General features: G+C 69.5%; 46 protein-coding genes and 1 pseudogene (1 of these 47 only partly in view). 20 read left to right on the forward strand and 27 right to left on the reverse strand.

Going from position 1 to position 56,925, the window contains the following annotated elements; all coding sequences use genetic code 11:
• The 4 genes from G398_RS0101870 to G398_RS0101890 form a co-directional block, all read left to right on the forward strand.
• The coding region (locus G398_RS0101870) for a transposase (RefSeq protein WP_026852331.1) at positions 1 to 321 on the forward strand (321 nt) is incomplete at its 5' end.
• 884 nt (positions 322 to 1,205) lie between these two features.
• The gene (locus G398_RS0101880; RefSeq protein ID WP_052571233.1) at positions 1,206 to 2,120 is read left to right on the forward strand and encodes a pirin family protein; all 915 of its coding nucleotides are present in this window, start codon (positions 1,206 to 1,208) and stop codon (positions 2,118 to 2,120) included.
• A 262-nt stretch (positions 2,121 to 2,382) separates the two neighbouring features.
• Entirely contained in the window at positions 2,383 to 3,747 is a 1,365-nt protein-coding gene (gdhA, locus tag G398_RS0101885; RefSeq protein ID WP_026852333.1) for an NADP-specific glutamate dehydrogenase, read from the forward strand.
• A gap of 95 nt (positions 3,748 to 3,842) precedes the next feature.
• Positions 3,843 to 6,857 (forward strand): PEP/pyruvate-binding domain-containing protein, encoded by a 3,015-nt coding sequence (locus G398_RS0101890; RefSeq protein ID WP_026852334.1) that lies wholly within the window; start codon positions 3,843 to 3,845, stop codon positions 6,855 to 6,857.
• A 6-nt stretch (positions 6,858 to 6,863) separates the two neighbouring features.
• On the opposite strand, the gene G398_RS0101895 is transcribed toward G398_RS0101890, so the two are convergent.
• On the reverse strand, positions 6,864 to 7,397 hold the full coding sequence (locus tag G398_RS0101895; protein WP_026852335.1) for a DUF1579 domain-containing protein: 534 nt from the start codon (positions 7,395 to 7,397) through the stop codon (positions 6,864 to 6,866).
• 75 nt (positions 7,398 to 7,472) lie between these two features.
• Between G398_RS0101895 and gmk the strand changes: the two genes are divergently transcribed.
• The 4 genes from gmk (at position 7,473) to G398_RS0101915 (ending at position 12,999) form a co-directional block, all read left to right on the forward strand.
• The gene (gene gmk, locus G398_RS0101900) at positions 7,473 to 8,087 is read left to right on the forward strand and encodes a guanylate kinase (RefSeq protein WP_026852336.1); all 615 of its coding nucleotides are present in this window, start codon (positions 7,473 to 7,475) and stop codon (positions 8,085 to 8,087) included.
• A gap of 42 nt (positions 8,088 to 8,129) precedes the next feature.
• Positions 8,130 to 9,710, forward strand: a complete 1,581-nt coding sequence (locus G398_RS15485; RefSeq protein ID WP_052571147.1) for a S41 family peptidase — start codon at positions 8,130 to 8,132, stop codon at positions 9,708 to 9,710.
• Positions 9,711 to 9,722: 12 nt separating this feature from the next.
• Positions 9,723 to 10,880, forward strand: a complete 1,158-nt coding sequence (locus G398_RS0101910; RefSeq protein ID WP_026852337.1) for an acyl-CoA dehydrogenase family protein — start codon at positions 9,723 to 9,725, stop codon at positions 10,878 to 10,880.
• A gap of 112 nt (positions 10,881 to 10,992) precedes the next feature.
• Positions 10,993 to 12,999 (forward strand): dipeptidyl-peptidase 5, encoded by a 2,007-nt coding sequence (locus G398_RS0101915; protein ID WP_026852338.1) that lies wholly within the window; start codon positions 10,993 to 10,995, stop codon positions 12,997 to 12,999.
• Positions 13,000 to 13,080: 81 nt separating this feature from the next.
• Here G398_RS0101915 and folK read toward each other — a convergent pair whose 3' ends face one another.
• The 9 genes from folK to G398_RS19105 form a co-directional block, all read right to left on the reverse strand.
• Positions 13,081 to 13,551, reverse strand: coding sequence for a 2-amino-4-hydroxy-6-hydroxymethyldihydropteridine diphosphokinase (gene folK, locus G398_RS15490; protein ID WP_052571149.1), 471 nt, complete (start codon positions 13,549 to 13,551; stop codon positions 13,081 to 13,083).
• Between the two features lie 93 nt (positions 13,552 to 13,644).
• Positions 13,645 to 14,058: a preQ(1) synthase gene (gene queF, locus G398_RS0101925; RefSeq protein ID WP_052571150.1), complete on the reverse strand. Its 414-nt coding sequence runs from the start codon at positions 14,056 to 14,058 to the stop codon at positions 13,645 to 13,647.
• 59 nt (positions 14,059 to 14,117) lie between these two features.
• Positions 14,118 to 14,522 carry a GxxExxY protein gene (locus tag G398_RS0101930; protein ID WP_026852340.1) on the reverse strand — a complete coding sequence of 135 codons (405 nt, stop codon included), beginning with the start codon at positions 14,520 to 14,522 and terminating at the stop codon, positions 14,118 to 14,120.
• Between the two features lie 25 nt (positions 14,523 to 14,547).
• Positions 14,548 to 15,246, reverse strand: a complete 699-nt coding sequence (gene queC / locus G398_RS0101935; RefSeq protein WP_026852341.1) for a 7-cyano-7-deazaguanine synthase QueC — start codon at positions 15,244 to 15,246, stop codon at positions 14,548 to 14,550.
• Positions 15,239 to 15,958 (reverse strand): lysophospholipid acyltransferase family protein, encoded by a 720-nt coding sequence (locus tag G398_RS0101940; protein WP_026852342.1) that lies wholly within the window; start codon positions 15,956 to 15,958, stop codon positions 15,239 to 15,241. Before G398_RS0101940 ends, queC begins: the two co-directional genes overlap by 8 nt.
• Positions 15,955 to 16,782, reverse strand: coding sequence for an Hsp33 family molecular chaperone HslO (locus G398_RS0101945; RefSeq protein ID WP_026852343.1), 828 nt, complete (start codon positions 16,780 to 16,782; stop codon positions 15,955 to 15,957). The genes G398_RS0101940 and G398_RS0101945 overlap by 4 nt, the downstream gene beginning before the upstream one ends.
• A gap of 2 nt (positions 16,783 to 16,784) precedes the next feature.
• Positions 16,785 to 18,569, reverse strand: coding sequence for a M2 family metallopeptidase (locus tag G398_RS15495; protein ID WP_157492244.1), 1,785 nt, complete (start codon positions 18,567 to 18,569; stop codon positions 16,785 to 16,787).
• Positions 18,570 to 18,616: 47 nt separating this feature from the next.
• Complete coding sequence (locus G398_RS0101955; RefSeq protein ID WP_026852344.1) at positions 18,617 to 19,750, reverse strand: hybrid sensor histidine kinase/response regulator; 1,134 nt, start codon at positions 19,748 to 19,750, stop codon at positions 18,617 to 18,619.
• Positions 19,751 to 19,764: 14 nt separating this feature from the next.
• On the reverse strand, positions 19,765 to 21,960 hold the full coding sequence (locus G398_RS19105) for an ATP-binding protein (protein ID WP_052571154.1): 2,196 nt from the start codon (positions 21,958 to 21,960) through the stop codon (positions 19,765 to 19,767).
• 188 nt (positions 21,961 to 22,148) lie between these two features.
• Here G398_RS19105 and modA point away from each other — a divergent pair, with 188 nt between their 5' ends.
• From modA to G398_RS0101975, 3 genes are read left to right on the forward strand one after another with little or no spacing between them, the layout of a single operon-like run.
• A complete protein-coding gene (gene modA, locus G398_RS0101965; RefSeq protein WP_026852345.1) occupies positions 22,149 to 22,937 on the forward strand; it encodes a molybdate ABC transporter substrate-binding protein in 789 nt (262 codons plus the stop codon).
• The gene (gene modB / locus G398_RS0101970) at positions 22,937 to 23,611 is read left to right on the forward strand and encodes a molybdate ABC transporter permease subunit (protein WP_026852346.1); all 675 of its coding nucleotides are present in this window, start codon (positions 22,937 to 22,939) and stop codon (positions 23,609 to 23,611) included. The genes modA and modB overlap by 1 nt, the downstream gene beginning before the upstream one ends.
• Entirely contained in the window at positions 23,596 to 24,717 is a 1,122-nt protein-coding gene (locus tag G398_RS0101975; protein WP_211229026.1) for an ATP-binding cassette domain-containing protein, read from the forward strand. The genes modB and G398_RS0101975 overlap by 16 nt, the downstream gene beginning before the upstream one ends.
• On the opposite strand, the gene G398_RS19110 is transcribed toward G398_RS0101975, so the two are convergent.
• The 6 genes from G398_RS19110 to rpiB all read right to left on the reverse strand — a co-directional run bounded on the left by G398_RS19110 (position 24,718) and on the right by rpiB (position 32,776).
• Positions 24,718 to 25,512, reverse strand: a complete 795-nt coding sequence (locus G398_RS19110; RefSeq protein ID WP_026852348.1) for a nuclear transport factor 2 family protein — start codon at positions 25,510 to 25,512, stop codon at positions 24,718 to 24,720.
• 156 nt (positions 25,513 to 25,668) lie between these two features.
• Positions 25,669 to 27,198, reverse strand: coding sequence for an aminomethyl-transferring glycine dehydrogenase subunit GcvPB (gcvPB, locus tag G398_RS0101985; protein WP_052571156.1), 1,530 nt, complete (start codon positions 27,196 to 27,198; stop codon positions 25,669 to 25,671).
• A 204-nt stretch (positions 27,199 to 27,402) separates the two neighbouring features.
• Positions 27,403 to 28,755 carry an aminomethyl-transferring glycine dehydrogenase subunit GcvPA gene (gene gcvPA / locus G398_RS0101990; protein WP_026852350.1) on the reverse strand — a complete coding sequence of 451 codons (1,353 nt, stop codon included), beginning with the start codon at positions 28,753 to 28,755 and terminating at the stop codon, positions 27,403 to 27,405.
• A gap of 111 nt (positions 28,756 to 28,866) precedes the next feature.
• Positions 28,867 to 31,632: a patatin-like phospholipase family protein gene (locus G398_RS21135; RefSeq protein ID WP_026852351.1), complete on the reverse strand. Its 2,766-nt coding sequence runs from the start codon at positions 31,630 to 31,632 to the stop codon at positions 28,867 to 28,869.
• A complete protein-coding gene (gene rph, locus G398_RS0102000) occupies positions 31,629 to 32,345 on the reverse strand; it encodes a ribonuclease PH (RefSeq protein ID WP_026852352.1) in 717 nt (238 codons plus the stop codon). The genes G398_RS21135 and rph overlap by 4 nt, the downstream gene beginning before the upstream one ends.
• Complete coding sequence (gene rpiB / locus G398_RS0102005) at positions 32,345 to 32,776, reverse strand: ribose 5-phosphate isomerase B (RefSeq protein WP_026852353.1); 432 nt, start codon at positions 32,774 to 32,776, stop codon at positions 32,345 to 32,347. The genes rph and rpiB overlap by 1 nt, the downstream gene beginning before the upstream one ends.
• A 50-nt stretch (positions 32,777 to 32,826) precedes the next feature.
• Between rpiB and G398_RS15515 the strand changes: the two genes are divergently transcribed.
• The 3 genes from G398_RS15515 to G398_RS0102020 are packed head-to-tail and all read left to right on the forward strand — an operon-like array spanning position 32,827 to position 37,319.
• On the forward strand, positions 32,827 to 35,955 hold the full coding sequence (locus G398_RS15515; RefSeq protein WP_052571158.1) for a DEAD/DEAH box helicase: 3,129 nt from the start codon (positions 32,827 to 32,829) through the stop codon (positions 35,953 to 35,955).
• On the forward strand, positions 35,952 to 36,926 hold the full coding sequence (locus G398_RS19120) for an SWIM zinc finger family protein (RefSeq protein ID WP_052571160.1): 975 nt from the start codon (positions 35,952 to 35,954) through the stop codon (positions 36,924 to 36,926). The genes G398_RS15515 and G398_RS19120 overlap by 4 nt, the downstream gene beginning before the upstream one ends.
• Positions 36,927 to 36,944: 18 nt before the next feature.
• Entirely contained in the window at positions 36,945 to 37,319 is a 375-nt protein-coding gene (locus tag G398_RS0102020) for a Rid family detoxifying hydrolase (RefSeq protein ID WP_026852354.1), read from the forward strand.
• A gap of 64 nt (positions 37,320 to 37,383) precedes the next feature.
• Here G398_RS0102020 and G398_RS0102025 read toward each other — a convergent pair whose 3' ends face one another.
• From G398_RS0102025 to G398_RS0102045, 5 genes are all read right to left on the reverse strand, one after another.
• Positions 37,384 to 38,361 (reverse strand): PstS family phosphate ABC transporter substrate-binding protein, encoded by a 978-nt coding sequence (locus G398_RS0102025; protein ID WP_026852355.1) that lies wholly within the window; start codon positions 38,359 to 38,361, stop codon positions 37,384 to 37,386.
• Positions 38,362 to 38,521: 160 nt separating this feature from the next.
• A complete protein-coding gene (locus G398_RS0102030) occupies positions 38,522 to 39,238 on the reverse strand; it encodes a LytR/AlgR family response regulator transcription factor (protein WP_026852356.1) in 717 nt (238 codons plus the stop codon).
• Entirely contained in the window at positions 39,235 to 40,374 is a 1,140-nt protein-coding gene (locus G398_RS21810; RefSeq protein ID WP_052571162.1) for a sensor histidine kinase, read from the reverse strand. Before G398_RS21810 ends, G398_RS0102030 begins: the two co-directional genes overlap by 4 nt.
• Before the next feature lie 15 nt (positions 40,375 to 40,389).
• Positions 40,390 to 40,902 carry a Spy/CpxP family protein refolding chaperone gene (locus G398_RS19130; RefSeq protein ID WP_026852357.1) on the reverse strand — a complete coding sequence of 171 codons (513 nt, stop codon included), beginning with the start codon at positions 40,900 to 40,902 and terminating at the stop codon, positions 40,390 to 40,392.
• A gap of 132 nt (positions 40,903 to 41,034) precedes the next feature.
• A complete protein-coding gene (locus G398_RS0102045; protein ID WP_026852358.1) occupies positions 41,035 to 41,508 on the reverse strand; it encodes a hypothetical protein in 474 nt (157 codons plus the stop codon).
• Positions 41,509 to 41,588: 80 nt separating this feature from the next.
• On the opposite strand from G398_RS0102045, the gene G398_RS0102050 reads away from it, so the two are divergent.
• Positions 41,589 to 41,963 carry an Hpt domain-containing protein gene (locus G398_RS0102050; RefSeq protein WP_026852359.1) on the forward strand — a complete coding sequence of 125 codons (375 nt, stop codon included), beginning with the start codon at positions 41,589 to 41,591 and terminating at the stop codon, positions 41,961 to 41,963.
• A 315-nt stretch (positions 41,964 to 42,278) separates the two neighbouring features.
• On the opposite strand, the gene G398_RS21815 is transcribed toward G398_RS0102050, so the two are convergent.
• The gene (locus G398_RS21815) at positions 42,279 to 43,127 is read right to left on the reverse strand and encodes a transglycosylase SLT domain-containing protein (RefSeq protein WP_052571163.1); all 849 of its coding nucleotides are present in this window, start codon (positions 43,125 to 43,127) and stop codon (positions 42,279 to 42,281) included.
• 54 nt (positions 43,128 to 43,181) lie between these two features.
• On the opposite strand from G398_RS21815, the pseudogene G398_RS21820 reads away from it, so the two are divergent.
• Positions 43,182 to 44,250: pseudogene (locus tag G398_RS21820) on the forward strand (virulence RhuM family protein).
• Between the two features lie 43 nt (positions 44,251 to 44,293).
• Here the strand turns inward: G398_RS21820 and G398_RS0102065 are convergent.
• Entirely contained in the window at positions 44,294 to 47,707 is a 3,414-nt protein-coding gene (locus G398_RS0102065; protein WP_052571166.1) for a methylmalonyl-CoA mutase family protein, read from the reverse strand.
• A gap of 73 nt (positions 47,708 to 47,780) precedes the next feature.
• Positions 47,781 to 49,292, reverse strand: a complete 1,512-nt coding sequence (locus G398_RS0102070) for a tetratricopeptide repeat protein (RefSeq protein WP_026852361.1) — start codon at positions 49,290 to 49,292, stop codon at positions 47,781 to 47,783.
• Between the two features lie 115 nt (positions 49,293 to 49,407).
• Between G398_RS0102070 and G398_RS0102075 the strand changes: the two genes are divergently transcribed.
• The gene (locus tag G398_RS0102075) at positions 49,408 to 50,595 is read left to right on the forward strand and encodes a S1C family serine protease (protein WP_026852362.1); all 1,188 of its coding nucleotides are present in this window, start codon (positions 49,408 to 49,410) and stop codon (positions 50,593 to 50,595) included.
• Between the two features lie 26 nt (positions 50,596 to 50,621).
• Here G398_RS0102075 and G398_RS0102080 read toward each other — a convergent pair whose 3' ends face one another.
• A complete protein-coding gene (locus G398_RS0102080; RefSeq protein WP_026852363.1) occupies positions 50,622 to 51,701 on the reverse strand; it encodes a hypothetical protein in 1,080 nt (359 codons plus the stop codon).
• A gap of 145 nt (positions 51,702 to 51,846) precedes the next feature.
• On the opposite strand from G398_RS0102080, the gene G398_RS19140 reads away from it, so the two are divergent.
• Genes G398_RS19140 through G398_RS0102095 form a run of 3 tightly spaced genes read left to right on the forward strand, consistent with a single transcriptional unit; the run spans position 51,847 to position 54,826 of the window.
• Positions 51,847 to 53,712 (forward strand): PKD domain-containing protein, encoded by a 1,866-nt coding sequence (locus G398_RS19140; protein WP_157492246.1) that lies wholly within the window; start codon positions 51,847 to 51,849, stop codon positions 53,710 to 53,712.
• Positions 53,713 to 53,771: 59 nt separating this feature from the next.
• Positions 53,772 to 54,206, forward strand: coding sequence for a secondary thiamine-phosphate synthase enzyme YjbQ (locus G398_RS0102090; protein ID WP_026852364.1), 435 nt, complete (start codon positions 53,772 to 53,774; stop codon positions 54,204 to 54,206).
• A 2-nt stretch (positions 54,207 to 54,208) separates the two neighbouring features.
• The gene (locus G398_RS0102095; protein ID WP_052571170.1) at positions 54,209 to 54,826 is read left to right on the forward strand and encodes a flavin reductase family protein; all 618 of its coding nucleotides are present in this window, start codon (positions 54,209 to 54,211) and stop codon (positions 54,824 to 54,826) included.
• Positions 54,827 to 54,836: 10 nt separating this feature from the next.
• On the opposite strand, the gene G398_RS0102100 is transcribed toward G398_RS0102095, so the two are convergent.
• Both G398_RS0102100 and G398_RS15555 read right to left on the reverse strand, forming a co-directional pair.
• On the reverse strand, positions 54,837 to 55,739 hold the full coding sequence (locus tag G398_RS0102100; RefSeq protein WP_026852366.1) for a cation diffusion facilitator family transporter: 903 nt from the start codon (positions 55,737 to 55,739) through the stop codon (positions 54,837 to 54,839).
• Positions 55,740 to 55,759: 20 nt separating this feature from the next.
• Positions 55,760 to 56,925, reverse strand: the 3' portion of a protein-coding gene (locus G398_RS15555) for a bifunctional folylpolyglutamate synthase/dihydrofolate synthase (RefSeq protein WP_052571172.1). 64 nt of this gene lie beyond the right edge of the window; 1,166 of the gene's 1,230 nt are visible here — the last part of the coding sequence; its start codon lies beyond the right edge, outside the window; the stop codon is at positions 55,760 to 55,762.

Genomic DNA, 56,925 nt, shown 5'->3' on the forward strand with positions numbered 1-56,925 from the left:
TACCGGATGCGCCTCACCCTCCAGGATTTCTATGAGCAGGCCAACCCAAAGGCCGCGGCTGAGTTCCTGGCCGACTGGTGCGAGATGGTTCTGGAGGCTGGGTTGGAACCCATGAAGAAGGTCGCCCGAACCCTGATGGAGCATGCCGATGGCGTCCTGCACTGGTTCTGGAGCGGGTTCAGCAACGGACTCCTCGAAGGCATCAACTCCTTGATCCAGGCCGCCAAAGCCAAGGCCCGCGGCTATCGGACCACCCGCAACCTCCTCAACATCGCCTACCTCATCGCCGGCAAACTCGACTTCGCCTTACCGGTCCGCTGAGGTCCTACCCACCCAATTCAGCGAGGAACCTTTAATAACCGGTCCTAAATGCCCCTCATCGCGCGCCTTCGTTGATGCGGTCCTAATGGGGCGCGAGTTAATATATTGTTTATATTAATCTTGCAACACTTCTGCACGATCGGACAACTTATGCTTCGGACTTTGCACGAGCGGACAAATTATGGTTCCAGCACCGGGTCTGATCGGTCGATTTTGACCCTCAAAGGGGGATGAAATCGGGCCCATGCGGACAGAATATGCTTCCTGAACCGGACATCTTTTGGTTCACGACACAGTTTTTGCTTGGTGAAAACGAAAAGGCGGGAGTCGAAATCGCTGAAATGCTGGCAGGTAGCCGTAGCCGGAGGCAGTCCGGGGGACTGCCGGAGGCGTTAAGCGGCGTGCCAGCATTTCGCGCGGCCGGAGCGTCACCCCGCAGGGGTGATGCGGAGGGACTCCCACCACCTCCACCAAGAAAACGCCCCCGCCCTGCGGGGGTGTTTTCTTGGTGGACATGATAGGGCGGGAGTCGAACCCCAGAAACGATGCCAGGCTGACTCGAGAGCCCATGGATGCATGCCCCTGGATCGCGACCGAGTCTGGGCCAGGGCTAGGGCCCCGGCGGGGACGCACAGCTGCCCGAGGGTGTGGTTGGAGGCGCGTCATTCAGCCTCGGCCACGTCCGATTCGCGCGTGACTGCCCCGGGACTCGTAAAGGCCGCGGAGATAGGCCTGGCGAATTCGGCATACGCCTCGGGGATGAGCCCCGCCATCCGGCCCCCTCCCTCGCGGGCAAAACGGGTGGCCCGCCCGTCGGGCGACTCGACAGAGATCCGCCAGGGCTTATCCTTCCTTGTTCCGGGCCTGGAGGAGATCCCGTGAGCCTGACCCCCGCCGCCGATCCCGAGTGCGCCAAAGGCCCAAAGCCCGGCCTGGATCTGGTCATCCACGCGCGGGTGCGCGAGATCGCCAAGGGCTTCGCCGTGCGGCGTCTGCTGCCCGCCAGCGCCCGCCGGATGGTGGGACCCTTCATCTACTTCGACCACATGGGCCCCGTGGGCCATCCGCCCGGGGGCGGCATGGACGTGAAGCCCCATCCCCACATCGGCCTCGCCACGGTCACCTACCTCTTCGAGGGCGAGCTGCTGCACCGGGACAGCCTGGGCTCCCGCCGGACCATCCGCCCCGGCGACGTGAACTGGATGACCGCGGGCCGGGGCATCGTCCACTCGGAGCGCACGCCGCCCGAGCTGCGCCCCCAGGGGGGGACCCTCCACGGCCTCCAGCTCTGGGTGGCCCTCCCGGACGGCCAGGAGGAGGTCGCGCCGGAGTTCCACCACCACCCCGGGGGGACCCTGCCCGAGGTCCAGGTGGGCGAGGTCCGGCTCCGGGTGCTGGCGGGCTCGGCCTACGGAGCCACTTCGCCGGTCCATGTCTTCTCCCCCCTCTTCTACGTGGATGCCACCATGCCCGCCGGATCCACGCTGCCCCTGCCGGAGGGGCCTGCGGAGCGGGCGGTGTACGTGGCCTCTGGCTCCGTGGCCTGCGCCGGACAGACCGCCGGGCCCGGCGACATGCTGATCTTCGCGGAGGGCGCGCGGCTGGAGGTCCAGGCCGCGGCGGACACGCGCCTGGTGCTGCTGGGCGGGGCCCCCGTGGGAAAGCGCCTCATCTCCTGGAACTTCGTCTCCAGCTCCCAGGGCCGCCTCGACAGGGCCGCGGAGGACTGGCAGGCCCGCCGCTTCCCCACCGTCCCCGGCGACGAGGAGGAGTTCATCCCCCTGCCCTCCTTCCCCTGAATGTGCCGGGGAAGGGTTTGACACAACGTCAAACAATTACGGCCATCGGGGATTGAATGGGCCGGATTTAGTGCTTCCCATCACCTATTGATACCTGCCCCTCGCCCGGTCTGGTTCCTGCGGCTAGAGTCATGTCGTCCTGTTTTCAGCCCCCGAACCACCCCGCGGCTGCCTTGGGACGGGCGCCCCGGTCTTCCCGCCCAAGACCCATCCGACCGGAGCTCCGCTCCGCCTTCACACCCCCTTCCTTCCCGGAGGAACCATGAGCCAGTACGTCAATGAAGTCCTAGAGGGCCTCAAGAAGAAGGCCCCCTGGGAGAGCCTGTTCATCCAGGCCGCCACCGAGATCCTCCACTCCCTGGCGCCGGTCCTCGAGAAGGAGCCCAAGTACAAGAAGAACGCCATCCTCGAGCGCATCGTGGAACCCGAGCGCGCCATCGGCTTCCGCGTGCCCTGGGTGGACGACAAGGGCCAGATCCGCGTCAATCCGGGCTGGCGCGTGCAGTTCAGCAGCGCCATCGGCCCCTACAAGGGCGGCATCCGCTTCCATCCCAACGTCACCCTCGACACCCTGAAGTTCCTGGGCTTCGAGCAGATCTTCAAGAACAGCCTCACCGGCCTGCCCATGGGCGGCGGCAAGGGCGGCTCCAACTTCGATCCCAACGGCAAGTCCGACGCCGAAGTGATGCGCTTCTGCCAGTCCTTCATGATGGAGCTCTTCCGCCACATCGGCGCCGACACCGACGTGCCCGCCGGTGACATCGGCGTGGGTGGCCGCGAAGTCGGCTACATGTTCGGCATGTACAAGAAGCTCGCCAACGAGTTCACGGGCGTGGAGTTCACGGGCGTGCTCACGGGCAAGGGCCAGTACTGGGGCGGCAGCCTCGTGCGTCCTGAGGCCACGGGCTACGGCGTGGTCTACTTCGCCGAGGAGGCCCTCAAGACCAAGGGCGAGTCCATCGGCGGGAAGAAGGTCGCCGTCTCCGGCTTCGGCAACGTGGCCTGGGGCGCCGTCACCAAGGCCACCCAGCTGGGCGCCAAGGTCGTCACCATTTCCGGCCCCGACGGCTACATCTATGATGCCGACGGCATCAGCGGCGAGAAGATCGAGTACATGACCGAGATGCTCCGCATCGACCGCATGTCCGTGGCCCCCTACGCCCAGAAGTTCAAGACCGTCCAGTTCCACGCCGGCAAGCGGCCCTGGGAGCAGAAGGTGGACGTGGCCCTGCCCTGCGCCATCCAGAACGAGCTGAACCTCGACGAGGCCAAGAACCTGATGGCCAACGGCTGCATGGCCGTCATCGAGGGCGCCAACATGCCCAGCACCCTGGACGCCGTGGAGTTCTTCCAGGCCAACACCGGCAAGATCCTCTTCTCTCCCGGCAAGGCCTCCAACGCCGGCGGCGTGGCCACCTCGGGCCTGGAGATGAGCCAGAACTCCATGCGCCTGGGCTGGACCGCCGAGGAGGTGGACGCCCGCCTGCACCAGATCATGATCAACATCCACAAGTCCTGCGCCGACGCGGCCGCCCGCTTCGGCACCCCCGGCAACTACGTGAACGGCGCCAACATCGCCGGCTTCATCAAGGTGGCCGACTCCATGATCGACCAGGGCCTGGTCTGAGCACCGCGCTTTCGCCTATAGAGAAAAGGGGGGCCGCGTGCGGCCCCCCTTTTCTGCGCACGCCGGTACACTGCGTGGAATCCGAGGCCCCCGCGATGATCAGCCGCGACTTCAACGAGATCTTCCACAAGTACGCCACGGACAAGGAGATCTTCCACGAGCTCATGCCCCTGCGCACCCGGGAAATCCTCCTGGTGGCGCCGGCCTTCGACGCCTTCACGCTGGAGCAGGACGGCCTGCTCACCGAGATCCTCTTCGACGGCTACTACCAGCTCAACATGAGCAACCCGCCCCGGGTGACCAACGTCTCCACCGTGGACGAGGCCCTGGAGCGCTGCGCCAGCCGCCACTTCGACATCATCATCGTCATGAGCCGCCTGGGCCAGGGCGGGCACGTGGAGCTGTCCCGCGCCCTGCGCAAGGCGGCGCCGAAGATCCCCATCTACCTGCTGCTCAACGACAACGTGGAGGTGGGCGTCATGGACCGGCGCCGCCAGGAGCTGCAGCGCCACTTCGACCAGATCTTCGTGTGGAACGGGAACCCCGAGATCTTCATGGCCATGGTGAAGTTCATGGAGGACCGGGCCAACGTCCTCAACGACACCAAGGTGGGCCTCACCCGCGTGATCCTGCTGGTGGAGGACAGCATCCGCTACTACTCGCGGTACCTGCCCATCCTCTACAGCGAGATCCTCAAGCAGACCACGCGCCTGGCCAAGGACCAGAACATGGACCGCATGACGCGCACGCTTTCCATGCGCGTCCGCCCCAAGGTGATCCTGGCCACGTCCTACGAGGAGGCCATGGCCTTCTGCGACCAGTTCCAGGACTGCCTGCTCTGCGTCATCTCGGACCGCAAGTTCCCCAAGGACGGCACCCTGGACCGGGAGGCCGGCATCAAGCTCATCCGGGCCCTCAAGGAGCGCATCCCGGACCTGCCGACCCTGCTCCAGTCCTCGGATCCCCTCAAGGAATCCTGGGCCACGGCCCTGGGCAGCGGCTTCCTCAACAAGAACTCCTACACCCTGGGCGCCGAGCTGTCCGCCTTCTTCTACGAGCGCCTGGGCTTCGGGGACTTCATCTTCCGCGACCAGGCCGGGGAGGAGATCGCCCGGGCCACGGACATGGACGACCTGCGGGAGAAGCTGCGCACCATCCCCGCCGAGTCCCTGGTCTACCACGCCCTGCGCAACCACTTCTCGTCCTGGATCATGGCCCGCGGCGAGGTGCAGGTGGCCAAGGTGCTGGCCAAGTTCCGCATCTCGGACTACCGCGACCCCGAGGACCTGCGCACCTTCCTCATCGACGTGGGCGACTACGTGCAGCGCATGAAGACCCTGGGCAAGGTGATCCCCCTCACCGAGTCCACGCCCCGGGACGAGCCCAACATCCTGCGCCTGGCCCCGGGCTCCATGGGCGGCAAGGGCCGCGGGGTGGCCTTCACCCACTCCATGCTCTCCCGCATGGACCTGGAGAGCCTGGTCCCCGAGGCGAACATCCGCATCCCCCGCTCGGCCATCATCGGCACCGAGGAGTTCTCCGGCTTCATCCACCGGAACGGGCTCCGGCAGCTGATCCAGGACGACGTGGACGACGACGCCATCAAGCGCCGCTTCCTCATGGGCTCCCTGTCGCCGGAGCTGATCTCCAAGCTGCGGCTCTTCCTCACCAAGCACGCCAAGGTACCCCTGGCGGTGCGGTCCTCGGGCCTCCTGGAGGACAGCCTCTCCCACCCCTTCGCCGGCCTCTACAGCACCTTCTTCCTGCCCAACAACGACCCCGACCCCGCCGTGCGGGAGGTCCAGCTCATGGAGGCCATCAAGCTGGTCTACGCCTCCGTGTACTCCAAGGCCTCCCGGGCCTACTTCCAGGCCATCGACTACAAGATCGAGGAAGAGCAGATGGCCATCCTCATCCAGGAAGTCTCGGGGCGGCGCTTCGGGACCCGCTTCTACCCGCACATCTCCGGGGTGGCCCAGTCCTTCAACTACTACCCTGTGGCCTACACCCAGCCCCAGGACGGCATCGCCAACCTCGCGGTGGGCCTGGGCAAGTACGTGGTGGAGGGGGAGAAGGCCTACTGCTTCACCCCGCCCTACCCCGAGATGGACATGCTGCCCCCCAAGGAGCAGCTCCGCACCACCCAGAAGCACTTCTACGCCCTGGACCTAAGCCGCACCTCCGTGGACCTCTATGCGGGCGAGGACGCCACGCTCCTCAGCCTGGACATCGGGGAGGCGGAGAAGGACGGCGCCCTCCACCACTGCGCCTCGGTGTGGGACTGGAACGACGACCGCATCCAGGACGGCCTCGACCACGTGGGGCCGCGCATCGTGAACTTCCGCAACATCCTCAAGTACGACCAGTTCCCCCTGGCGAAGATCCTGCAGCGCCTGCTGGAGCTGATCCGCGAGGCCATGGAGACGCCCGTGGAACTGGAGTTCGCGGTCAACCTGGACCCCGACCCCCAGAACGGCAAGCCCACCTTCACCCTCCTCCAGATCAAGCACCAGCTGCTGGAGACCGGGGACGTGAATCTGGCCATCGAGGACCTGGACCCGGCGGAGGTCTTCTTGTTCTCCGAGAAGTGCGTGGGGAACGGCACCGTGGAGGGCCTGCGGGACGTGGTCTGGGTGGATCCCGAGGGCTTCGACAAGTTCGAGACTCCGGCCCTGGCCGCGGAGATCGAGAAACTCAACGACCGCTTCCGCGCCGAGGGCGGGAAGTACGTCCTGCTGGGGCCCGGCCGCTGGGGCAGCAACGACCGCCACCTGGGCATCCCCATCGTGTGGTCCATGATCTCCTGCGCCCAGGTGATCGTGGAGTACGCCATGGAGAACTTCCAGGCGGATGCCTCGCTGGGCTCCCACTTCTTCCACAACGTGACGTCCCTGAACATCGGCTACTTCACCGTGCCCTACCCGCGCGGCACCGCCCTGCTGGACTGGGACTGGCTGCGCCGGCAGCCCGAGGCCTGGCGCTCGGGCTGCCTGGTGCACACGCGGCTGGAGGAGCCCGTCCACATCGTCATGGACGGGCGCCGCAGCGCCTCCGCCATCTTCAAGCGCGCCCCGGAGCCTGTCCCCGAGGAACCGGAGGAGTTCCTGTAGGCCCCGTCACTTCTTCCGGGTGTATTCCATCTCCATGAGCTTCACGAAGGCGCCGTCCTTCCCCTTCACGAACATCGAGGCCGTGCGGTGATCGTGGTCCACCTGGGTGTGGACCTCCTTGAATGCGAGGGGCTTCCCGGCCTCGTCGCGGCCCTCGAAGAAGAGCGTCATCTCGCGGCAGTCCTTGGCGCAGGTCCCCTTGCTGACGGCCATCCAGGTGCCGCCGTTGTCCACCCAGCTGCCCACGTGGGCGCCCTGGTGGGTGTCGTAGCCGAAGAGGCCGTGGCCCTCGAAGGCCTGGCCCATCATCTCGGCGCGCATCTCGGACTTCAGCCACAGTCCGCCGGATACGAGGGTGTTGGTCTCCGTCCCCTTGGACACCACGGGCGGCTTCGAGGGATCCATGTACATCTTCGCCACGGCGATCCAGGTGCCGGCCTGGTCCCTCATGGCCAGGTGGTGGCTCGTGGGCTTGGGGAGCTGGCCCTCCTGGGCCGTCAGGGTCAGGGCACATCCGAGGGAGAGGATCAGGGCGCGCATGGGGCCTCCAGGCGCCCATGTTACCCCTCGATGGCGCCGGCCCCCCTTCCGCTAAAGTAAAGGCTGGAGGGCCCCTTGATCCAGCATCCCGGCAACGTGTTCGTGGTCTCCGCGCCTTCGGGGGCGGGCAAGTCCACCCTGACCCAGCGGCTGGTGCGGTCCGTGCCGGACTTGAGCTTCTCCATCTCCTTCACGACCCGGAAGCCCCGGCCCGGCGAGGTGGACGGCCGGGACTACTTCTTCATCGACGACGCCCGCTTCGACGCCCTGGTGGCGGAGGGCGGCCTCGTCGAGTGGGTGGAGGTCTACGGGCGCCGCTACGGCACGGGCCGGGCCTGGCTGGACGGCGTCCTCGCCACGGGCCGCGACATCCTCCTGGACATCGAGACCACGGGGGCCATGAACCTGCGCCGGGCCATGCCCGAGGCCCGCATGATCTTCATCCTGCCCCCTTCCGCCGCCGCCCTGGAGCAGCGCCTCCGGAGCCGGGGCCAGGACTCGGACGAGCAGATCCACATCCGCATGCAGCACGCGAAGCACGAGCTGGAGCTGTATTCCGCCTACGACTACCTGATCCTCAATGACGACCTCGAACTCGCCTACAGGCAGTTCGAGAGCATCGTCCTCGCCGCGCGGGCGGCCCGGGAGCGCATGGCCCCCGCGGCCCGGAGGATCCTGGAGGGATTCTAGGAAGCACGGGGGTATCCTGGAGGGACTCTCCCCGGGAGCCTCATGGCCCGATTCCTCAAGCGCAACTGGATGTGGATGGTGATGGCCGCCACCGTCGCCGTGGCGGGGCCCCTGCTGGCCCGGTCCGGCGCCGAGGGCGCCCGCCAGCGCAGCCTGGAGACCCTCACCGAGGTCATGGACCTCGTGCAGAAGCAGAGCCCCGAGCCCCCGGCACCCCGCCAGATCACCCACGCCACCATCCAGGGCATGCTCCACACCCTGGACCCCCACTCGAACTACATGGACGAGAGCGAGTTCCGGCTGCTCCGCGAGGAGCAGAAGGGTTCCTTCTTCGGCATCGGCGCCATCATCCAGCAGCACGACCAGGGCATCGCCATCATCAGCCCCATGAAGGGCGGCCCCGCCGAGCGCCTGGGCGTGCGCTCCGGCGACATCATCAAGGAGATCGACGGGACCAGCACCGAGGGCATGACCTCCAGCGCCGCCCTTCAGAAGCTCCGCGGCGAGAAGGGCACCCTGGTGGAGATCGCCATCCAGCGCTCGGGCATCGCGGACCTGCTGCGCTTCTCCATCCCCCGGGCCGAGGTCCCCACCAACAGCGTCTACTACAGCTTCATGCTGGACCCCACCACGGGCTTCATCCTCATCAAGGACTTCGGCGAAACCACGGCCGACGAGTTCGAGAAGGCCGTGGCCTCCCTCAAGAAGCAGGGCATGAAGCGGCTCATCCTCGACCTCCGCGGCAACGGCGGCGGCGTGCTGGACGCGGCCATCGGCATCTGCCGCCAGCTCCTGGGCCCCGACCAGCTCATCGTGAGCCAGAAGGGCCGGGACGGCCGCGACGAGAACCAGACCCGCACCAGCAAGGGCGCCCAGCTCGATCCCTTCCCCCTGGTGGTGCTCATCAACCGCGGCTCCGCCAGCGCCAGCGAGATCGTCACCGGCGCCGTGCAAGACCACGACCGCGGCCTGGTGGTGGGGCAGACCAGCTGGGGCAAGGGCCTCGTCCAGAGCGTGCTGCCCATCAACCGCTCCCGGGGCCTGGCGCTCACCACGGCCCGCTACTACACCCCCTCGGGCCGCAGCATCCAGCGTGACTACAGCCACGGCCTGGACGACTACTACAACCCTGAGGACGACAAGGATCCCAAGCCCCAGGGCCCGGCCTTCAAGACCGACCTGGGCCGCATGGTCTACGGCGGGGGCGGCATCAACCCCGACTACCCCCTGCCCCAGGTCCGCCTCAACGAGTTCATGGTGAACCTCCGCTTCCGCCACTCCGCCTTCTTCCGCTACGCCGTCCAGGAGAAGGAGCGCTTCGGCATCCTCCCCGGCGAACGCGCCAACGATGCGGTGATGGCCCGCTTCCGCGCCTGGGCCCAGGAGCAGAAGCTCCCCATCACCGACAAGGAGTGGGCGGACAACCTGGAGGGCATGCAGGAGCAGCTCTCCATCGAGATGCAGAACGTGGCCTTCGGCGTGGAGGCCGGCTTCAAGCTCCAGTGCGCGAAGGATCCCGTGATCCTCAAGGCCCTCGAGGTGATGCCCGAGGCCGAGGCCCTGCTCCGCAAGAAGCAGCTCCTGGGCCGCGCGCCCGTCACCACCGCAGCCACCCTCCGCTGAAGCGAGGTCCCCATGGATGTCACGCTCCCCGAGCACGTCGAGGCCCTGCGCCAGGAAGTGCGCCGGTTCGCCGAGAAGGAGATCCGGCCCCACGTCATGGCCTGGGACGAGGCCAAGACCTTCCCCATGGACGTGGTGAAGCAGCTGGGCGAGATGGGCATGATGGGCGTCATCTTCCCTGAGGAGTACGGGGGCGCCGGCATGGGCTACCAGGAATACGCCGTGGTGGTCGAAGAGCTCTCCCGGGTGGACGGTTCCGTGGGCATCACCGTGGCCGCCCACAACAGCCTGTGCAGCAACCACATCTACGCCATGGGCAGCGAGGCCCAGAAGCAGAAGTACCTGAAGCCCCTGGCCAGCGGAAAGGCCATCGGCGCCTGGGGCCTCACGGAGCCCGGCTCCGGCAGCGATGCCGGGGCGCTGCGCACCACCGCGAAGAAGGAGGGTTCCTACTACGTCCTGAACGGCACCAAGACCTTCATCACCCACGGCACCGTGGGCGACATCTTCGTGGTCATGGCCCGCACCCGCCCCTCCGAACCCGGCCGCAGCAGCGCCGACGGCATCAGCGCCTTCGTGCTGGAGAAGGGCATGAACGGCTTCCGGGCCGGCAAGCAGGAGAACAAGCTGGGCCTGCGGGCCAGCGACACCTCCGAGCTGATCCTGGAGGACGTGAAGGTGCCCGAGGCCAACCTCCTGGGCGAGGAGGGCGTGGGCTTCAAGCAGGCCATGAAGACCCTCGACGGCGGGCGCATCAGCATCGGCGCCCTGGGCCTCGGCATGGCCCAGGGCGCCTTCGAGGAGGCCGTCCGCTACAGCAAGATCCGCCACACCTTCGGCCGCCCCCTGGCGGACCACCAGGGCATCCAGTTCAAGCTGGCGGACATGGGCATGGAGATCGAGGCCGCCCGCCTGCTCATCTACCGCGCCGCGGGCCTCAAGGACCAGGGCCTGCCCTACGCCAAGGCCGCCAGCATGGCCAAGCTCTACAGCTCCGAGGTGGCCTGCCGCGTGGCGGACCAGGCCGTGCAGATCCTCGGCGGCTACGGCTACATCAAGGACTACCCGGTGGAGAAGTACTACCGGGACGTGAAGCTCTGCACCATCGGCGAAGGCACCAGCGAGATCCAGCGCACGGTCATCGCCCGCTACCTCCTGTCCGAATACTGATATGAACAAAGGGGGACCGCCCGGCCGCTTCGCGTCCTCTGCGTCCCCCCTCGTGCACCCCCACGCGGTGCCCGTGCGAAGCCCGGCCACCACGTCTGCTCCCGGAGTCCCCATGAAGGCCCTGATCCTCCTCGTCGCCGCAGGCCTGCCCCTCCTGGCCGCCCGCCCCATGCAGGTGGACGACCTCTTCAAGGTCAAGCGCGTCACCGACCCCCAGCTCTCCGCCACGGGTGCCCTGGCCTACCAGGTGGGCACCGTGGACTTCCAGGCCAACAAGTCCACCACCCACGTCTGGTACAAGCCCGCCGGCGGCGAGGCGAAGGCCCTGGACCTGGGCCCTGGAAGCCAGAGCCGGCCCCGCTTCAGCCCCGATGGGAAGAAGCTGGCCTACCAGTCCGGCGGCCAGGTCTGGATCGTGGACCTGGGCACCAAGGAGAAGCGCCAGCTCACCAAGCTGAGCGGTGGCGCCGAAGGCCAGGTGTGGAGCCCCGATGGCAAGTGGCTGGCCTTCCTCTCCACCACCGTGCCCTCGGGCAACGACGCCGAGAATGCGGCCTACCTCAAGCGCCAGGAGGAGAGCAAGGTCAAGGCCCGCCTCATCACCCACCTGATGTACCGCCACTGGAACGAGTGGAAGGACGACCAGCAGGTGAGCCACCTCTTCGTGGTGCCCGCGGACGGCAGCGCCGCGCCCCGGGATCTCACCGCCGGCCTCGCCACCGACGTGCCCAACTTCGCCGATGTCGCCGCCGGGGACGGCTTCGCCTGGGCGCCCGACAGCAAGGCCCTCGCCTTCGAGACCCACCCCGAGCAGACCAAGGCCACCAGCACCAACGGCGACATCTACGAGGTGGCCCTCGCAGGCGGCCCGGCCCGGAAGCTCTCCGACAACCCGGCCATGGACACCACGCCCCGCTACTCGCCGGACGGCCAGTCCCTGGCTTGGCGCGCCCAGCGCCGACCCGGCTTCGAATCCGACAAGTGGGAGCTGTGGGTCATGGACCGGGCCACGGGCAAGGTCGTGCGCACCACCCAGGCCTTCGACCAGAGCTTCGGCGACTTCCAGTGGCAGGGCCAGGACCTGGTGGGCGTCAGCGACCAGCAGGGCCATGCGGACCTCTTCCGCTGGGACGCCAAGGGCCTCACGCGGCTCAGCAAGGGCCTGCACATCGAAGGCTTCGCGCTGGACAAGGACAAGGCCCTGGTGGTTTCCACCAGCCTCGCCACGCCCCAGGATCTCTACACGCTGGACCTGAAGACGGGCCAGGCGGCCCGCGCCACGCACCACAACGAGGCCCTGGCCAGGGAGCTGAGCCTCAACCCAGGCGAGGATCTCTGGGTGGATACCGTGCCCCTCACTGGCAAGGCCACCAAGGCCCACGCCTTCATCGTGAAGCCTGTGGGCTTTGATCCGAAGAAAACCTACCCCGTGGCCTTCGTCATCCACGGTGGCCCCCAGGGCGCCTGGAACGACAGCTGGCACCCGCGCTGGAACGCCCAGGCCTGGGCGGGCCGCGGCTTCATCACCGTGCTGCCCAACCCCCGCGGCTCCTCGGGCTTCGGCCAGGCCTACTGCGACGCCATCAGCGGCGATTGGAACGGCGCCGTGATGACCGATCTCATGAACACGCTGGACGCGGTGCTCAAGCAGTTCCCCAACGCCGATCCCAAGCGCGTGGTGGCCTGCGGCGGCAGCTACGGCGGCTACGCCACCAACTGGCTGGCGGGCCATGAGCCCGACCGCTTCGCGGCGTTCGTCACCCACGCGGGCATCTTCAACACCGAGAGCATGCAGGTGGGCAGCGAGGAGCTCTGGTTCCCCCGCTGGGAGTTCAAGGGCTGGCCCTGGGAGAGCGCCGAGACCAAGGCCCGCTGGCAGTCCCAGAGCCCCAGCAGCGCCGCCGCAGCCTTCAGGAAGCCCATGCTCGTGATCCACGGCGAGCTGGACTACCGTGTGCCCGTGGGCGAGGCCTTCCAGCTCTTCAACACCCTCCAGCTCCGCGGTATCCCCAGCGAGCTGCTCTACTTCCCCGACGAGTTCCACTTCGTCCTCAAGCCCCAGAACAGCAAGCTCTGGTACGACACCGTCCTCGGCTGGTGCGAACGCTGGACGAAGTAAAGCCGCAAGCTGAACCACCAAGACACCAAGGCACCAAGAACTGCTTTTTCTTTTCTTGGTGCCTTGGTGTCTTGGTGGTGATCAGTTTCTTGGAATCACGCCCCCGCACGCGCCCGGATCGGACAGGGCCCGCCAGGGTTCGAGGACGAAGGGACGGCTGAAGGCGCGGGGGTGGGGCAGCTCCAGGGTGAGCTCCGGCCCCAGGGCGCGCAGGTCCTCCGGCGTCTCCCAGTGCCAGGATCCCGGCGGGCCGTCCGTGGTGATGAGGTCCAGGTCGAGGGTGCGCGGCGCGTTCCGCCCGGCGGTGCGGTCGCGGCCATTCGCCAGCTCCAGGCGCAGCAGGGCCTCCAGCAGCCGCCGCGGATCGGCCTCGGCCGTCACGAGGATCGCCACCGTGTTGAGGTAGGCGGGCCCGCGGCCCGACTCGTCCGGCGTCTCCATCACCAGGGGCGAGGGCAGCACCGTCCCCAGCGTCCGCAGCGCCGCCAGCCCCGCATCGAGGTAGGCCCTGCGGTCGCCGAGGTTCGAGCCGAGGGCGATGACGGCCTTCATCGGAAAAAACCAGAAGTAGCCGCAGATGAACACGGATGAACACAGATATGGGCTTGGTTGTTTTTATCTGAGTTCATCTGTGTGTATCCGTGGCTAATGCTTCTTCCCGTGTTCCGCCACCACCAGCGTGCGGATGCCGCCGCGGATGAGGAAGTCCCCTTCCACACGCATCCACTGGGGGTTCAGCGCCTTCACCAGGTCGTCGAGGATCTGGTTGGTGACGGCCTCGTGGAAGGCGCCCCGGTCGCGGAAGCTCCAGAGGTAGAGCTTCAGGGACTTCGACTCCACACAGAGCTGGTCGGGCTGGTAGAGGATGCGCAGCTTGGCGAAGTCCGGCTGGCCCGTGAGCGGGCAGAGGCAGGTGAACTCCTCCGTCTCGAAGGTGATGGTGAAGGGCCGCCCCGGGCGCGGGCTGGCGAAGGTATCCAGCTTGCCCGTGGGCCGCGTCACGACGAACCTAGGGAGCTGCTCGGGAAGCGAGGGCTTGGGGGTCTTCTTGGTGGCCATGGGAAATTCCTTCAAGACTGTTTTAACCGCAGAGGACACAGAGCTCGCAGAGGGAACGTTCAGGCCGATTCCGGGCAAGTGTGGATCACTCGCGTGATTCCATCCACCAATCGGACCTGGTTGAAGTTCACCCCAAGCCCCAAGGGGAGGCTCATCAGTTTCAGGTAGGTCAGCACCTGGGCCCTCACCAGGCCGGTGGGATTCCGAGCCGCTTTGAGCTCGACAATCAGATGACCTTCCACAAGCAGGTCGATCCGATAGCCCGCATTGAGGGCTTCACGCTTATAAAACACGGGCACCGGAACCTGGCGTTGGAAGGCGATGCCCGCCAAGGCCAGCTCCTTGGCCAGACACATCTCATAGGCAGACTCAAGCAGTCCGGGGCCCAGCACCCGATGCACTTCGATGCAAGCAGCAATGACGCGCTGAGACAACTCGTTGAGCCCCTCGGGATCCAGTTCCACTCTGTGCCCTCTGTGATCTCTGCGGTTAAATTTTCAAGTTATCGGGAATGAACGCGTACGGGATGGGGTCCGGAAATCCCGCTTCCATGAAGCCGCGGAGGCGCAGGTGGCAGGAGTCGCAGTGGCCGCAGGCCTCTCGCTCGCCCTGGTAGCAGGACCAGCTCAGGTGCAGGGGCGCGTCCAGCTCCAGGCCCTTCCGCACGATTCCGGACTTGCGGAGGTGGAGGAGGGGGGCGTGGAAGGCCAGCCGCGTCTCGGGCTTCGTGCCGAGGTTGGCGGTCTGTTCGAAGCTCTTCAGGAAGGCCTCGCGGCAGTCGGGGTAGCCGCTGCTGTCCTCCTCCACGAAGCCCACGAAGATGGCCGTGGCGCCCAGGACCTCGGCCCAGCTCACGCAGGTGGCCAGCAGGTGCGCGTTGCGGAAGGGCACGTAACTCACGGGCACGCCCTGCCGCTCGGGGTCGCCCTCGGGCAGGGCGATGGAGGCGTCCGTCAGGGCGGAGCCGCCGATGGCCTTGAGGGTGTCGAAGCCGATGACCAGGCGCCGCGCGGCAGGCACACCGTAAAAGTCGGCGATGTCGCGGAAGGCCTGCTTCTCTCGTTCCTGGGTGCGCTGCCCGTAGTCTGCGTGGAGCAGCGCCAATTCATAGCCCTCGGCTTTGGCGATGGCGGCGGCGACACAGGAGTCCATGCCGCCGGACAGGGAGACGACGGCGAGCTTAGCCATGGGGAAACGCCTCGGCCCACGCCTCCAGCTCGTCCATCTTCCGCTGAAGCCGCACGGCTTCAGCGCCATCTGCCGCGGCGGGCGGCAGCTGGTACGGAGCTCCATATTTGACAACGCATGTCGCGAATGGGAAGGGGATCACCATGCGGTCCCAGGTCTTCAGTTGGAAGCTGCGGTCGTAGGTGAGGCTCACGGGGATGATCCAGGCGCCGGTCTTGCGCGCGAGGGCCAGGGTGCCGGGCTTGAGCTGCATGAGGGGGCCGCGGGGACCGTCGGGGGTGATGCCGAAGTCCCAGCCCTGCTTCACGGCCTGGATCATGCGCACCAGGGCTTTGGCGCCGTCCTCGCTGGCGGTGCCGCGCACGGCGTGGATGCCGAACCAGCGCCAGGTGGCCGCGCTGCGCTCGCCGTCCTTGCTGTCGCTGGAGAGGATGGCCACCCCGCGGGCCTCGCCCCGGGCGTTCCGCCGGTGGAAGGGGTAGGAGAGGGGCATCATGAAGAGGCGGCGATGCCAGAAGGCCAGGATGATGCGCTGGTCCCGGGCAACCAGGTCCTCCACAGCTTCGAAGCCCTCGCGGCGAACCCGCAAGGTGTAGGACCAGAGCCGGGTGAGGCCGGCCACCAGGAAGGGCACCACGCGGAAGGTCAGCCACACGGAGGCCGGGGAGCCCAGGGGGCGCCCCCGCTCGGCGATGGCCACGCGGACCTTCATGGCAGCAGATCCTCGCGGGTGATGGGGTACATGGTGCCGCAGTAGTCGCAGCGGACCTCCACGGGTCCGGGTTCGCGGAACAGGTCCTCCTTCTGGTCCGTGGGGAAGCGGCGCAGAGTCTCCAGGAGGGACTCGCGGGTGCAGCGGCAGCGGTAGAAGAGGTCTGTGGCCGCCAGCTCGTCGGCGCCTTCGCCCTGGGACACCCAGGTGGCCAGGAAGTCCGGCGTGCGCTCCCAGAGGGGCACCACCTCCAGGCCTTCGAGGGCCTGGACGAGCCGGGCGAGCCGCTCCGGCGGACAGTCCGGCAGGGGCTCCACCAGCAGGCCCCCGGCCTCGCCGGTCCCCGCGTCGCACCAGAGGGTGAGGCTGGCCTGGATCTGCTCTGACTGCTGGAGGTAGTGCTCCACCTGCACCTGGATGCCGCCCGCGACCAGGGGCAGGTGGCCCACGTAGGGCTGCCCCGTGGCGTTGGAGCGCATCACCTGGAAGACGCCAGGACCCTCGATCCAGTCCGCGGCCTCGGCCGAGCCGGGATCCAGCACGCCGCGGATGGTGCCGTCGGGCCAGCTGTCCGAGACCACGGCCCGGGCCCTTCCCGAGCCCTTCACCAGCAGCTGCAGACGCTCGGAGAAGAGGGTCCGGCCCTGAAGGAGGGCCGTGGACGTGAGCAGCTCCGTGAGGCAGGCGCAGGCCGTGGGTTCCAGGTGGGGGTGGCCCCGCCGCACGCCGTCCCACAGGGGGCTGGCATCCATGGAGGACAGCCGGATGTGGCGGTCCCGCGTGAGGGCCTTGACCACCCGAGCCTGGGGAACGGCGTCCGTCATGCTCACTCCCACCCGATCTGGCGGCCCTTGTTCTGCTGCTCCAGCCAGGCCATCAGGGGCTTGAAGTAGTCCATCATGGCGCGGGTGGAGAGGTCCTCGCCGGTGGCCTCCTTCAGCACCTTCCGCCAGTCCTCGGTGGCGCCCTTGGCCAGGATCTTCTTCAGGAAGGCGCCCACCTCCTTGTTCCCGGCGTAGTTGCAGGCCCGGGGGTCCTGGTGGAGGATCTTCCCCGCGATGTGGTCGTGCATCTGGAACTTGAAGACCGTGGCCCAGCCGTAGCTGTAGTAGTAGGCGGGGTTGTCGTTGATGTGGGTCTTGGTGGCGGCGTCGCAGAACTGCTCGCCGCGGGGGCTGGGCGGCTCCACGCCCTGCTCGTCGCGCACGAGCTTCCACCAGCGGGCGTTCAGCTGGTCGGCGGGCATGCCGCCGTAGAACTCGGCCTCCCACTCGGGCATGGTGCCGCAGGCCCAGTACATGAAGGGGATGGCCACCTCCAGCGCATCGTTCAGGAGCACCTGCATCTGGTCGGCCTTGTAGTCCGCCGGGAGCACGCCCGCGGACTTGAGGTACGGGATCTGCCGCGTGGCCATGGCGATGAGCTCGCCCACGCCCTCGTGGAAGCTGGGGTTGGCGCCGTCGCGGAGGAGGGGCGGCACGTCGGGCCGAGTGTAGCTCAGGAAGTAGTAGCCGTGGCCCAGCTCGTGGTGGACCGTCTCGAACCACTCGGCGTTGGCCTCCACGCTCATGAGGGAGCGGACGTCGTGGTCCAGATCCAGGTGCCAGCAGGAGGCGTGGGCGTTCTTCTTGCGCGGGTCGCCGGCCTTCACGGGGTAGAGGTCGGACTTGGCCCAGAAGCTGGCGGGTAGCGGCTCGAAGCCGATCCCGGTATAGAAGGCCTCGGCCGTCTTCACGATGCGCTCGGGCTGCCAGCCCTTGAAGTAGGGGTTGAAGTCCACGGCGCTGACGAAGCCCGTCCAGTTCTGGCTCCAGCGGTTGTTGATCCAGTGGGCGGGGATGGCCTTGGGCACGGGCTGGCCGTACTTCTTCGCCATCTCGTACTTCACCCAGGTGTGGAGCTGGAGGTAGAGGGGTCTCAGCTCCGCCAGGAACTTCCGGTTGAAGGCCATCATCTCGTCGGTGGTCAGGCCGTAGCGGGCCACCTGGAGGGCGAAGTAGTCGGGGTAGCCCAGTTCCTGGGCCACGCCGTTGCGCAGGTCACGCAGGCGCACCAGGCCGTCCTTCAGGGGGATGCCGATCTCCTTGCTGGCCTCCCACCACATCCGGCGCTCGGCCAGGTCGCGGCTGGAGGCGAGCGTGTTGTCGATGTCGTTGGCGCTGACGGGCCGGCCACCCACCTTGAACTGGTAGCCGTTCATGATCGATACCTGCTTCGTCTCCGCTTCGATGCGGGCGGCCACCAGCTCCGGTTTCGTCATCGGCCCCTCGGCGCCGTAGGGCATGAGCAGCACCCGCTCCAGCTGGCGCACGGTCTTCTCGTCGAGCTGGGCGCGGTGCTTCAGCAGCTCCTTGGCCTCGGTGATCACGAGGGGGTTGCCGTTGAAGGCGGCGAAGGCCTTGCCCGCCCACTCGGCCCCGGCGTCGTGCTCGGGCTTCACGTCCGTGGAGGCGGCCCAGGTGGCCTGCTGGCTCACGTAGTAGAGGGACTGGTAGCCGGCGTTCACCAACTTGAGGAAGCGGTCGGCGCGGTCCTGGACGGGGGACGGGGCCTGGGCCATGAGGGGGGCACCAAGAAGGAGAGCGGGGATCAGGGCTGGAAGGAGGCGCAAGGGGGGCTCCGGGGAACCCTCTATTGTGCCTTCGGGATCCGATGGCGTCAGCAGGGGAGGAGGATGCTGAAGTTCGACCCGAAGCCCGGCTGGCTCTGGGCCCTGATCTGGCCGTTATGGGCCGCCACCAGGCGCTGGACGATGGCCAGGCCCAGACCCACGCCTTGGCTGGCGTCGCTGCGCTCGGACTGGCGGAAGGGGTCGAAGATGAAGGGGAGGTCCCCGGCCGGGATGCCCCGGCCCGTGTCGATGACGGACAGGCGGAGGAAGCGCAGGCCCGCCTCCACGCCGGAGCCGAACTCAACGCCCGTCTCCACCCGCACGGCCCCGCCCCGGGGCGTGAACTTGAAGGCATTGTCCACGAGGTTCACCAGGACGCGATCCAGCTTCTGCTGGTCGCCGAGGATCCGGGGCAGGTTCCCGGGAACGGCCAGCTGGAACTCCACACCGGTGGAGGCCGCCCGCAGATGGTACGGGGCCATCAGGGCCGCCAGCCACGAGACCGGCTCGATCTCCCCGAACTCGATGGGGACCTGCCCGGTGTCGCTCCGGTAGATCTCCAGCATTTCGTCCAGCAGGGCCTTGATCCGCGCGCAGGAGGTTTCGGCCTTGTCCAGCGCCTCATCGTTGGCGGAGCTTCTACCCCGCACCTTTTCCAGGACGAGCCCGATCACGGTGAGGGGGGAACGGAGGTCATGGACCAGCATGGTCGTGAAGTTGGTCTTGAGGGTGTTGACCTCTTTGAGCTTGAGGTTGGCGTCCAGGAGGTTCTGGTTCTGGATCTCCAGCTCACGCTGGAGCCGGCCCAGGTTCACCTGGTGCTCCACCCGCACCAGCACCTCCTCGGCGCTGAAGGGCTTGGTCACGTAGTCCCGGCCTCCCACGCGGAAGGCCTTCACCTTGTCGAGGGGATCGTCCAGGGCGCTGATGAAGATGATGGGGATGCGGGCCAGGGAGGCGTCCTTCTTGAAGGCCTCGCAGGTCTCGTAGCCGTCCATGCCGGGCATGTTCACGTCGAGCATCACCAGCTCGGGCGGGTGGCGGCGCGCGGCCTCCAGGGCCATGGGGCCGGAGGGCACGGCGCGCACCCGGTACTGGCGTTCCCGCAGCACCGCGCTCAGCAGGTCGAGGTTCGCCGGGTTGTCGTCCACGATGAGGATGTCGCCCTGGGGTACCAGCATGTCGGTCTCCGGAATCATCGGTCCAGCGTGTCGAGCAGTTCCTGGAGTTTATAGGCCCGGAGCAGGTGGCGGAGCCCGTCGGCCATGGGATTGGCCCCCAGCTGGTCCACCAGGGCCAACGCGGCCTCGGTGTCGCCGATCAGGACCGCATCCTTCAGATCGGCCCGCCAGGCCTCCGGCTGGAGTTTCAGCGCGCCCAGGTCGCAGGATCCGGGCGCCGCCTCGGGCTCGCGCGTGAGGAAGCGCAGCCCGAGCAGCCGGCCCGCGATCTCGAAGAGGTGGGCCTCGCGGAAGGGCTTGCCCAGGAAGTCGTCGAAGCCGGACTTGCGGAGGGCCTCGCGGTCCAGGTCGATGACGCTGGCGGAGATGGCCACGACGAAGGTGTGGGGGAGATCCTGCTCCAGCTCCCGGCCGCGGAGGATCTGGAGGGCCTCGAAGCCGCTCATGCGGGGCATCCGCAGGTCCATCCAGATCAGGTCCGGGCGGTGGCGCTCCCAGAGCTCCAGGGCCTCCACGCCATCCCCGGCGGACTGCACCTGGAAGCCCACAGCATGCAGCAGCTGGGCCAGGAGGTCGCGGTTCTCCGGGCGGTCGTCCACCACGAGCATCTTCACGGGGCGCTGGCCGGGCTCCAGGCCCACCACCTGCCCGCGGTCCTCCAGCTCCAGGGGCGGCTCCCCCTCGGGCAGGGGCAGGCTGAAGCTGAAGCGGCTGCCTTCGCCCAGCTGGCTGTGAAGGGCGAGCTCGCCGCCCATGAGGTGCACCAGGGAGCGGCTGATGTGGAGGCCGAGGCCCGTCCCCTCCGCCGCCTGGGCGGGCCCTCCGGCCTGGAAGAAGGCCTGGAAGAGCTGGCGCTGGTCCTCCTCGGAGATGCCCGGCCCCGTGTCCTCCACGGCGAACCCGGCCCGCCCCTGGGCGTAGTCCACGCGGAGGGTCACGGAGCCCCGCTGGGTGAACTTCACCGCGTTGCCCAGCAGGTTCACGAGCACCTGGCGGAGCTTGGCGGCATCCCCCTCCAGGTGGGCCGGCAGGGCCGGATCCACCTCCAGCCGCAGCTCCAGGCCCTTGGCCTCGGCCCGGATCCGCTGCATGTCCAGCACCCCCTCCAGGAGGGCCGCCGTGGCGAAGGAGCCGGTGCGCAGCTCGAGGCCGCCCGACTCGATCTTGCTGAGGGAGAGCACGTCGTTGATCAGCGTCAGCAGGTGCTCCCCCGCCTCCAGGATGCGGGCGAGCTGGTCCTGGTCCTCGGCGCTGCGCCCCCCCCGGCGGGCCATGAGCTGGGCGTAGCCGAGGATGGCGTTGAGGGGCGTGCGCAGCTCGTGGCTCATGTTGGACAGGAAGGCGCTCTTCGCCCGGTTCGCGGTCTGGGCCCGGGCCTCGCTGGCCCGCAGGTCCGCCTTCTGCCGGTCCAGGGCCTCGATGGTGTCCCGGAGGCGGGCGATCATGCGGTTCAGCTCCCGGGCCATGTCCGCGAGCTCGTCCCGGCCCTTGATGGCCACCCGGGCCTCCAGGTCGCCCTCGGCGGCGCGCCGCACCTGGGCCACCATCCGCCGGATGCTGCCGGAGAGGTCCCGAGCGATCAGGTAGCCCAGGGCCAGGGCCGCGGCCAGGCCGGCGAGGATCATGCCGTAGGAGAGCAGCCGCGTCCGCCGGGACCGGGCCCCCATCTCCTCGAGGGTCCGCTGGGCCGCGTCCTCCTGGGTCTGCACCAGGCCCGCGAGGAGGTCCGTGAGGGGCTGGATCTGCGGCAGCAGGTCGTCGTCCACGAAGCGGCCCAGCTCCGGCAGCCGGACCTCCGCCAGGAGCTGCTCCAGGCGGTCCAGGTCCCGGGCCACGTAGACCATGAGGGCATCCCCGCGGGCCAGCACCTCCGGATCCGACTGGGCCGGGGCCGAGGCCTTGAACTCGGCCCACTGGCGCCCCGCCTCCCGCCGCGCGGAGCGCACCCGCACCAGCCCCTCCGCCGGCGCCAGGGTGCCGCCCCGCACCTGGCGGGCCGAGAAGAGGATGCGGAGGCCATAGGCGTCGGACACGATCTTGAGCTGGCGCACGGGCACCAGCCGGTTCTCGACGATCCGCAGGGTCTGCGCCTCCTCCTGGTGGAGGAAGCGGAGCTGGATCAGGGCCAGTCCCGCGAGGATGGCCGCCACGAGGCTGTAGCCCAGCCAGAGCTTGGCGGCAATGCGGAAGCGGCTGAGGAAGGCGGGCATGCGACATCCCTTCGGAGCCGGCAGGCGAACCGCCGGAGTCAACCAGGCATTCGCGGGATCTGGCCAGCGGACTGGCGGTGCTTCCGTGGAATGATGCCGGGTCGGGTCATCTGCCGCAATGATTCGCGTTCCCCTGGCCTAAAATCAGCGTACGCCCCCTGTCCAAGAGGTCCCCGGGGAACCCTGCCATGCCCACCTTCCGCCACCTCCGATCCGCGCTCGCGGCCCTCTGCCTCCTGGGCTGCGCCCTGCCCGCGCGCGCCGAGGCGCCCGCCCCCCTGGCCATCGCCGCGGCGGCGGACCTGCAGTTCGCCCTGGCTGAGCTGAAGACCGCCTTCCTCAGGACGCACCCGGCCGTGGAGGTGTCCGTCACCCATGGCGCCTCCGGGACCTTCTACACCCAGCTCCTGAACAGGGCCCCCTTCGACCTCTTCCTTTCCGCCGACCTCGACTACCCGAAGAGGCTGGTGGCGGCCGGGCTGGCGGACGGCAGCACCACCTTCCTCTACAGCCGGGGCCACCTGGTGCTGTGGGTCCCCGCGGGCTCCCCCATCCCCCTGGAGCAGCTCGGCATGAAGGCCCTGCTCCATCCCGCGGCGAAGAAGGTGGCCATCGCCAACCCCCGCCACGCGCCCTACGGCCGCGCGGCCGAGGCCGCCCTGGCCAGGCTGGGCCTGCTGGAGGCCGTGCGACCGCGCCTGGTCTTCGGGGAGAACATCGGCCAGACCGCCCAGTTCGTGCAGAGCGGCGCCGCCGACATCGGCCTCATCGCCCTCTCCCTGGCCAAGGCCCCGGCCATGGCCGGAGGCCGGATGCGGGAGATCCCCCAGGACGCGCATCCTCCCCTGGACCAGGGCGGGGTGATCCTGAACCACGCGAGGAACCGGGCTGCCGCCCTGGCCTTCCGCGACTTCATGAGGTCCCAGGAGGGGAAGGCCATCCTCCTGAAGTACGGATTCGACACGGGTTCCCGCTGATGGACTGGCAGGCCCTCCGCCTGAGCCTCGAGCTCGCCTCCCTGACCACCGCGGCCCTGCTGGTCCTGGGCCTGCCCCTGGCCTACTGGCTGGCCTTCTCACGGCAGCGGTGGAAGTTCCTGGTGGAGGCGGTGGTGGCCATGCCCCTGGTGCTGCCGCCCACGGTGCTGGGTTTCTACCTGCTCATGGCCATGGGCCCCCGCAGCCCCCTGGGCCGGGCCTGGGAGGGCCTCTTCGGGCGCACCCTGCCCTTCTCCTTCGAGGGCCTGCTCATCGCGTCCGTGCTCTACAGTCTGCCCTTCATGATCCAGCCCCTGGCGGCGGCCTTCGCCTCCGTGGACAAGGGGCTCATCGAGGCCTCCTGGTGCCTGGGCGAGTCCCGGGCCCGCACCTTCCTCCGCGTGATCGCGCCGCTCTCCTGGGCCGGCATCCTCACGGGCCTGGTGCTCACCTTCGCCCACACCCTGGGCGAGTTCGGCGTGGTGCTCATGGTGGGCGGCAACCTGCCGGGCCGCACCCGCACCGTGAGCATCGCCATCTACGACCAGGTGCAGGCCATGGACTACGCCCCGGCCGCCCGCACGGCCGCCCTCCTGCTGGGCGTGTCCTTCCTGGTGCTGGCCTTCACCTACGCCCTGCGGCGCCGCCAGAGGAAGCCGTGGACGATCCTCTGAGCCCCGGCGCCACCTTCCTCCAAGCGGAGGCCGAACGCCGCTTCCCCGGCGGGGCCACCGTCGAGGCCCGCTTCGAGATCCCGGCCCCGGGCTTCTCGGTGACTGTGCTCTTTGGCCCATCGGGCTCGGGCAAGACCACGGTCCTGCGCCTGCTCGCGGGCCTGGAGCGGGTGGACCGCGGAACCATCCAGGTCGGCGGGACCTGCTGGTCCGATGCCGGCCGCCGCATCCACCTCCCGCCCCAGGCCCGGAACCTGGGCTTCCTGCCCCAGGCCTACCACCTCTTCCCCCACCTCAGCGTGGCGGCCAACCTGGCCTACGGCCTGAGGGGCCTGGACGCCGCCGGGCGGGCGGCCCGGGTGGACGAGCTGCTCGGGCTGCTCGACCTGGAGGCCCTGGGGCACCGGCACCCGGGGGAGCTGTCCGGCGGGCAGCAGCAGCGCGTGGCCCTGGGCCGGGCCCTGGCGCGGCGGCCCCGGCTGCTGCTGCTGGACGAGCCCCTGTCCGCCCTGGACCGGCCCTCCCAGCTGCGCCTCCGCCAGGAGCTGCGCGGTCTGCTCCGCCGCCTGGACCTTCCCACGGTCCTGGTGACCCACGACCGCGCGGAAGCGCTCCACCTCGGGGACCGGCTGGTGGTGCTGGACCAGGGCCGCGTCTGCCAGAGCGGCGACATCCAGCAGGTCTTCGACCGGCCCACGGATCCCACCGTGGCGCGGATCCTGGGCGTGGAGACCGTGGTGCGGGGCCGCATCGAATCCATCGTCGAGGGCATGGCCACGATCACCGTGGGCTCCGCGCAGATCCTGGCCGCCGATCCCGGCAGCCTCGGCTGGAACGTCTTCGTCTGCATCCGCGGCGAAGACGTGGCCGTGGAGCGCCGGGGCGGCGCCGGTTCCGGCTCCGGGTCCACGGTCCGCAACCGCCTGCCCGCCCGCATCACGGCCCTGCACCCGGAAGGCTCCCTCGTGCGGGTCTCCCTGGACGCGGGCTTCCCCCTGGAGAGCCTGGTGACCCGCCAGGCCTGCGCGGACCTCTCCCTGGCGGAGGGCGACCCGGTCTGCGCGGTCCTCAAGGCCGCCGCCATCCACCTGATCCCGCACGATTGATCAGGGCCGCTGGGCCAGCGGCAGGGCCACGTCCATGGCCAGATGCCAGCCTGTGCCCCCCCGGCGCCAGACCTGCAGGACCGTGAATCCGGTGTCCCGACGATGCCGTCGGCCCCAGCGGAAGGCCAGGTCCCGGCTGGACGCCACCTCGGCGCCCAGGGACTCCCACCGCACCCCGCCCGCCTCGCCTGGGGCCAGGACCGCCAGGTTGCCGGGTCGCACCGCCTGGCCCTTCCGGTAGAGCCGCAGATCCGGATCCGCCGCCGCGCGGAGCGCCAGGGCCAAGTCCCCCTCAGCGGCTTTGTCGAAGGCGGCCCAGGCCGCTCCGGGCCCCTCTCCGGGCGGCGCCGTGGCCACATGGGTGACCAGCGCCAAGGGCGCCTCCTCGTGGGCCGGGTGCGGCACGCCCATGTCCAGCCGCACCTGCCAGCGCCCACCCCGGCGCACCCATAGGCTGAGGAAGTGGCCGAAGGCGGTCGGGGCCTCGGCCCCAGCCGCGCGCCAGGACCAGGGCCCCGTGCTCACGGCGAAGTCTCCGCTGGCCGCCAGCTCCACGTAGGCGGGCCCCCAGCTCAGGAGGCTGCCGTCGTCCTTCCGGGTCCCGTAGATCCGGCGGCCCGCCTCGGGCTCGGGCATGAACACCAGGCCATCCCCGGCGAGGTGGGCCAGGAAGGCGGCAGGCGTGCCCAGGCGGGCGGCGTCGGCCGCGAAGGCCCGCTCCGCCTGGGCGACGTCCTCCGCGGCTGGGCGGGTCGGGGAGGCCTGGATCGGAGGGGGCGGAGGAAGGGGGGGCATGAAGGCAGGATGGGCCGCCGGACGACGCTGGCAAGGCGGCCGGGCTCCCCGATGTCGCCTCCACCTGATCCCGCACCACTGATTCGTTCTCCGCCGCAGTCGGAGGCCTACGAAAAACGCGGGCCGGATGGCCCGCGTTTTTCGCATGGGGAAGGATCAGGCCTTGGTCCAGCGCAACACGGGCTTGCGGGCGGCGGTGGTCTCGTCCATGCGGCGCAGGGGGGCCAGGGTCGGCGCCTGGTGCAGGGCCTCCGGGTCCGTCTCCACTTCCTTCGCGATGGCCAGCATGGTGTCGCAGAAGGCGTCCAGCTCGTCCTTGCCTTCGCTCTCCGTGGGCTCGATCATCAGCGCGCCGGGCACGATCAGGGGGAAGTAGATCGTGGGCGGGTGGTAGCCGTGGTCGATGAGGCGCTTGGCGATGTCCAGGGTGTGGACGTCATGCTTGGCCTGCAGGGTGTCGCTGAAGACCACCTCGTGCAGGCTGGGCGAGTCGATGTGCAGGGCGTAGGCGTCCTTCAGCCGGGCGCGGATGTAGTTGGCGTTCACGATGGCGCGCAGGGTGGCCTCGCGCAGGCCGTCGCTGCCGTGGCTCAGGCAATAGGCGAGGGCGCGCACCAGGATGCCGAAGTTGCCGAAGAAGGTGTGCACCTTGCCGATGCTCTGGGGCCGGTTCCAGTCCCAGCGGTAGCTGTGCTTGGGCACCTCGCCCTCGCCCACCTTCACGGTGTCGCGGACGACCACGGGGACGGGCAGGAAGGGCAGCAGCTTCTCGGCGCAGCAGACGGGCCCGGCGCCGGGGCCGCCGCCGCCGTGGGGCGTGGAGAAGGTCTTGTGGAGGTTCAGGTGCATCACGTCCACACCGAAGTCGCCGGGCCGCGCCACGCCCACCAGGGCGTTCATGTTGGCGCCGTCCATGTAGACCAGGGCGCCCACGCTGTGGAGCAGGTCGCTGATCTCCTTGAAGCGGTACTCGAAGACGCCCACGGTGTTGGGGTTCGTGATCATGGCGCCGGCGATCTCGGTGCCGAGTTCCGCCACGAGGGTCTTCAGGCCCTTGCGGACCTTGCCGTTCACGGGGTCGGTCACGTCCTCGAAGCTGATGGTGCCATCCGGTCGCGAGGGCAGCTCCACCACGTCGTAGCCCGCCATGGCGGCGGTGGCGGGGTTGGTGCCGTGGCCGCTGTCGGGGATGAGGATGACGCGGCGCTTGGCGCCCTGGGCCACGTGGTAGGCACGGATGAGCATCACGCCCGTGAGCTCGCCGGCGGCGCCGGCGCTGGGCTGAAGCGTGACGCCGGGCAGGCCCGTGATCTCCTTCAGCCACTCCTGGAGGGTGAAGACCAGCTCCAGGTTGCCCTGCACGAGGGCATCGGGGGCCATGGGGTGGCTGTCGGTGAAGCCCGGCAGCCCGGCGACCTTCTCGTTCAGCCGCGGGTTGTGCTTCATGGTGCAGCTGCCCAGCGGGTAGATGCCGTCGTCCACGCCGTAGTTCCACTTGGAGAGGCGGGTGAAGTGACGGATGACCTCCACCTCGCTCAGCTCGGGCAGGGCGTCGAAGCCGCTGCGCTTGAGGTGGGCGGGACGGGTGTCCTTGGCCGCGGGCACGTCGAGTTTCGGCAGGTCCATGCCCCGCTTGCCGGGGACAGAGCGCTCGAAGGAGAGGGGTTCGCGCTGACGGAGGAACATGGGATCACCTGAGAAAATTCGATGGATCAACGATCATGGACTGGCCAAACAGATCCACCACGGAGACACAGAGGCCACGGAGGAAAACCACGGAGATGGCACGGAGGAGATCTCGCGCATCGACTGCGTTCTCCGTGTTCCTCTCCGTGTCGACTCCGTGCACTCCGTGCCTCCGTGGTGAAGTCGTTTTCCGTGATGGGTGCTCTAGACGGTGGCGGGGACGCGGGCCAGGATCTCGACGAGGCTCTCGATCATCCGGCGGGTGTGGAGTTCCGTGGCGCACCAGAGGATGCAGCCCTGGTACTCGGGATAGAAGCGGCCCAGGTCCAGGCCCGGCAGCAGGCTCTCCGCGAGGCAGGCCTCCTGGAGCGCGGCCATGTCGCCCTTGTAGCGCAGCACGAACTCGTTGAAGAAGGGCTGGTCGAAGACGGGCTCCATGTCCGGCAGGTCCAGCAGGCGCTGGCGCAGGTGCTGGGCCTTGGCGGCGTTCTGCTCCGCCAGGCCCTTCAGGCCCTCGGGGCCCGCCAGCTGCAGGAAGAGGTTGGCCCGCAGGGTGACGAGGCCCTGGTTCGAGCAGATGTTGCTGGTGGCCTTGTCGCGGCGGATGTGCTGCTCGCGGGCCGTGAGGGTCAGCACGTAGCCCGTGCGGCCGTCCAGGTCCTTGGTCTGGCCCACCACGCGGCCGGGGATCTCCCGCTTGTGGGCGTCCTTCACGGCCAGGAAGCCCAGGAAGGGGCCGCCGAAGGTGGGCTTGTTGCCGAAGCTCATGGCCTCGCCGCAGGCCATGTCGGCGCCGGCCTTGCCGGGGGCCTCCAGCCACCCGAAGGCCAGGGCCTCCTGCGTGACGCTCACCAGCAGGGCGCCGGCGGCATGCACGGGGCCCGCCAGGGCCGTGAGGTCCTCCACCGCGCCCAGGAAGTTGGGATAGCCCACCATCACGGCCGCGACATCGCCGTTGAGCTTGGCCTGAAGGTCGGCCAGATCCGTCACGCCATCCTTCAGGCCCACTTCCACCAGCTTCAGGCCGTCGTGGGGGGCGAAGTTGGTCCTGAGCACCTGGCGGTAGAGGGGATGCAGGCCCTGGCTCACCAGCACAGTGTGGCGCTTCTTCTGGACGCGCACGGCCATGAGGGCGGTTTCGACGCAGGCGGTGCCTCCGTCATAGAGGCTGGCGTTGGTCACGTCCAGGCCCGTCAGGTCGCAGATGAGGGTCTGGTACTCGAAGAGGTGCTGCAGGGTGCCCTGGCTGATCTCGGGCTGGTAGGGCGTGTAGGCCGTGAACCACTCCTGGCGGCCCACCATGGCATCGATGGCCGAGGGCACGAAGTGGTCGTAGGCCCCGGCGCCGAGGAACTGGGCGCAGAAGCGGGTGTTCCGGTTCGCCAGGTCCATCATCTGCCAGGCCACTTCCTGCTCGGAGCCCTGGGTCGGCAGGTCCAGGCCCCGCTTCAAGCGCAGCGGCTCCGGGATGCCCGAGAGGAGGTCCTCGGCGCGGGCGACGCCGATGGTGTCCAGAAGGGCTCGATCTTCGGCAGGGGAAGAGGGCAGGTAGCGCATGACGGCCTCAGGAAGAACGGATGAAATCCCAGTTCTTCAGGGTATCAGGCCGAGGCGGGGCCCCCTCCTGTGCAGGCGATCACAGACCGCTTCCCGCAGACCACTCCTCCCCTATCTCCGCTTCCAGAGATCGAAGGGCTGGGTGCCGACGACGACATCGAAGGTCCCGGAGGCGGGGCGGGTGCCCTCCGGCATCCGGAGCTTGAGGAACCCGTAGGAGAGCTCCAGGTAGAACTTGGACAGGAGGGTGGTGCGCAGGAGGAGGCCCGCCCCCTGGGCGCGGACACCGGTCTGGGAGTGGAACAGGGCGTCCGCCTCCCGGGACATCCAGGCCAGGTCGAAGCGGGGCACCACCTCCAGGGTGAGTCCCAGGCCGCTGTAGAAGCGGACGGGCAGGCCGAACCGCACGACCCCGAAGTTGGGGGTCTGGTAGTCCGCGGCCCGGGAGCCCAGGACGAAGGAGGGCCCGCCCAGCACCCACCAGCGGTCCGGCGGCAGGCGGCGCCCCTGGCCCCACTCCAGGTCCAGGTCGGCCCCCAGGGACTCGCTGAAGGCGTGCAGGCCCCGGGCCCGGAAGTAGGCCTGCTGGAAATCCCCCCCCGGCAGGGCGCCGTCCCTCACCTGCCCGGTCCCGCCCCGCGCCCTCAGGAGGAGGCCCTCCCGGGGGAGCGTGTGCCGGTCCAGGTTGTCCCATTCGGCGGACAGGAAGGCCGCGTCCTGGGTCTGGGTGGTGCGGAGCCCGTCCACCAGGAAGGCCACGTTCCGGCGGTCCAGGTCGAGGCTCAGGCGGCCCGTGCCCAGGTTGCTGAACCGGAAGTAGGTCCGCAGCACCAGGTCCGAGGCGCTGATGCGGGCCTCCAGCCCCGGGAGGGGCAGCTGCGGGGTGGTCCAGGTGATCGGGTGCTCCAGCCGCTGCTGCCAGTAGTTCCCGCTGAGCTCCATGCCGGCGCCGGGCGAGAAGCTGAAGGGGGCCCGCAGCGCCATGGTGGCCTGCTGCTGCAGCCGGTTCCGGGCCGCGCTCAGCTCCAGCTCCGAGCCCTTGAAGCCCAGATTCAGGGCGTGGTACGCCAGGCCCAGCTGCCCGCCCAGGCTGCTTTCGTAGCCCAGGGAGAGGTCCAGCCGGTCCTGCTGCTGGGGCACGGGGATGAGGGTGAGGATGGTCCCGCCCCGGCCATCGGGCCGGATGAGATAGTGCAGCTCCGAGAGGTGGAGGCGGTGCTCCGCCAGGGCGATGCGCTGCTGGAGCTCCGCGGGGCGGAAGGGGCGCCCCTCCAGCTGGCCGAGGAGGCGCCGGAGGTGGGCTTCGTCCACGGGCGGGCCGGGCACGGACCAGACCTCCACCTGCGAGATCAGGGGCTCCCGGAGGACCACCTTCAGGCGGCCGGACTCCGGGTCGAAGCCCGATCCGCGGGCATCCACCAGGGGGCTGCCCTCCATGAGCAGGCGGTAGACCATGTGCGACATCTGGCTGCCGAAGACCTCGGGATTGAAAGGCGCCCCGAGCCGGATCTCCTGGGTGAGGGACTGCCGGAGGAGGGTCTGCCAGGCGGGCGGCGCATCCACTTCCAGCTCGCTTACCACGGGGTAGGGCCGAAGGTGGACCACCAGCGTCCGGTCCGCCTCCACCGTGGCCCAGGCCTCCTTGGCGAACCCGTGGACGAGGATCTGCTGGAGCAGGATGTGGACGCCCTGGAGGCGGAAGCCGCCGCCGGGCTCAGGCCTCAGGGAGGAGGAGAACAGCCCCCCGAGCGTGTCGTCGACGGGATAGGGGCTTTCGAAGATCACCCGGTCCGCGGGGAGGATCTCCTGTCCCCCGGACTTCGCCCGCAGGAGGGTGCCCAGCGCCTCCAGGCGCGCATCGAAGGCTTCGCGGCCCTGGAGCACCAGCTTGGGGCCCATGCTCCCGTACTCCAGGAAGGGAGCGTCGCGGATCTCGGGACGGATGAGGAAGTCGGCCGCCGCGCGGCTCTCCCATTGGCGCCGCTCGATCACCAGGTCGAGGCTGCGGGAGGCCACGGAGAAGATGTTCGTGGCCGGGCGGCGCTCCAGGGGCGTGCTGATGTCCACGGCGATGACCACATCGGGATGGAAGGCCTCCTTCGCCGTGCTGACGGGGAGGTTTTCCACCAGGGCGCCGTCCACGTACTGCTGGCCGTCGATCACCACGGGCCGGAAGCCGCCGGGAACGGCCATGGAGGCCCGCACGGCCTCCACCAGGTCGCCGGCGCCGAACACGCGGCCCTGCCCCGTCTCCAGGTTCGTGGCCAGGATCCGGAGGGGGCGCCGCAGCCGGTCGAAGTCGCCTTCGGAGAAGTAGGCGCCCCGGGCCAGCAGGCCCTGGAGGGTGCGCTGGACCTCCAGGCCGCTGCGCAGGCCCTGGGCCAGGCTGGTCTGCCCGTTCTTCCGCTCGATGGACATGAAGGTGGACTCGCGGTCCTCCTGCTCGCCCAGGGTCTCGCCGGGATTGCGCAGCAGGGGCTCCAGGAAGGCCCGGGTCAGGTCCAGGCGGCGGAAGAGGTCCTCGATCTCGCGCCCCGAGAAGCCGCTGGCATGGAGGGCGCCCACCATGGCCCCCGCGCTGGTGCCCGTGATGCTGTCCAGGGGGAAGCCCACCTCCTCGAAGCGCTGGATCACCCCGATGTGGGCCAGGCCCCGGGCCCCGCCCCCGCTGAGGGCCAGGCCCACCCGGGGCATGCCCGGAATCTCCACCCGCGGCACGAAGCGGAACACCATGTCCGGTTCCTGGACCTTGACCTCGATGCGCTGGGGCGCGACGGGCCCCCCGGGCGGCGCCGGAGGAATCCCCTGGGCCCCCAGCAGGACGGGCAGTCCGAGGACCCCCAGGCCCCGCGCCCGGAGCCGCAGGCCCGGTCTCATGCGAGGGCCTTCCCCTGCGCCTCCATGAGGGCCAGGCAGCCAGCCAGCCCCAGGTCCACCAGCCCGTCCGCCTCGGCCCGGCTGAAGGGGCGGCCTTCGCCGGTGCCCTGCAGCTCCACCAGCATCAGCTCGCCTCCCAGCCTGGGCCGCGCAGCCACCAGGTTGCAGTCCACGGCGGCCCGGTGGTCCTCCTCGTACTCGAGATCCAGCGCCAGGCCCCGGCGGCCCTCGCCGGACTCCACGATGCCCGCGCTCACGGCGGCCACCTGGCGCACCAGGGCGGCCTCGAGCTCCTTCGATCGGAGGGCCAGGGCCACGGCCACCCAGGCGCCCGTGATCGAGGCGCAGCGGGTGCCGCCGTCGGCGTTCAGCACGTCGCAGTCCACGGTGAGGGTGCGCTCGCCCAGGGCGGCCAGGTCCACGGCCTGGCGCAGGCTGCGGCCGATGAGCCGCTGGATCTCCACCGTGCGGCCCTGCTGCTTCCCCCGGGCCGCCTCGCGGTCTGACCGCGTGTTCGTGGCCGCGGGCAGCATGCCGTACTCCGCCGTTAGCCAGCCCGTGCCGCGCCCCTTCATCCAGCCCGGCACCTTCTCCTCGAGGCTGGCCGAGCAGAGCACATGGGTGCGCCCCATCTTCACGAGGCAGGATCCGGCCGCGTGGAGCTGGACGCCGGTTTCAAATTCCAGGCTTCGGAGCTCGTCGCCGCGGCGCATCAGCACCCCTTCCCTTCGATCTTGTCCACGCGCCGCTGGTGGCGCCCCCCTTCGAAAGGTGTTTCCAGGAACAATTTCAGGTAGTATTCCGCCTTGAGCGGATCCGTCAGCCGCTGGCCGAAAGCGATGGCGTTCGCGTCATTGTGCTGCCGTGCCAGCGCCGCGTGCTCAGGGGAGGTCACCAGCGCGCAGCGGATGCCAGCATGGCGGTTGGCCGCGATGCTGATGCCGATGCCGGATCCGCAGACCAGCACCAGGCGCTCCCACCGGTCCCGGCCCTCCGCCGCCCGATGCGCGAAATCCGGGTAGTCCACCGAGGCCGTTCCATCCGTGCCGAAATCCACCACCTCATGCCCCTGCCCCGCCGCCCAGGCCTTGAGCCGCTCCTTCAGGTCGAATCCCGCATGATCGCTTGCAAACCCGAGTCTCATCGCCCTGCTCCCTGGCCCTCAGCCTACCGCTTCCAGCCGGGCGACGCCGCATGCTGAATCCCTTCCTCCAGTACCGACCCCAGGACCGGGGCTTCCTGCTCTGCATGCCCGAGGCGGTGGAACCCGCCGAGTGGGCCCGCGCCCTCCGGACCCTGCCCGGCGAGCTGCAGGGCCGCGAGCGCCTCACCCCCGCCAAGGCCCAGGTCTTCCTGCCGGACGCCACCCTGGTGGAGATGCACGCCCTGCCTCTGCGCTGGCAGCGGGCCTACCCCTGGCTCTCCTCCCTGGCCCTGCGCCCCGGGAATGCCGGCCCCACCCTGCGCTACTGGGCCGCGGCCCTGCGCCTCCTCCAGTCCCTGGTGGTCCGCGGCGCCCTCCTGCCCCAGCTGGATACCAAGGGTAATCCCTGGAAGGCCCGCTGGGGCGTGAGCCTCACCAGCCCCCTGGACCGCCGGGCCATGCGCCAGCTGGCGGAGGCGATGCCCCCGGCGGCCCTGGCCTTCCCGGAGAACGACACCTGGGCCTTCACCAAGACCATCGCCTTGGGCGAGCTGGACGCCTTCGACATCGAGGACGACCTGGCCATGCCGCCCTCCGTGGACGCGGTGCTGTCGGCCTTCCTGGAGGATGGCGCCGACTTCGTCATGCGCTTCGTCGCCGGCGGCCTGCGGGCCGGGGACGATCCCCGCCTGGGCCTCATCCACCGGCTGCGGGGCCACAAGCGGGACCGGCTGCCCTGGGACGAGCGCCTCATGGTGGCCCTCTCCCACCAGCTGCCGGAGTTCCCCACCATCGGCATCACCGAGCGCACCCTGGGCGAGCAGCTGGCCCAATGGAGCGAGGGCGCCCGGCCCCAGTGGGTGCGGCCGCGCCTGGCCCTGGAGGCCCCGCCCGTGCCCAGCCACGACCAGGCCGTGCAGGAGGCTGACCGGCTGGCGGAGGAGGGCTGGATCCTCAAGGTGGGCCTGGAGACCGAGGCGGGCACCGACATCGGCGTGGCCAAGCTCTGGGAACCCAGCACCGAGCCCGAGGTACTCCAGGCGCGGCAGGTCCTGCTGCGGGGCCTGGCCCGGGCCGTGCCCTTCTTCCCCGCCCTGGAGCGGGCCCTGGCGGGCCAGCGCCCCGAGGACCTGCTGCTCCGCCCCACGGAGGCCTGGGGCTTCCTCACGAAGGGCGCCGCCCAGCTCAAGGAGGCGGGCTTCCTCGTCCACATCCCCGAGGGGCTGGCGGATTTCGGCGGCGCCAAGCGCCTGCGCGCCAAGGTGCGCCTGGGCGCCCGCAGCGTGGAGGAGGCCGATCCCACCGCCCAGGCGGGCCTGGAGGGCAATGTCAGCGCCGACTGGTCCCTCATGCTGGGCGACGACGCCCTGAGCGTGGAGGACTTCGCCCAGATGGCGAGCCTCAAGCACCCGCTGGTGGCCTGGAAGGGCAAGTGGGTGGCGCTCGATCCCGAGACCCTCAAGCAGATCTCCACGGTCCTCCAGGCCAGCCGCGGCGCGGGCTTCGAGAGCATGACCAAGGGCGAGGCCCTAGCGGCGGCCCTCACGGGCACGGCGCGCATCCCCGGCGTCAGCGAGGCCATCGAGGTCGAAGTGGCCGGCGACTTCGGCGCCGCCCTCGAGGACCTGAAGATCCTGCCCGACAAGCCCATCACCCAGCCCGCCAGCTTCCACGGCCAGCTGCGCCCCTACCAGCTGCGGGGCCTGGCCTGGCTGGAGGGCCTGTCGCGGCTCGGCCTGGGCGGCATCCTGGCCGACGACATGGGCCTGGGCAAGACCATCCAGGTGCTGGCCCTGCTGCTGCACCGCCAGGAACAGAGCCCCCAGCACGGACCCGCCACCCTGCTGGTCTGCCCCACCTCGCTGTTGGGCAACTGGGAGCGCGAGCTGGCCAAGTTCGCGCCCACCCTGCCGGTCTTCGTGCACCACGGCAACAACCGCGACCGTTTGCCCGACGCCTTCAGGCCCCACACCCTGGTGCTCACCACCTACGGCGTGGTGAGGCGCGAGGAGGACACCTTCTCCGCCCGTGCCTGGGGCATGGTGGTGGTGGACGAGGCCCAGGCCATCAAGAACGCCGGGTCCGCCCAGGCCAAGGCCGTGCGCAGGCTGCGCGGGAACTTCCGCCTGGCCCTTACGGGCACGCCCATCGAGAACCGCCTGACCGAGCTGTGGGCCATCATGAGCGCCGGCCTGCCGGGCTACCTTGGCAGCGAGTCCCAGTTTAAGGAGCGCTTCGCCACGCCCATCGAGAAGTACCGCGACCCGGACGCCGCGGCCGAACTGCGCCAGCGCATCGGTCCCTTCATCCTCCGCCGCCTCAAGAGCGACAAGGCCATCATCCAGGACCTGCCCGAGAAGCAGGAGATGAAGGTCTTCACCACGCTCAGCCGCGAGCAGGCCGAGCTCTACCAGTACCGCGTCGAGAAGATGGACGAGGAGCTGGAGGCCGCCACGGGCATCGAACGCCGGGGCCGCATCCTGGCCCTGCTCACGCACCTCAAGCAGATCTGCAACCACCCCAGCCAGTTCCTGAAGGCCCAGGGCCCCTACAAGGGCCGCAGCGGCAAGCTGGACCGCCTCACGGAGATGCTGGAGGAGGTCGTCGAGGCCGGCGAGCGGGCCCTGGTCTTCACCCAGTTCAAGGAGATGGGGGACCGGCTCCAGGTCCACCTCCAGGAGGCGCTCGGCTTCGAGCCTCCCTTCCTCCACGGTGGCACCACCCGCGCGGGTCGCGACGAGCTGGTGCGCAGCTTCCAGGAGGACCCGGACTCCGCGCCGGTGCTGCTGCTGAGCCTGAAGGCCGGCGGCGTGGGCCTGAACCTCACGGCCGCCACCCACGTCTTCCACTTCGACCGCTGGTGGAACCCGGCTGTGGAGGACCAGGCCACGGACCGCACCTACCGCATCGGCCAGACGAAGAACGTGCAGGTGCACAAGCTCGTCACCATCGGCACCCTGGAGGAGAAGATCGACGCCCTGCTGGAGACCAAGCGGGACCTCGCGGACCGCGTGGTGGGCACGGGCGAGGGCTGGCTCACGGAGCTGGACGACGACGCCCTGCGCCGCCTGGTGGCCCTGGACCCCGACGCCGAGCTGATGGATCCCGATGAAGGCAACGGTGAGGAGCCGCCTGCGCCGAAACCCCCGCGCCGGAAGGCCAAGGAGGTGGCGCCATGATGAGCCACGCCGACCGCTTCGGCACCACCTGGTGGGGCCGCCTCTGGATCCAGGGTCTCGAGAAGCTGGGGGACGACTACGAGAACCGCCTCCCTCGCGGCAAGAAGTACGCGGAGGACGGCCACGTATCGCACTTCGGCGTGCAACCCGGCGAGATCCAGGCCAGGGTCCACGGCCGCAAGACCTACAACGTGACGCTCGGCCTGCCCGCCCTCACGGCCGCCCAGTGGGAGAAAGCCCTCGCCCGCATCGCCCAGGAGAGCCGCTTCGTGGCCTCCCTGCTGGCGGGTGAGATGCCCCAGGGCCTGGACGAGACCTTCCGCGAGGCGGGCGCCAGCCTCTACCCCCGCGTGCCCAAGGAGCTGCAGACCCACTGCGACTGCCCGGACTGGGCCAACCCCTGCAAGCATGTGGCCGCCGTCTGCTACGTGATGGCGGAGGCCCTGGACCGCGACCCCTGGCTGCTCTTCGACCTGCGCGGGAAGTCCCGCGACGAGGTCATGCAGGCCCTCCAGGCCGCGCTTGATGCCGCCGCCGTGGCCGCCCCCAAGAAGCGTGGGCGTCCGCCGAAGAAGCAGACCACCGTGGCGGACCTCCTCCGCCAGGAGCAGGCCCAGCCCGAGCCCTGGCGCCACCTGCCGGAGGAGGCCTACGACGCCCTGCCCATGCCCCTTCCCGAGATCGCGATCCCGCGGATGATCCCCCCGGATCCCTCCGTGTTCACCCAGCTGGGCCCCCTGCCCCACGCGCGCATCGAGACCAGCCTCTGCCTGGCGGCTCTCATGCACCGCACGGCCCAGTGGGTGCTCCAGCAGATCGAGGAGGGCCCCCGCCGCCTCGATGACGGCGAGGCCGAAGGCGAGCTGGAGCAGCCTGCCTCCCCCTTCGACACGCCTCTGCCGCCCCCGGCCCGGCCCGGCCGCAACTGGCGCCACAAGAAGCGGCGCTGGGGGAAAAAGGGCGCACAATAACCGGTTCCAGGAGTTTCCATGCGCGCCATCGCCACGCCCACCGCCCCCGCCGCCATTGGCCCCTACAGCCAGGCCCAGATCTCCGGCGGCCATCTCTTCACCTCCGGCCAGATCCCCCTCGTGCCCGAGACCATGGAGATGGTGACCGGCCCCATCGAAGCCCAGGCGGCGCAGGTGCTGAAGAACCTCAGCGCCGTGCTGGCCGCCTCCAACACCAGCTGGGACCGCGTGGTGAAGACCACGGTCTTCCTCACGGACATGGGCGACTTCGCCGCCTTCAACGCCGTCTACGAGCAGGCCCTGGGCGGCGCCAAACCTGCCCGCAGCACCGTGGCCGTGGCCGCCCTGCCCCGCGGGGCCAAAGTCGAGATCGAGCTCATCGCCGAAGTCTAGATTCCCCGTTCCCCAACAAGAAAGGCGCGGGACTTCCCGCGCCTTTCTTCTGGTCGGCTTTCTCTCAGTTGGCGCGCAGGCGCTTCCGGTAGAGCTGGGCGATCTCGGCGGGCAGGGGGTAGAGGGAGGCCTGGGTCACGGCGGTCTGCCCCTGGCGGGAGAGGACGTAGTTCAGGAATTCGGAGAGGGCGGGCGGGAGCGGCTTGCCCGGGGCGCGGTTCACGTAGAAGTAGTAGGTCCGTGACAGGGGGTACTTGCCCGACACCACGTTCTCCTGCGTGGGCGCCACGGCCTCCTTGGCCTGCAGGGGCGTCACGGCGAGGGTCTTGTTCCGGGACAGCCAGTTGGAGAGGGTGGCGATGCCCAGGCCGTTGGCGTCCATCATCACGGCCTCCGCGATGCTGGGCCAGTCCACCTGGTCCCGCACCGTGGGCTTGTACTGGCCCTTGAGCAGCACCAGCTCGTTGATGGCGGCGCGGGAGGCCGTGCCCTCGGCGCGCATGTAGAGGTGGATGGGGCGCTTGCTGTAGTCCCCGCGGACCCCCAGGTCACCCCAGGCCTCCACGGCGGAATCGGACTTGTAGCCGGCCTTGCGGGACACGGAATAGGCCGCGTCCAGCTGGTCCATGCCGATCTCCTTGATGGGGTTCCCGGCGTTCACGAAGACGATGAAGGCGTCGTAGCAGGCCACCAGCTTGGTGGGCGCGTAGCCGAACTTCTTCTCGAAGGCCTGGTGCTCGGCGAGGCTCAGCTCCCGGGCCATGTGGATCATGGGCGCCCCCTCCATCAGGGCCTTCACGGCGGTGGTGGACAGGCCGTTGGTGACCTTGAACTGGGCCTGGGGTTGGAGGGCCCTGAAGCCGGCCCTCCACTCCTCCATGACGTCCGTCAGGGAGTCGGCGCCGATGCTTTCGATCATCGTGTTGACGCCCACCACCGGCGCGTAGGAAGGCAGGCCGGGATCCAGCTTGGAGGCGTGCTGGATGACCCCTTGGCTGAGCAGGAGGGTGCTGGCCGCGAGGGCGAAGAAGAGCGAACGCATGGAAACTCCTGGGGAACAGGACAGACAGCCACCTGGGCAAGATCAGCCCCCGGACGGGATTCGGGCGGAGCAGGCCCCCAAAGTTTAGTATGTTTACTGAAATTTCTAAGTAATTTTACTAGGCATTTTGATTGTCATCGTCAAAATACCATTCCCGGCCTCAGGGCAGGCCCAGCCGCGCCCGCAGCGCCGGGGCCGCGCCGCGGCTGACCTCCAGCTCGGCCCCTCCAGCCAGGCGCACGAGGAGCCGCCCGGAGTCCCCGGCCCTCACGCCGGACACGGCCTCAGGCCGGATGAGCAGGTGGCGGTGGCCGCGCACCACCCGGTTCCCCAGAGCCGCCTCGGCCTCCGCCAGGGTCTTCCAGGTGGTCCGCAGGCGCTCCCCGGCGAAGGCCCACACGGCGCCGTCCTCGAAGAGGAAGTGCGTGGTCCTCGCCAGGTCCACCAGCACCAGGCCCTCGCCCGCCCGCACGGGGAAGCGGAAGGGCCCCGCGGGCCGGCCGGTTCCGCCCCCCGGCAGGGCCCGCAGCCGCTGGAGGGTGGCCGCCAGCCGCTCGGCGGTCACAGGCTTGAGCAGGTAGTCCGTGGCGGCCTGCTCGAAGGCCCGCACGGCATGCTCCGCATAGGCCGTCACGAAGACCACGGGGACGGGCCGTGGCAGGTCGGCCGTCACGTCCAGCCCCGTGAGGCCGGGCATCTGGATGTCCAGGAACAGGGCGTCCACCGGTTCGCCACGGGACAGCCAATCCAGCACGGCGGGCCCGTCCTCCAGCTCGGCGACGACCTCGCAGCCGGCCTCGCGGAGCAGCCGCGACAGGCGCCGCAGGTTGAACGGCTCGTCCTCGGCCACCAGGACGCGCAGGGTGGATCCGTTCATGCCTCCACCTCCAGCACCAATTCGGCCACGGTCCAGTCCCCCTCGCGGCGGAGCCGCAGGGCCTCTGCCGGAGCCCCCAGGAGGCCCAGGCGCTCCCGCAGGTTCCGCAGGCCCATGCCCGGGCCCTCCCCGGGGCCCTCCTCCGGCGGCGCCGGCCCGGTGTTGGCCACGCGCACATGGAGCCGGCCCGCCTCCCGGGCCACCCGCACGTCGAGGCTGCCGCCCCCCACCGCCACGGAGACGCCGTGCTTCAGCGCATTCTCCACCAGGGGCTGGATCATCAGGGGGGGCACCTCCAGGCCATCCAGGGCCTCGGGCCAGTCCCAGCGCTCACGGAGGCGCCGGCCCAGGCGGAGGCGCTCCAGGGCCAAGTGGCCCTCCACCAGGCGGCGCTCGTCGCCCAGGGGGGCCCGCAGGCGCGAACCATGGACCAGCAGGGCCCGCAGCAGCTCCGACAGGTTCACCAGGGCGGCCTCCGCCGCCGCCGGGTCCTCCCGCACCAGCTCCGTGAGGCCGCTGATGGCGTTGAAGAGCACGTGGGGGTTCATCTGCCCCTGGAGGACCCGGGCCTGGGCCTCGTCCGCCGCCCGGCGGGCCGCCGCCACCTGGAGCTCCGCCCGCTCCCGGTCCGCCAGGACCCAGCCCAGCAGGAGGCCGAAGCAGAGGTGGGCCACGCCGAACACCCAGTAGCGCGGATGTATGGGAATGAGCCTCGGCTCCTCCCGCCGCGGTCCCATGCCCCGGCGCGGCCCCGGATGCTCCGCCGGACGCTCCATGGCGCCGGGGCCCGGGCCGGGTCCGGGCCCCCGGCCGAAGGGGGGCGGCCCCCCCGCCGGCCCCAGGAGCAGGAGGATGGCGAAGGTCAGCGTCGCCATCCAGGGGAGGGCCTGGATCGCCCCGCGCAGGGGGCCGGCCATGGGGCGCCCGTCCCCGGTCCACTGCCAGGGCAGGGGCGCCAGGACGAGGAAGAGGGCCACCCACAGCGAGGGGGTGAGGGCCTCCGCAACCCCCGGCCAGCGGAGGCCCATCAGGGCCCGGGCGCCGTTCCAGGCCAGGCCGAACAGCAGGGCGGCGCCCCAGGTGCGGGGGCGCCGCGTCCGCTGCCAGGTAGCCTGGAGGACCGCTGAAGCGCGCATGCCCTCAGGATCGCATCAGAAGGCCGGAGCCGGCGGCTCGCCGGGGTTCATGCCCCCGCCGGGCCCGCGACCGCGGCCGCCGCGGGGGCCCATGCCCATGCCCCCGATGCCGGACCCCCGCTTCTCGAACTGGGCCTTCTGCTCGGGGGTGAGGATGGGCAGGATCTCCTGCCGGGCCGCCCGGTGCTCGAGCATCAGGTCGAACTGGGCCGCCGAGGCCTTCTCGTGCAGGGACTGGAGCGTCTTGGGGTCCGTGGCCAGGTTGGCCATGGCCTCGCGGAAGGCCTTGTGGGCTGCGGCCGCAGTCTCGCCCTTGGTCTTGAAGGCGGCCTGATGGCGCTCATGGATGGCCTTCACCTGGGCCTGCTGGGCCTCGGTGAGGTTCAGGCCCATGAGGGCCCGCCCGTCGCCGCGTCCGTGGCGGGGGCCCTGGCCGAAGCCCGGGCCGGGGTCCTGGGCGGAGAGGGAGGCGCCCAGGGCCAGCAGGGCGCCGGCGAGGGCGGCGAATCGGAGGGTGGAGGTGGTCATGGAATCTCCTGGGACGGGGACGGAACATCCGTCCACCCCAAGAGATGCCCCCGGCACCGGTTTGGTGGAGCCCCGCCCGTCGAATGGCAGAAAGAGGGGATCGAATCGCAGAAAGCGGGGGTCGGACGGCGCCTACTCCTCCTCGGTCTCCCCGATGTCTTCCTCGATGGCTTCCCAGCGCCGGTGGGCCTGGAAGGCCGGATCCTGGAGCCGGGCCAGGAAGTCTGCCATCCGGGGGCCCCAGGCCGAGCTTCCCGCGCAGCCGCCGGGCGCGTGGGGCAGCAGCTCCGCCGGGGCCTCTTCGAGGCAGAGCTGGGTGAGGATGAGGCTCTGCCGGTAGCTCTCGCCCACGGGGGTGAGGTTGGCTGCCAGGGTCTCCAGGGCCTCAGCCACGGGCGCGTCTTCGGGGAGGGCCTCCACCTCCGTCTCCAGGAGGGCCACGGTCTTCAGCCGCGCCGCCAGCAGCTTGAGGTGCAGGCGCTCCAGGTCCCGCCGGGCGGCCCCCCGGGCCAGGGCATGGGCCGCGTCCTCCAGGTGGGGGTGGAGCTTGCGGAACAGCAGGGAGAGGGCGGTTTCCGCCGCAGACAGGGGGACGGCTTCGGTCATGCTCCCAGCCTACTACCGGCCCCCTTGAACCGATTGGACGGACGGGCCTCCCTGGTTCAGCATGGGAGGCGGGAGACCCCGTGACCGCTTCGGACCTGCTCGATCTGACGACCCTCCAGAACCTGGTGGAGCTGGACGACGGCAGCCACGGACTGGTGCAGGAGATGATCGGCATCTTCAGGGAGGACACCCAGGGGCGCATCGAGGACATCCTCGCGGCCGCGGCCGGCCGGGATGCCGAAGCCTTCTCCCGGGCCTCCCACGCCCTCAAGGGGGGCGCCGGTGCCCTGGGCGCCAAGAGCCTGCGCACCCTGGCGGCGGAGCTGGAGGCCCTGGGCCGGGACGGTTCCGTGGAGGCCGGCCCGGACCTGCGGAGCCGGCTGGAGTCCCTCTTCCGGGAGAGCCTCGCGGCCCTGGAGGCCTACGTGGCTGAAGGCCAGTCCCGCCGATCCTGAGCCTAGAGGTCGTATCAAAACCCCGACGGGGCCGCGATGAAGCCAGGCGGGATGCACCGCAGATATCTTTACGTCTCGCGTATCGCCAAAGGCGATACCGAGAGGGAAGCGCCCGCAGGGCGATGCGGGACATCGTCCAAGGGCGGTGACGCCGCGGGGCGCCCGCCTGGTTTCATCCCTCCGGGCGAGGGCACCGGGCGTCGCGATGCCGCGTCAAGCTCGTCGCGCGTAGTGCCCGCTACGCATCTCCTCGCTTTCCTCGCCTCGCTCGCCCGGTTCCCTCGCGCGGCCACGTGGGGGTTTTGATACGACCTCTTAGGGCTCTCCGAAGGACTTCACGCCGGTGGCGCCCTTGGGTGGCGGCTGATCGCTGATCTGGACCCGGCCGTCGCCGTCGGTCCACTGGTAGATGCGCGTGGCGGCCCGCTGCTGGGCTGTGGGCTCGGGCACGGTCTTCTCCTCGTCCACCTTGAACCCGCCCCGCCCCTTCTTCAGCAGGGCCATGCTGCCCGCCAGCCTGGGATCCGGCTGGACGGCCCGGCGCTGGTAGAGGTCGAGCACCTTGGGCACGTAGGCCCGCGTCTCCCGGTAGGGCGGGACGCCCTTGTAGCGGTTCACGGCGCCTTCCCCGGCGTTGTAGGCCGCCACCACCTTGTGCAGGTCGCCCTCGTAGTAGCCGTGGAGCCACTTGAGGTACTTCACACCCCCGCTGATGTTCTGGCGGGGATCGAAGGGATCCAGCACGCCGAAGCGCTCGGCCGTCGAGGGCATGAGCTGCATGAGGCCCAGGGCCCCGGCCTTGGAGCGGGCCTTGTAGTTGAAGGCGCTTTCCGCCTGGATGATGGCCCGGGCCAGGTGGATGTCCACGCCCTCAGCCTGGGCGATCTCATCCACCAGCGCGATGAGTTCGGGGCTCTTCAGGGCCCGGGCCATCTCCGCGGGCGTGACCGCGAGGCGCACCTTCCCCACGCCCACGTGCTTGAGAATGAGCCCCTGCCCCTTCATGTAGCTGGGCGGCAGGTTGTTGATCACCAGCCGGCCCTGCTTGTCGTAGTAGGTGTAGAGGTAGGTGATGCCGGGTTTCCCAGCGGCCCGCGAAGCCTTCGGCACCCCGGCGGCGAGGGCCAGGCTGGCGCAGGAGAGGATCAGGGCGGAACGCAGCATCTGGCTCCATGATACGGCCTTGCGATCGAGCGAAAAAAGAACGAATAATAACTCATGGAACCCCCCATGCCCAGATCCGAACTGCTGCTCTACGAGGCCGACGACGGCCAGACCCGGGTGCAGGTTCGGCTGGAGGACGAGACGGTCTGGCTGTCGCAGCGGCAGATGGCCGAGCTGTTCCAGAAATCCATTCCAACCATCAACGAGCACATTCAAAACATTTACGAGGAGGGAGAGCTTCAGCCTGAAGCAACCCTTCGGAATTTCCGAATGGTTCAGATCGAGGGCACCCGTGAAGTGGGGCGAGACATCGCGTTCTACAACCTCGACGTGATCATTTCCGTGGGCTACCGCGTGTGCTCCCACCGCGGCACGCAGTTCCGCATCTGGGCCACTCAACGGCTGAGGGAATACATCGTCAAGGGTTTCGTCCTGGATGACGAGCGGTTGAAGCATCCCCCCGCGGAAGGTTCGGGCCTGCCGGACCGCTTCAACAAACTGCTGGAGCGCATCCGCGACATCCGGGCCAGCGAGCGGCGCATGTATCTCCGCGTGAGGGAGATCTTTGCCATGGCCTCGGATTATGCCCCTTCGCAAGCCGAGACGGCGGCGTTCTTCAGCGTCATCCAGAACAAGCTGCACTTCGCCGCCACAGGCAAGACCGCCGCAGAACTGATCCTCGAACGGGCCGACAGCGCACGACCTCACATGGGCCTCACCCACTGGATCTCCGGGCGTGCAGAAGGCCGATGTGACGGTCGCCAAGAACCATCTGTCCGAGGCCGAGATCGGTGAACTGAATCGCATCGTGGCCATGTGGCTGGATTTTGCCGAGGACCAGGCGCGGCGCCGGAAGGAAACCTTCCTGAAGGACTGGACCGAACGCCTCGATGCTTTCCTAGCCTTCAACGACCGCGAAGTTCTATCCAGTCCTGGGCATGCATCGAGAGAGCAGGCCGACCTCCATGCGAAACGGGAATATGAGCGATTCGCTGCGGAGCGGCGGACTCGTCTGGAAGCGGAAGGAGAAGCCTTCAACCTGAGGACGCTCGAAGCCGCCGCCATGGTGCGGCTCCAGACGAAGGAATCCCCCACGCCCGCGAAGCGCCGGAAAGCGAAGTAGGCGGCCGCGTGGCATAGCCTCTTTGCAGGGGCCGGACGGCCGGCTACATGTTTCTGCGGTACTGCCCGCCGACTTCATAAAGGGCGCTGCTGATCTGGCCGAGGCTGCAGACCTTGGCGGCGTCGAGCAGGGCCAGGAAGAGGTTGCCGCGGGCCTGGGCGACCTCCTTGAGGCGGACCAGCGCGGCGGGGGCGCGATCGGCGTTGCGGGTGTGGAAGGCCGCCAGGTTGTGGATCTGCTGCTGCTTCTCCGCCTCCGTGCTGCGGATCAGCTCCGGGGCGCCCAGTTCCTTGGGTGCGGGGTTCAGGAAGGTGTTCACGCCCACGATGGGCAGCTCCCCGCTGTGCTTGAGGTGCTCGTAGTGCATGGACTCTTCCTGGATCTTGCCCCGCTGGTACATGGTCTCCATGGCGCCCAGCACGCCGCCCCGGTCCGCGATGCGTCGGAACTCCATGAGCACGGCCTCCTCCACCAGCTCCGTCATCTGCTCGATGAGGAAGGAGCCCTGGAGCGGGTTCTCGTTCTTCGCCTCGCCCAGCTCGCGGTTGATGATGAGCTGGATGGCGATGGCCCGGCGCACGCTCTCCTCGGTGGGCGTGGTGATGGCCTCGTCGTAGGCGTTGGTGTGCAGGCTGTTGCAGTTGTCGTAGATCGCGTACAACGCTTGCAGCGTCGTGCGGATGTCATTGAAATCAATTTCCTGGGCATGGAGCGAGCGGCCCGAGGTCTGGATGTGGTACTTGAGCTTCTGGGAGCGGTCGTTGGCGCCGTACTTCTCCTTCATGGCCACGGACCAGATGCGCCGGGCCACGCGGCCGATGACGCTGTACTCGGGATCGAGGCCGTTGCTGAAGAAGAAGCTGAGGTTCGGCGCGAAATCGTCGATGTGCATGCCCCGGGAGAGGTAGTACTCGACGAAGGTGAAGCCGTTGGCCAGGGTGAAGGCCAGCTGGCTGATGGGGTTCGCGCCGGCCTCGGCGATGTGGTAGCCGCTGATGCTCACCGAGTAGAAGTTGCGGATCTTCTCCTCGATGAAGGTCTGCTGGATGTCGCCCATGACCTTGAGGCTGAACTCCGTGCTGAAGATGCAGGTGTTCTGGGCCTGGTCCTCCTTGAGGATGTCGGCCTGCACGGTGCCGCGCACGGTCTGGAGGGCTTCCGTGCGGAGCTTGGCATAGACATCCGCGGGCAGCACCTCGTCGGCCGTCACGCCCAGCAGCGCCAGGCCCAGGCCGTCGTTGCCCTCGGGCAGGGCGCCCTCGTAGCGGGGGCGGGCCAGACCCTTGGCGGCGTAGAGCGCGTCGATCTTCTTCTGGGCCTCATCGAGCTTCCCATGCTCCTTCAGCCAGGCCTCGGCCCGCTGATCGATGGCGGCGTTGAGGAAGAAGGCCAGCATGGTGGGCGCGGGGCCGTTGATGGTCATGCTCACGCTGGTGGTGGGGCAGAGCAGGTCGAAGCCCGAGTAGAGCTTCTTGGCGTCGTCCACGGTGCAGACGGACACGCCGCTGTTGCCGATCTTGCCGTAGATGTCGGGCCGGACGTGGGGGTCCTCACCGTAGAGGGTGACACTGTCGAAGGCGGTGCTGAGGCGCACGGCGGGCTGGCCCTTGCTCACGTAGTGGAAGCGCTTGTTGGTGCGCTCGGGCGTGCCCTCCCCGGCGAACATGCGGGTGGGATCCTCGCCCACGCGCTTGTACTCGAAGACGCCCGCCGTGTAGGGGAAGCGGCCCGGCAGGTTCTCCAGCAGCTGCCAGCGCAGCAGCTCGCCCCAGCCCGAGAAGGGCGGGAGCGCGACCTTGGGCACCATGGAGCCGCTGAGCGATACGGTGTAGTTGGCGGTGCGGATCTCCTTGCCACGCACCACGTAGACGTTCTCGGGCTCGGTGTAGCTGCGCTTCAGCTCGGCCCATTCGTGGATGAGGCGGCGGCTCTCGGCGTGCAGCTCGCCCAGGTGCTCCTGGTAGCGCTGGCGCAGCACCAGGATGGCCGTGCCCTGGTCGCCTTCCCCGGCTTCGGTGAGGCGGGCCGCATCATAGAACCCCCCGGCCGGGGGCACCTTGTCGCCCAGGGCGCTCAGGCTGATCCAGAGGGCGTGGGCCAGCTCGGCGGTCTCCGCCTGGCGGCGGGTCCAGGCCTTGTAGCCCTGCACGGCATCGGCGATCTCCGCCAGGTAGCGCACCCGCTCCGGCGGGATGATGGCGGCGCGGCGGGGGCTCCCGGGCTCGGCCTCGAGCTTGGGTGCCCAGTCCACGCCCGTCTTGGCGGCCAGGGCCTTCACCAGGTTCACGAAGAGCCAGTTGGTGGCGGGGTCGTTGAACTGGCTGGCGCAGGTGGCATAGACCGGCATGTCGTCGGAGGGTTCGCTGAAGCGCTTGTGGGCCCGCTGGTACTGCTTGCGCACGTCCCGCAGGGCGTCCTCGGCGCCGCGCTTGTCGGCCTTGTTCAGCACGACGAGGTCGGCGAAGTCCAGCATGTCGATCTTCTCGAGCTGGCTGGCCGCGCCGTACTCCGGCGTCATCACGTACATCGAGAGATCCACCAGGTCCGCGATCTCGCTGTCGCTCTGGCCGATGCCCGCGGTCTCGACGATCACCAGGTCGTAGCCCTCAGCCTTGGCGGCGGCGATGCTGGCCACCAGGGCCTCGCTGGTGGCCCGGTGGGCGGCGCCCCGGGTGGCCAGGCTGCGCATGAAGACCCGGTCCCGCAGCTCCGGATGGTAGAGCGAGTTCATGCGGATGCGGTCACCCAGCAGGGCGCCGCCGGTCTTGCGCTTGGTGGGGTCCACGCTGAGAACCGCGACGCGGTTCTCAGGAAAATCAACCAGGAAGCGGCGGAGGAGTTCGTCGATGAGCGAGGACTTGCCGGCGCCGCCCGTGCCGGTGATGCCGAGGACGGGCACCTTCTTCGCGGGCGTTTCGAACCTACCCGCGGCGCCTGCCTCGACTTCGGTGATCTTCCGGGCCAAGGGCAGCGCCGCGGGCCGGGTCTGCGGATCGAAGTCGCAGCGCTCGACCATGTCGTCGATCATGCCCTGGAGGCCCATGTGGCGGCCGTCCTCGGGGCTGTAGATGCGGGCCACGCCGTAGGCCTCCAGCTCCCGGATCTCCTCGGGGACGATGACGCCGCCGCCGCCGCCGAAGACCTGGATGTGGCCGGCGCCCCGCTCCTTCAGCAGGTCCACCATGTACTTGAAGAACTCCACGTGGCCGCCCTGGTAGCTGGAGAGGGCGATGCCCTGGGCGTCCTCCTGGATGGCGGTCTCCACGATGTCCTGCACGGAGCGGTTGTGGCCCAGGTGGATCACCTCGCAGCCCGTGGCCTGGATGATGCGCCGCATGATGTTGATGGCGGCATCGTGGCCGTCGAAGAGGCTGGCGGCGGTGACGAAGCGGATCTTGTGCTTCGGCAGGTAGCCGTCGGCTCCGTGGGCGGTGGCTGGCGCGGTGAGTGTGGACATGGAACCCCCGTTCGGGCGAACCTCCAGTCTACCGGGGCCGGTCCCGCTTCCGAAGGTGCAGATCACCCCGGGGTCAGTTGTCCTCCAGGAGGCCGACCGGGAAGCGCTCCTCCATCAGGCTCTGGCGCTCGCGCAGGTGCTGCATGAGGGCCTTCCACTTGGGCAGGCCCCGGAGCGGCTCCAGCATGGGACTGCGCTCGTACCACTCGGTGCAGCCGAAGCCCCGGGCGAAGGCGCGTCCAGCCATGTCCATGGCGCTGGCGCGGTCGCCGATCAGGGCGTAGGCCTCCGCCAGGCGCAGGGTGAACTCGCCGTCGGGCTCCCGCATGCCGATGCGCTCCTGGTCGTATTCCCGCAGCTTCGTCCAGGCCTCGTCCTTGCGGCCCTCCAGGATCAGGTCGTAGATCTGGCTCAGGCGGAGGATGTTCGGGTAGCCGTTCGCCAGGGTGGCGGCGGCCTTGAACTCCCGCTGGGCCGTGGCCTGATCCCCCCGCACCAGCGCCAGGTAGCCGCGGTAGAAGGGCAGCACGCCCGACGTGCTGCGCAGATGGCCCGGCTGATCCCGGAGCCCCGCCTCGAAGCGCTGGATCTCTCCGGTGTAGAGGTAGGTGATGTCCACGGCCTGGGGTTGGAGGCTGGCGAAGGCCAGCCGGTCCCGCAGGTCCATGGCCTGCCGGGCCAGGGGCAGCAGGCCCGCCCCCCGGGCGGCATAGGCGATGCCCGTGAGGAGGGTGGGGTTGTGGGGCTGGCGGCGGCGGGCCTCCAGCAGGAGGGTCAGGGCCTCGGCCTGGTTGCCGCCATCCGCCTTGAGCAGGGACAAGAGGAAGACGCCCCGGGGGTGGTAGGGCTCCAGGCTGAGCCCCCGCAGGAGCACGATCTCCGTCTCGGACTGCTCCTGCCGGAAGGCGGCCGGATTGTTCAGCATGCGCCGGTAGCGCAGGTTCCCGAGGAGGACCCAGAGGGTGGCGCAGGAGGGCTCCTTGGCCGCGGCCCGCTCCGCCAGGGCGAAGGCTTCGTCCAGCTGCTCGTTCCGCAGCCGCCGGGCGCTGGCCCCGATCATGTCCCAGAAGCTGTCGGGCTGCCGGGGGACCAGGGGTGAAGCGGCAGGGGCGCGGAGGGCCTTGGGGAACCCCGCGAGGAAGGCCTCGAAGGCCGCCGCAGGGACGAGGGGGCTCCCCTGGCGCTGGATCCAGGGAGGCGGCGCCCCCTTGTCCAGGCTGTCACCCGAGGCATAGCGGTAGGAAAGCACCAGGGCCCCCTCCTGCCGCGATGGCTCCAGCTGCACCACCAGGGACCGCCGCTGGTCGCGGAGGACGTCCAGGTTCCCGGGCAGCTCCGTGACGCTGGTGACGGCGGCCTGGCCGAAGGATTCCAGGTGGTCCTGCACCAGCGCGCCGATGGCCCGGCAGGTGGCGGGATCGAGGTTCGTGGTGCCCGGCGGCGGCTGGGTGACCAGCAGGATGCGCAGCGGGCCGCGCAGGCCCCGGGCCGCCAGCAGCCAGGCGACGCCGCCCCCGGCTCCCAGGACCAGGAAGAACAGCAGGCCCAGCATCACGGCCGGACGGCGGAAGGAGGATTCGCGCATGGGGCGACCCCAGATTACGGTTTTCCCCCGGTGTCCCAAAGCACGAAGACCTCCTCTCTGCTCCCGCCAGTGGCCCGGCCCTTGGGCGAAGCCGCATAATCGTCCTGGAGCCGCCATGACCCCTCGACGCTTCCTCCCGGGCCTCGCCATCCTGCTGGCCCTGCCCCTCCCGGCCCAGGCGCCCGCCCAGGCACCTGCCCAAGCCCCCAGCGAGGAGGCCGCCATCCGGCGGTTCCGGGCCCACGCGGCCCCCCGCGCCGTGGCCTCCCGCCCGCCCCTCAGCGCCGAGGAGCGGAATGCCATCCGGCGCTTCAAGGAGGCCAAACCCAGCGTGGTCTACGTCTCCGCCATCGCCCCCATCCAGGACCTCCGCACCCGCGACATCACCAAGATCCCCACGGGGACGGGCACGGGCTTCGTCTGGGACGAGTGGGGCCACGTGGTCACCAATCACCACGTCATCACGGTGGAGGACAAGGGCAAGCGGATCGGCGACGTGGATGAGGTGGAGGTCACGCTGGCGGACGGCAAGACCTACAAGGGCCGGGTGATCGGCACCAGCTTCGCCTATGACATCTCCGTACTCCAGGTCTTCGCGCCCCTCAGCGCCATGCGGCCCATTCCCATCGGCCGCAGCTCCGACCTCCAGGTGGGCCAGGGCGTGATGGCCATCGGCAACCCCTTCGGCCTGGACCACACGCTCACGAAGGGCGTCATCTCCGCCCTGGGCCGGGAGATCGGCACGGGCTACAGCACGCGGATCCTGAACGCCATCCAGACCGACGCCGCCGTGAATCCCGGCAACTCCGGCGGCCCCCTGCTGGACAGCGGCGGCCGGCTCATCGGCATGAACACGGCCATCGCCGCCGCCACGGGCGCCTCCGTGGGCATCGGCTTCGCCATCCCCGTGGACACCCTGAACCGGGTGGTGCCCCTCCTCATCGCCAGGGGCCGCCTGGAGCCCCCCCGCATGGGCTTCGAGACCATGGGCAGCTACCAGGCCCAGCAGCTGTTCGGCATCACCCGCGGCCTGGTGGTAAGCCAGGTGGATCTGGATTCGCCGGCCGGCCGCGCCGGGCTCCGCGCCCTCGAGGTGGATACCTCGGGCCGCCTCAAGACCATGGGCGATGTCCTGCTGGGCTACCAGGGGCGGCAGATCGAGAACGAAGGCCAGTTCATGGCCATGCTGGAGCTCGAGTCCCCGGCCGACGTGGTGGTCTTCGACGTCCTCCGCGATGGGCGGGTCATCAAGGTGAGGTTGGACCTCCGGACACCGAAGAAGAAGGAATCCACCAGCATCTGACCCGGGTCCGACCCTCAACCCGGCCCTCAATGGTGGTGGCGGTGCTCCTCCGGCGCTGGCGCCGGGGCCGGAACCACGGGCCGGGCGGGGCGGGCCTTGGGATCCAGGTAGCGGAGGGGCACGTCCAGGGATCCCTCCAGGTTCGAGCAGGTGATCCTCAGGAGGGCCTCGGGGCTGGTGCCCGTGCGCCGGATGCGCAGGACCTGGCGGGCCGCCTCCGGCCCGGGCGCGTCCAGCACCTGGAAGCCCCGCCCCTGGATCTCGGTCCGGAGGATGCGGAAGGGCTTCCCGTCCCGCGACCGGAGCTCCAGGGCCAGGAGCGTGGTCTTCGGCTCCGTGAACACCACCCGGGCGGGCTCCGGCACCACGGGCAGGGCGAGGCGCCAGTCGACGTAGAGGGTGAACAGGGGCTGCTTCGGCGCGTTGGTGGCCACCTTGAGCACCTCCAGCCCGGCGGTGACGCCCGGCTTCAGGCGCCGGGGCCGCAGGGTCAGGCGCAGGTCCGAGCCCTCGTCACTGGAGGCCAGCTCCGCATCCAGGTAGGCCGGGATCTCCGAGGCCAGAACCAGCTTCAACGGGTCGCCCCCCTCGCGCCGGAAGTGGAAGCCCAACTCCGGGCTCTCGTGGGGGGCCACCTCACCGAAACTCCGGCGCTCGGCATCCACCGTCACCTCGGGACGCACCATCATGTCGTAGCGGAGGATGTAGTTGGGCTGCCCGGGATCGTCCGTGCCCAGGCGCACGGCCCCCTTGACGGGGCCCACCAGGCCCGCCGGATCGACCTTCACCGTCACCATGCGGACCTCGCCCGGCTGGAGGGGCGAGGCCAGCTGCGCCTCGTCCAGGCTCAGCCCCAGGGACAGGTCGAGCACGCGCAGGTGGAAGGGCCGGTCGTGGAGGCTCTTGATGCCGTAGACCGCCTCGCGGATCTCGCGCGGGCCCACGCTGCCCAGGCGGACCGGGAAGGGCGTCGTGAGCTCGATGCGGGCGGGCGGGATCGGGTCCGGCTTGGCCGGGGCTGGATCCACCTTGGCCGGCGTCTGATCCACCTTGGCTGGCGCTGGGGGGACCTGCATCAGGAGGAGGAGGACGGCGGGAAGCAGCATGTCGGATCCGGGAAGGGTCCCTCCAGTGTGCCGCGAGGCCGGCGGAGCACCGGGATGTTAATTGTTGTTAAGTTCCATGAATTCACCTCGTGGTCACAGCCGGTCTGGGTGGAATGGGGAGAACCCTTTTTCCCACGAGGTGATCATGCGAGCCCTTCGCGTCCTTTTGAGCCTGGCCCTGTCGCTGGGCCTGACTTTGACCCTGGGGGCCCAGACCCCGAAGAAGATCCTCTTCGACCACACCCGCCACGAGGAGGCAGGCACCTCCGCCGAGTGGGTGATCTGCTCCGCCAGCGAGCCTGACCCCAGCCCTGCGGCTCCCGTCTACGAGACCGACTGGAACGGCGGCATCAGCGCCTGGGGCTTCGACCTCTACAAGGCCGGCTACAAAGTCCAGACCCTGCCCCCCACAGGCCGGGTCACCTACGGCGACGCCACCAATGCCCAGGATCTCTCCAACTACGCCGTCTACGTCATCCCCGAGCCCTACCTGCTGTTCACGGCTGCGGAGAAGCAGGCCATCCTCAGCTTCGTCCAGAACGGCGGCGGCCTCTTCATCGTCTGCAACCATCCTGGCGCGGCGCGTTACAGCGGCACCGGCGGCACGGACGCCTACACCGTCTTCAACGACCTGGTGGCCGTGAACGGCGGCAACCCCTACGGCTTCACCTTCGTCCCCGGGCACGGGCCCGGCGACACCCTGGCCAACACCACCAGCACCGCCTTCAGCACCAGCACCTCCCCCGCGGCCCAGGCCATCGTCCACGGCGCCTACGGCAGCCTGGGCCTGATGGACTTCCACTCCTACTCGTACCTGAACTACAGCACCGCCCAGAACCCCAATGTGCAGGAGATCCTCCACACCCAGATCAGCGGCGACACGGGCTCCTTCATCGTGACCTGCACGGTGGGCTCGGGCCGGGTGGTGGCCATCAGCGACAGCGCCCCCTCGGACGACGGCACCACCACCACCTCCGGCAAGTCCCTGCACAACAGCTACACCATCAACAGCAACAAGGCCTTCTTCCTGAACGCCACCGCCTACCTGGCCGGTGACGCCGGCCCCGTGGCCCCCACGCCCGTGGTGGGCATCACCTCCCCGTCTTCCAACCTGTCGATCCTCGCGGGCGGATCGGTGAATTTCCAGGGCAGCGCCACCATCTCCGATGGCAGCGCCCTGACCTACAGCTGGTCCTTCGGGGACGGCGCCACGGCCTCCGTGCTGGGCCCCATCAGCCACACCTACACCGCTGCGGGCACCTACACCGCCACCTTCACGGCCACCAGCAATCAGGGCAAGTCGGCCTCCGCCACCCGCACCATCACGGTGACCCCGGCCTCCTACACCATCACCGCCAGCGCCGGCACCGGCGGCACCATCACCCCCTCGGGCGCCGTCACCGTGGCCAGCGGCGGCAGCCAGACCTTCACCATCGCCCCGGCCGCCGGCTACGTCATCAGCAGCGTCACCGTGGACGGCGTGAACCAGGGCGCCCTGGCCTCCTACACCTTCAGCAACGTGAGCGCCGCCCACACCATCGCCGCGGCCTTCGCCGCCAGTGCCGGCAGCAGCCTCAAGGAGACCTTCGACACCGGCACCAAGACCGCCTACGCCGTGGGGACGGTCACCCTCTCCACCGGCTCCTGGACCCTGGACGACGCCCTGCTCGGCAACACCACGGCGGACCGCAAAGTGGGCACCCAGAGCGTCCGCACCCGCAACAGCGGCAGGATCACCATGGGCTTCAACTTCGCCACGGGCGCCAAGACCGTCTCCGTCAAGCACGCCAAGTACGGCAGCGACGGCAACTCCACCTGGGGCCTCTGGTATTCCACCAACAGTGGCTCCACCTGGACCCAGGCGGGGAGCACGGTGACCACCTCCTCCACCACCCTGGCCACGGCCTCCTTCACCGTGAACGTCACCGGGGCCATCCGGTTCCAGATCCGCAAGACGGACGGCACCTCCAACCGGGTGAACTTCGACGACTTCCAGATCGCCGGCTACTGACCGTCCCGCGCTCCGAGAACCCCGGGCTCCGGCCCGGGGTTTTTCGTTATGCTCCCCCCATGAAGAGCCACCGGAAGGTCCTCACGCTCCATCTGCCCGGGCGCACCGGCTTCGTGAACATCACCGCCGAGGTGGCCACCGCCGTGCGCGAGAGTGGCGTGCGGGAGGGGCTCTGCCTGGTCAACTCCATGCACATCACCTCCAGCGTCTTCATCAACGACGAGGAGTCCGGCCTCAAGCAGGACTACCTGCGCTGGCTGGAGAAGCTGGCGCCCTTCAACGCCGGCAGCGACCCCGCCACGGGCGGCTACCTCCACAACCGTACGGGCGAGGACAACGGTGACGCCCACCACAAGCGCCAGGTCATGGGCCGCGAGGTGGTGGTGGCCATCACCGGCGGGCAGCTGGATTTCGGGACCTGGGAGCAGATCTTCTACGGCGAGTTCGACGGCAGGCGCGACAAGCGCATCCTCATCAAGATCATCGGGGAGTGACCATGATCAGCCGCGACCTCTCAGCCCTGCCCAAGCGCGATGTCTACCGCATCCTCTCCAGCCTCGTGATCCCCCGGCCCATCGCCTGGGTCACGACGGTGGATGACGTGGGCCGGGTGAACCTCGCCCCCTTCAGCAGCTTCATGGGCATCTTCGGGCCGCCCATGGTGGCCTTCACGGCGGGCCGCCGCCGGGACGGATCCCTCAAGGACACCCACCGCAACCTGAAGGCGAACGGCCAGGCCGTGGTCCACTTGGCGGACCTGCCCCTGCTGGAACCCCTCCACGCCAGCGGCGCCGAGGCCGACCCGGAGGTCAGCGAGGTGGCGCGCCTGGGTCTGGCCACGCTGCCCTCCCTCCAGGTGGCCCCGCCCCGCCTCGCCGATGCGCCGGTGGCCCTGGAGTGCCGCCTGAACCGCGAGCTGGATCTGGGCCCCGCCAGCACACTGATCTTGCTGGACGTGGTGGTGGCCCACGCCGCGGAGCGTATCTGGAGCGCCGAGTTCGACTGCGCCGACGCCAGCCTCTGGACCCCCGTCGTCCGCCTCGCCTCGGTGGTAGGGCCCAACTATGGCGCCCTGGGGGAGACCTTCCGTCTCGGCCCCTCCGAGCTGCCCTGATTCGGCCTGATCAGGCCTCGTCCGGCTCCACGAAGAGGTGCTGGATCTGGGGGAAGCGCCGCTTCAAGTCCACTTCGAGGGCATCGATGGCCGCCACCAGGGCGGCGCCGCTGGGCTGGTCCCGGAACTGCACCTGCAGCGCCACCATGAGGCGGTCGCTGCCCACGATCACGGCCACCAGGTGCAGCACCCGGTCCACGGCCGGATCCTCCTCCGCCGCCGCGCGGAGCTGGGCCCTCAGGGCCAGGGGCGGCGCCTCGTTCATGAGGAGGCTCGCCACCTCGACGCCCACGAAGAGGGCCACGGCGATGAGCAGGAGCCCGATGGCCACGCTGCCGGCCCCATCCCACACGGGGTTCCCGGTGGCCATCGTGAGCAGCACCGCCGCCAGCGCGACCACCAGGCCCACCAGGGCCGCGATGTCCTCCGCCAGCACGACCACCAGCTCCGTGCTGCTGGACTGGCGCAGGTAGCGCAGGAGGGAGCGGCCCCGGCGCTCGGCCTCCGCCGCCTTCAGGGCCCCCCGCAGCGAAGCCCCCTCCAGGCCGATGGCGAAGACCAGCAGGGCCACGGCCCAGCCCAGGTGGTGCGGCGCCTCGGGATGGCGGATCTTGTGGATCCCCTCCACCAGCGAATAGAGCCCGCCGATGGTGAAGAGCAGGAGGGCCACGAGGAAGCTCGCCACGAAGGCGGCCTGGCCATGGCCCAGGGGATGCTTCGGCCCGGCGGGCTTCCCGGCCTGGCGCATGCCCAGGAAGAGCAGCACCTGGTTCGCGCAGTCCGCGGTCGAATGGATGGCTTCGGTGAGGAGGCTGGAACTGCCGGTCAAGAGGAACACGCCGAACTTGGAGACGGCGATGCCCCCGTTGGCGGCGAGGGCCAGGGCGATGGCGCGGGCGGAACCGGTGGACATGGATCCAGCATAGGGCCGGATCAGAAGGCGTAGATGCCCAGCTCCCGCAGCAGGTCGCCCAGCAGGTAGAGGGAACCCGTCACCAGGCGGGGGGCCTCCGCGGGCGTCCGCAGGAGCGCCGCCGCCTCCCGGAGGTCGAGCATCGGCGCCTCAAGGCCCCAGGCCTCCCGCAGGGCCCCGGCCTTCGCGTAGCGCGGAGCGTCCCCCTGGATGTAGGTGACGGACAGCGGGCGCATGCGCTTCATCTCCCGGGCCACGCCAGCCAGGTCCTTGTCGCCCATGGCGCCGAAGAAGAGGTGAGGGCGGACACCGCAGGCCAGGGCATGGTCCGCCAGGACCCGCGCGCCATCGGGGTTGTGGGCACCGTCCATCCACACGGCCTGGAGCCCCGGCGGAGCCCAGAGCCGGCCGGGCCAGCGGGTGGCCGCCACGCCCTCCCAGAGCCGCTCCTCGGGCACGGGAAAACCGAGTTCGCGCAGCTGGCGGACCGCCTCGAAGGCGGTGGCGAGGTTGTCCAGCTGGTGCAGCCCCGCGAGACCCACCCGCTGGCCGGTCACCCTGGAATGGTCCCACCGGATGTCCGCGGGCCCCAGGCGCTGGGCCGGGCACAGGACCGGCGCGCAGGGCAGCAGGGGGCGGATCCACTCCGGGTCGAGGGTGGGGCCCAGCACCAGGGGTCGCCCATCCCGCGCCGTGCAGAGCTTCTCCCGGGCGATGGCCTCCCGGGTGTCGCCCAGGTACTGCTGGTGGTCGAGGCTCACGTTGGTGAGTACCGTGAGGATGGGATCCGTGGCGTTGGTGGCGTCCCAGCGGCCGCCCATGCCCACCTCGAGGATCGCGACTTCCACGCCGGTCATGCGGAAGGCCGAGAGGGCCGCCGTGATCATCAGCTCGAAGTAGGTGGCGGTCACCCCGGTGCGGGCCTCGGAGTCGAAGGCCTCTCCCAGCAGCAATTCGAGGGCGCCTTCACCGATGGGCTCGCCGTCCACCCAGACGCGCTCGGTGACGTCCACCAGGTGGGGCGAGGTGGTCCAGCCCACCACGAAGCCCGCGGCCTTCAGCATGTGGGCGAGGAAGGCCCCCGTGCTGCCCTTGCCGTTGGTGCCCGCGACGAGGAGGACGGGGAAGTTCATGTCCGGGCGGCCCAGGCCGTCCAGCAGGGCCCGGATGTTCTCCAGGCCGCACT

It is taken from the genome of Geothrix fermentans DSM 14018, assembly GCF_000428885.1.
In the GTDB taxonomy this organism is placed as follows: domain Bacteria; phylum Acidobacteriota; class Holophagae; order Holophagales; family Holophagaceae; genus Geothrix; species Geothrix fermentans.

Bases quoted from the DNA above. Each gene is read 5' to 3' on its own strand.
- rph (WP_026852352.1), bottom strand. From the start codon at position 32,345: ATGCGCCGCGGCGACGAGCTCCGAAGCCTGGAATTTGAAACCGGCGTC.
- G398_RS15515 (WP_052571158.1), top strand. From the start codon at position 32,827: ATGCTGAATCCCTTCCTCCAGTACCGACCCCAGGACCGGGGCTTCCTG.
- G398_RS0101910 (WP_026852337.1), top strand. From the start codon at position 9,723: ATGGATGTCACGCTCCCCGAGCACGTCGAGGCCCTGCGCCAGGAAGTG.
- G398_RS19130 (WP_026852357.1), bottom strand. From the start codon at position 40,902: ATGACCACCTCCACCCTCCGATTCGCCGCCCTCGCCGGCGCCCTGCTG.
- G398_RS0101940 (WP_026852342.1), bottom strand. From the start codon at position 15,958: ATGAAGGTCCGCGTGGCCATCGCCGAGCGGGGGCGCCCCCTGGGCTCC.
- G398_RS0102065 (WP_052571166.1), bottom strand. From the start codon at position 47,707: ATGTCCACACTCACCGCGCCAGCCACCGCCCACGGAGCCGACGGCTAC.
- queF (WP_052571150.1), bottom strand. From the start codon at position 14,058: ATGGCCACCAAGAAGACCCCCAAGCCCTCGCTTCCCGAGCAGCTCCCT.
- G398_RS15485 (WP_052571147.1), top strand. From the start codon at position 8,130: ATGGCCCGATTCCTCAAGCGCAACTGGATGTGGATGGTGATGGCCGCC.
- G398_RS0102070 (WP_026852361.1), bottom strand. From the start codon at position 49,292: ATGCGCGAATCCTCCTTCCGCCGTCCGGCCGTGATGCTGGGCCTGCTG.
- G398_RS0101915 (WP_026852338.1), top strand. From the start codon at position 10,993: ATGAAGGCCCTGATCCTCCTCGTCGCCGCAGGCCTGCCCCTCCTGGCC.
- gcvPB (WP_052571156.1), bottom strand. From the start codon at position 27,198: ATGTTCCTCCGTCAGCGCGAACCCCTCTCCTTCGAGCGCTCTGTCCCC.
- G398_RS0102075 (WP_026852362.1), top strand. From the start codon at position 49,408: ATGACCCCTCGACGCTTCCTCCCGGGCCTCGCCATCCTGCTGGCCCTG.
- G398_RS0101895 (WP_026852335.1), bottom strand. From the start codon at position 7,397: ATGCGCGCCCTGATCCTCTCCCTCGGATGTGCCCTGACCCTGACGGCC.
- G398_RS0101890 (WP_026852334.1), top strand. From the start codon at position 3,843: ATGATCAGCCGCGACTTCAACGAGATCTTCCACAAGTACGCCACGGAC.
- G398_RS21815 (WP_052571163.1), bottom strand. From the start codon at position 43,127: ATGCTGCGTTCCGCCCTGATCCTCTCCTGCGCCAGCCTGGCCCTCGCC.
- G398_RS0101945 (WP_026852343.1), bottom strand. From the start codon at position 16,782: ATGACGGACGCCGTTCCCCAGGCTCGGGTGGTCAAGGCCCTCACGCGG.
- G398_RS0102045 (WP_026852358.1), bottom strand. From the start codon at position 41,508: ATGACCGAAGCCGTCCCCCTGTCTGCGGCGGAAACCGCCCTCTCCCTG.
- rpiB (WP_026852353.1), bottom strand. From the start codon at position 32,776: ATGAGACTCGGGTTTGCAAGCGATCATGCGGGATTCGACCTGAAGGAG.
- queC (WP_026852341.1), bottom strand. From the start codon at position 15,246: ATGGCTAAGCTCGCCGTCGTCTCCCTGTCCGGCGGCATGGACTCCTGT.
- folK (WP_052571149.1), bottom strand. From the start codon at position 13,551: ATGAAGGCCGTCATCGCCCTCGGCTCGAACCTCGGCGACCGCAGGGCC.
- G398_RS0102090 (WP_026852364.1), top strand. From the start codon at position 53,772: ATGAAGAGCCACCGGAAGGTCCTCACGCTCCATCTGCCCGGGCGCACC.
- G398_RS19120 (WP_052571160.1), top strand. From the start codon at position 35,952: ATGATGAGCCACGCCGACCGCTTCGGCACCACCTGGTGGGGCCGCCTC.
- modA (WP_026852345.1), top strand. From the start codon at position 22,149: ATGCCCACCTTCCGCCACCTCCGATCCGCGCTCGCGGCCCTCTGCCTC.
- G398_RS0101955 (WP_026852344.1), bottom strand. From the start codon at position 19,750: ATGCTGGTACCCCAGGGCGACATCCTCATCGTGGACGACAACCCGGCG.
- G398_RS19110 (WP_026852348.1), bottom strand. From the start codon at position 25,512: ATGCCCCCCCTTCCTCCGCCCCCTCCGATCCAGGCCTCCCCGACCCGC.
- G398_RS0102030 (WP_026852356.1), bottom strand. From the start codon at position 39,238: ATGAACGGATCCACCCTGCGCGTCCTGGTGGCCGAGGACGAGCCGTTC.
- G398_RS0102080 (WP_026852363.1), bottom strand. From the start codon at position 51,701: ATGCTGCTTCCCGCCGTCCTCCTCCTCCTGATGCAGGTCCCCCCAGCG.
- G398_RS0102025 (WP_026852355.1), bottom strand. From the start codon at position 38,361: ATGCGTTCGCTCTTCTTCGCCCTCGCGGCCAGCACCCTCCTGCTCAGC.
- G398_RS19105 (WP_052571154.1), bottom strand. From the start codon at position 21,960: ATGCCCGCCTTCCTCAGCCGCTTCCGCATTGCCGCCAAGCTCTGGCTG.
- modB (WP_026852346.1), top strand. From the start codon at position 22,937: ATGGACTGGCAGGCCCTCCGCCTGAGCCTCGAGCTCGCCTCCCTGACC.
- G398_RS21135 (WP_026852351.1), bottom strand. From the start codon at position 31,632: ATGAGACCGGGCCTGCGGCTCCGGGCGCGGGGCCTGGGGGTCCTCGGA.
- G398_RS0102095 (WP_052571170.1), top strand. From the start codon at position 54,209: ATGATCAGCCGCGACCTCTCAGCCCTGCCCAAGCGCGATGTCTACCGC.
- G398_RS19140 (WP_157492246.1), top strand. From the start codon at position 51,847: ATGCGAGCCCTTCGCGTCCTTTTGAGCCTGGCCCTGTCGCTGGGCCTG.
- gcvPA (WP_026852350.1), bottom strand. From the start codon at position 28,755: ATGCGCTACCTGCCCTCTTCCCCTGCCGAAGATCGAGCCCTTCTGGAC.
- gdhA (WP_026852333.1), top strand. From the start codon at position 2,383: ATGAGCCAGTACGTCAATGAAGTCCTAGAGGGCCTCAAGAAGAAGGCC.
- G398_RS0102100 (WP_026852366.1), bottom strand. From the start codon at position 55,739: ATGTCCACCGGTTCCGCCCGCGCCATCGCCCTGGCCCTCGCCGCCAAC.
- G398_RS21810 (WP_052571162.1), bottom strand. From the start codon at position 40,374: ATGCGCGCTTCAGCGGTCCTCCAGGCTACCTGGCAGCGGACGCGGCGC.
- G398_RS0102020 (WP_026852354.1), top strand. From the start codon at position 36,945: ATGCGCGCCATCGCCACGCCCACCGCCCCCGCCGCCATTGGCCCCTAC.